At 58.7% G+C, this 55210-nt stretch carries 62 protein-coding genes (1 of these 62 cut by a window edge); 47 read left to right on the top strand and 15 right to left on the bottom strand.

Going from position 1 to position 55210, the window contains the following annotated elements; genetic code table 11:
• The 35 genes from rpoC to bfr form a co-directional block, all read left to right on the top strand.
• On the top strand, positions 1-1514 hold the end of the coding sequence (rpoC, locus tag AU074_RS21800; protein ID WP_076016467.1) for a DNA-directed RNA polymerase subunit beta'. The gene continues 2686 nt to the left of window position 1, outside the view; only the last 1514 of its 4200 coding nucleotides appear in the window; the start codon falls outside the window, past its left edge; the stop codon is at positions 1512-1514.
• A 216-nt stretch (positions 1515-1730) separates the two neighbouring features.
• Positions 1731-2102, top strand: coding sequence for a 30S ribosomal protein S12 (gene rpsL, locus AU074_RS21795; protein WP_002555494.1), 372 nt, complete (start codon positions 1731-1733; stop codon positions 2100-2102).
• A 118-nt stretch (positions 2103-2220) separates the two neighbouring features.
• Positions 2221-2691 carry a 30S ribosomal protein S7 gene (gene rpsG, locus AU074_RS21790; RefSeq protein ID WP_002555493.1) on the top strand — a complete coding sequence of 157 codons (471 nt, stop codon included), beginning with the start codon at positions 2221-2223 and terminating at the stop codon, positions 2689-2691.
• A 30-nt stretch (positions 2692-2721) separates the two neighbouring features.
• Complete coding sequence (gene fusA / locus AU074_RS21785; RefSeq protein WP_076016466.1) at positions 2722-4827, top strand: elongation factor G; 2106 nt, start codon at positions 2722-2724, stop codon at positions 4825-4827.
• Positions 4828-4857: 30 nt separating this feature from the next.
• A complete protein-coding gene (gene tuf, locus AU074_RS21780; protein ID WP_048724879.1) occupies positions 4858-6051 on the top strand; it encodes an elongation factor Tu in 1194 nt (397 codons plus the stop codon).
• A 141-nt stretch (positions 6052-6192) separates the two neighbouring features.
• Complete coding sequence (gene rpsJ, locus AU074_RS21775) at positions 6193-6504, top strand: 30S ribosomal protein S10 (protein WP_003210084.1); 312 nt, start codon at positions 6193-6195, stop codon at positions 6502-6504.
• Positions 6505-6585: 81 nt separating this feature from the next.
• A complete protein-coding gene (gene rplC / locus AU074_RS21770; RefSeq protein WP_003194649.1) occupies positions 6586-7221 on the top strand; it encodes a 50S ribosomal protein L3 in 636 nt (211 codons plus the stop codon).
• 12 nt (positions 7222-7233) lie between these two features.
• Positions 7234-7836: a 50S ribosomal protein L4 gene (rplD, locus tag AU074_RS21765; RefSeq protein ID WP_003210082.1), complete on the top strand. Its 603-nt coding sequence runs from the start codon at positions 7234-7236 to the stop codon at positions 7834-7836.
• The gene (gene rplW, locus AU074_RS21760) at positions 7833-8132 is read left to right on the top strand and encodes a 50S ribosomal protein L23 (RefSeq protein ID WP_002555488.1); all 300 of its coding nucleotides are present in this window, start codon (positions 7833-7835) and stop codon (positions 8130-8132) included. Before rplD ends, rplW begins: the two co-directional genes overlap by 4 nt.
• A gap of 14 nt (positions 8133-8146) precedes the next feature.
• A complete protein-coding gene (rplB, locus tag AU074_RS21755; protein ID WP_032884535.1) occupies positions 8147-8971 on the top strand; it encodes a 50S ribosomal protein L2 in 825 nt (274 codons plus the stop codon).
• Positions 8972-8987: 16 nt separating this feature from the next.
• Positions 8988-9263 (top strand): 30S ribosomal protein S19, encoded by a 276-nt coding sequence (gene rpsS, locus AU074_RS21750; RefSeq protein WP_003232420.1) that lies wholly within the window; start codon positions 8988-8990, stop codon positions 9261-9263.
• A 13-nt stretch (positions 9264-9276) separates the two neighbouring features.
• Positions 9277-9609, top strand: a complete 333-nt coding sequence (gene rplV / locus AU074_RS21745; RefSeq protein ID WP_076016475.1) for a 50S ribosomal protein L22 — start codon at positions 9277-9279, stop codon at positions 9607-9609.
• Between the two features lie 13 nt (positions 9610-9622).
• Complete coding sequence (gene rpsC / locus AU074_RS21740) at positions 9623-10309, top strand: 30S ribosomal protein S3 (RefSeq protein WP_003176422.1); 687 nt, start codon at positions 9623-9625, stop codon at positions 10307-10309.
• 12 nt (positions 10310-10321) lie between these two features.
• Positions 10322-10735, top strand: a complete 414-nt coding sequence (rplP, locus tag AU074_RS21735; protein WP_045057467.1) for a 50S ribosomal protein L16 — start codon at positions 10322-10324, stop codon at positions 10733-10735.
• Positions 10735-10926, top strand: a complete 192-nt coding sequence (rpmC, locus tag AU074_RS21730; RefSeq protein WP_008030901.1) for a 50S ribosomal protein L29 — start codon at positions 10735-10737, stop codon at positions 10924-10926. The genes rplP and rpmC overlap by 1 nt, the downstream gene beginning before the upstream one ends.
• A gap of 2 nt (positions 10927-10928) precedes the next feature.
• Entirely contained in the window at positions 10929-11195 is a 267-nt protein-coding gene (rpsQ, locus tag AU074_RS21725; RefSeq protein ID WP_003176419.1) for a 30S ribosomal protein S17, read from the top strand.
• 23 nt (positions 11196-11218) lie between these two features.
• The gene (rplN, locus tag AU074_RS21720; protein WP_002555479.1) at positions 11219-11587 is read left to right on the top strand and encodes a 50S ribosomal protein L14; all 369 of its coding nucleotides are present in this window, start codon (positions 11219-11221) and stop codon (positions 11585-11587) included.
• A gap of 11 nt (positions 11588-11598) precedes the next feature.
• Entirely contained in the window at positions 11599-11913 is a 315-nt protein-coding gene (rplX, locus tag AU074_RS21715) for a 50S ribosomal protein L24 (RefSeq protein WP_003176416.1), read from the top strand.
• A 20-nt stretch (positions 11914-11933) separates the two neighbouring features.
• Positions 11934-12473, top strand: coding sequence for a 50S ribosomal protein L5 (gene rplE, locus AU074_RS21710; protein WP_003176415.1), 540 nt, complete (start codon positions 11934-11936; stop codon positions 12471-12473).
• Between the two features lie 13 nt (positions 12474-12486).
• Positions 12487-12792, top strand: a complete 306-nt coding sequence (gene rpsN, locus AU074_RS21705; RefSeq protein ID WP_003176414.1) for a 30S ribosomal protein S14 — start codon at positions 12487-12489, stop codon at positions 12790-12792.
• A 208-nt stretch (positions 12793-13000) separates the two neighbouring features.
• Entirely contained in the window at positions 13001-13393 is a 393-nt protein-coding gene (rpsH, locus tag AU074_RS21700; RefSeq protein WP_003186040.1) for a 30S ribosomal protein S8, read from the top strand.
• A gap of 12 nt (positions 13394-13405) precedes the next feature.
• A complete protein-coding gene (gene rplF, locus AU074_RS21695) occupies positions 13406-13939 on the top strand; it encodes a 50S ribosomal protein L6 (RefSeq protein WP_003176412.1) in 534 nt (177 codons plus the stop codon).
• A 10-nt stretch (positions 13940-13949) separates the two neighbouring features.
• Entirely contained in the window at positions 13950-14300 is a 351-nt protein-coding gene (gene rplR / locus AU074_RS21690; protein ID WP_003186037.1) for a 50S ribosomal protein L18, read from the top strand.
• Positions 14301-14303: 3 nt separating this feature from the next.
• On the top strand, positions 14304-14804 hold the full coding sequence (gene rpsE, locus AU074_RS21685) for a 30S ribosomal protein S5 (protein WP_003186035.1): 501 nt from the start codon (positions 14304-14306) through the stop codon (positions 14802-14804).
• A gap of 2 nt (positions 14805-14806) precedes the next feature.
• Positions 14807-14983 carry a 50S ribosomal protein L30 gene (rpmD, locus tag AU074_RS21680; protein WP_003186033.1) on the top strand — a complete coding sequence of 59 codons (177 nt, stop codon included), beginning with the start codon at positions 14807-14809 and terminating at the stop codon, positions 14981-14983.
• A 4-nt stretch (positions 14984-14987) separates the two neighbouring features.
• A complete protein-coding gene (gene rplO / locus AU074_RS21675) occupies positions 14988-15425 on the top strand; it encodes a 50S ribosomal protein L15 (RefSeq protein ID WP_003210066.1) in 438 nt (145 codons plus the stop codon).
• On the top strand, positions 15426-16754 hold the full coding sequence (gene secY, locus AU074_RS21670; protein ID WP_003210064.1) for a preprotein translocase subunit SecY: 1329 nt from the start codon (positions 15426-15428) through the stop codon (positions 16752-16754).
• A 27-nt stretch (positions 16755-16781) separates the two neighbouring features.
• On the top strand, positions 16782-16898 hold the full coding sequence (gene rpmJ / locus AU074_RS21665) for a 50S ribosomal protein L36 (RefSeq protein ID WP_002555468.1): 117 nt from the start codon (positions 16782-16784) through the stop codon (positions 16896-16898).
• Positions 16899-17027: 129 nt separating this feature from the next.
• On the top strand, positions 17028-17384 hold the full coding sequence (gene rpsM / locus AU074_RS21660; protein WP_003210063.1) for a 30S ribosomal protein S13: 357 nt from the start codon (positions 17028-17030) through the stop codon (positions 17382-17384).
• Positions 17385-17414: 30 nt separating this feature from the next.
• A complete protein-coding gene (gene rpsK, locus AU074_RS21655) occupies positions 17415-17804 on the top strand; it encodes a 30S ribosomal protein S11 (RefSeq protein ID WP_002555466.1) in 390 nt (129 codons plus the stop codon).
• Between the two features lie 18 nt (positions 17805-17822).
• Positions 17823-18443, top strand: coding sequence for a 30S ribosomal protein S4 (gene rpsD, locus AU074_RS21650; protein WP_003210056.1), 621 nt, complete (start codon positions 17823-17825; stop codon positions 18441-18443).
• Positions 18444-18465: 22 nt separating this feature from the next.
• Complete coding sequence (gene rpoA / locus AU074_RS21645; protein ID WP_003176403.1) at positions 18466-19467, top strand: DNA-directed RNA polymerase subunit alpha; 1002 nt, start codon at positions 18466-18468, stop codon at positions 19465-19467.
• A 41-nt stretch (positions 19468-19508) separates the two neighbouring features.
• Positions 19509-19895, top strand: a complete 387-nt coding sequence (gene rplQ, locus AU074_RS21640) for a 50S ribosomal protein L17 (RefSeq protein ID WP_003210053.1) — start codon at positions 19509-19511, stop codon at positions 19893-19895.
• A gap of 250 nt (positions 19896-20145) precedes the next feature.
• On the top strand, positions 20146-21594 hold the full coding sequence (locus AU074_RS21635) for a catalase (RefSeq protein ID WP_076016465.1): 1449 nt from the start codon (positions 20146-20148) through the stop codon (positions 21592-21594).
• Between the two features lie 155 nt (positions 21595-21749).
• Complete coding sequence (gene bfr / locus AU074_RS21630; protein ID WP_003210048.1) at positions 21750-22214, top strand: bacterioferritin; 465 nt, start codon at positions 21750-21752, stop codon at positions 22212-22214.
• A gap of 68 nt (positions 22215-22282) precedes the next feature.
• Here bfr and uvrA read toward each other — a convergent pair whose 3' ends face one another.
• Complete coding sequence (gene uvrA, locus AU074_RS21625; RefSeq protein ID WP_010174605.1) at positions 22283-25117, bottom strand: excinuclease ABC subunit UvrA; 2835 nt, start codon at positions 25115-25117, stop codon at positions 22283-22285.
• A 178-nt stretch (positions 25118-25295) separates the two neighbouring features.
• On the opposite strand from uvrA, the gene AU074_RS21620 reads away from it, so the two are divergent.
• Positions 25296-26690, top strand: a complete 1395-nt coding sequence (locus AU074_RS21620) for an MFS transporter (protein WP_008436436.1) — start codon at positions 25296-25298, stop codon at positions 26688-26690.
• A gap of 9 nt (positions 26691-26699) precedes the next feature.
• Complete coding sequence (locus tag AU074_RS21615; protein ID WP_003210042.1) at positions 26700-27218, top strand: single-stranded DNA-binding protein; 519 nt, start codon at positions 26700-26702, stop codon at positions 27216-27218.
• A gap of 90 nt (positions 27219-27308) precedes the next feature.
• Here the strand turns inward: AU074_RS21615 and AU074_RS21610 are convergent, their stop codons facing one another.
• Positions 27309-28217 (bottom strand): LysR family transcriptional regulator, encoded by a 909-nt coding sequence (locus AU074_RS21610; RefSeq protein ID WP_173860399.1) that lies wholly within the window; start codon positions 28215-28217, stop codon positions 27309-27311.
• 103 nt (positions 28218-28320) lie between these two features.
• Here AU074_RS21610 and tam point away from each other — a divergent pair, with 103 nt between their 5' ends.
• On the top strand, positions 28321-29082 hold the full coding sequence (gene tam, locus AU074_RS21605; RefSeq protein WP_076016463.1) for a trans-aconitate 2-methyltransferase: 762 nt from the start codon (positions 28321-28323) through the stop codon (positions 29080-29082).
• 12 nt (positions 29083-29094) lie between these two features.
• Here tam and AU074_RS21600 read toward each other — a convergent pair whose 3' ends face one another.
• Positions 29095-29646, bottom strand: a complete 552-nt coding sequence (locus tag AU074_RS21600) for a cysteine hydrolase family protein (RefSeq protein ID WP_076016462.1) — start codon at positions 29644-29646, stop codon at positions 29095-29097.
• Positions 29647-29741: 95 nt separating this feature from the next.
• Between AU074_RS21600 and AU074_RS21595 the strand changes: the two genes are divergently transcribed.
• The 3 genes from AU074_RS21595 (at position 29742) to AU074_RS21585 (ending at position 32746) form a co-directional block, all read left to right on the top strand.
• Positions 29742-30722: a GlxA family transcriptional regulator gene (locus tag AU074_RS21595; RefSeq protein WP_076016461.1), complete on the top strand. Its 981-nt coding sequence runs from the start codon at positions 29742-29744 to the stop codon at positions 30720-30722.
• Positions 30723-30894: 172 nt separating this feature from the next.
• Complete coding sequence (locus tag AU074_RS21590; protein WP_076016460.1) at positions 30895-32004, top strand: DUF3182 family protein; 1110 nt, start codon at positions 30895-30897, stop codon at positions 32002-32004.
• Positions 31994-32746, top strand: a complete 753-nt coding sequence (locus AU074_RS21585; protein WP_003210032.1) for a S9 family peptidase — start codon at positions 31994-31996, stop codon at positions 32744-32746. Before AU074_RS21590 ends, AU074_RS21585 begins: the two co-directional genes overlap by 11 nt.
• Here the strand turns inward: AU074_RS21585 and AU074_RS21580 are convergent.
• The 5 genes from AU074_RS21580 to AU074_RS21560 all read right to left on the bottom strand — a co-directional run bounded on the left by AU074_RS21580 (position 32733) and on the right by AU074_RS21560 (position 38101).
• Positions 32733-33713, bottom strand: coding sequence for a lysylphosphatidylglycerol synthase domain-containing protein (locus AU074_RS21580; RefSeq protein ID WP_076016459.1), 981 nt, complete (start codon positions 33711-33713; stop codon positions 32733-32735). The genes AU074_RS21585 and AU074_RS21580 overlap by 14 nt on opposite strands.
• Positions 33691-34989: a cardiolipin synthase ClsB gene (gene clsB, locus AU074_RS21575; RefSeq protein ID WP_076016458.1), complete on the bottom strand. Its 1299-nt coding sequence runs from the start codon at positions 34987-34989 to the stop codon at positions 33691-33693. The genes AU074_RS21580 and clsB overlap by 23 nt, the downstream gene beginning before the upstream one ends.
• On the bottom strand, positions 34986-35762 hold the full coding sequence (locus tag AU074_RS21570) for an endonuclease/exonuclease/phosphatase family protein (protein WP_076016457.1): 777 nt from the start codon (positions 35760-35762) through the stop codon (positions 34986-34988). Before AU074_RS21570 ends, clsB begins: the two co-directional genes overlap by 4 nt.
• A complete protein-coding gene (locus AU074_RS21565) occupies positions 35759-36685 on the bottom strand; it encodes a DUF72 domain-containing protein (protein WP_076016456.1) in 927 nt (308 codons plus the stop codon). Before AU074_RS21565 ends, AU074_RS21570 begins: the two co-directional genes overlap by 4 nt.
• Positions 36686-36898: 213 nt before the next feature.
• On the bottom strand, positions 36899-38101 hold the full coding sequence (locus AU074_RS21560; protein ID WP_076016455.1) for an MFS transporter: 1203 nt from the start codon (positions 38099-38101) through the stop codon (positions 36899-36901).
• A 177-nt stretch (positions 38102-38278) separates the two neighbouring features.
• Between AU074_RS21560 and AU074_RS21555 the strand changes: the two genes are divergently transcribed.
• A complete protein-coding gene (locus tag AU074_RS21555; RefSeq protein ID WP_076016454.1) occupies positions 38279-40393 on the top strand; it encodes a mechanosensitive ion channel family protein in 2115 nt (704 codons plus the stop codon).
• A gap of 131 nt (positions 40394-40524) precedes the next feature.
• Here AU074_RS21555 and AU074_RS21550 read toward each other — a convergent pair whose 3' ends face one another.
• On the bottom strand, positions 40525-44805 hold the full coding sequence (locus AU074_RS21550) for a DEAD/DEAH box helicase (RefSeq protein ID WP_076016453.1): 4281 nt from the start codon (positions 44803-44805) through the stop codon (positions 40525-40527).
• A gap of 368 nt (positions 44806-45173) precedes the next feature.
• On the opposite strand from AU074_RS21550, the gene AU074_RS21545 reads away from it, so the two are divergent.
• The 4 genes from AU074_RS21545 (at position 45174) to AU074_RS21530 (ending at position 49352) form a co-directional block, all read left to right on the top strand.
• Entirely contained in the window at positions 45174-46064 is an 891-nt protein-coding gene (locus AU074_RS21545) for a sugar nucleotide-binding protein (RefSeq protein WP_008436463.1), read from the top strand.
• Between the two features lie 243 nt (positions 46065-46307).
• Entirely contained in the window at positions 46308-47432 is a 1125-nt protein-coding gene (locus AU074_RS21540; RefSeq protein ID WP_076016452.1) for an ATP-binding protein, read from the top strand.
• 90 nt (positions 47433-47522) lie between these two features.
• Positions 47523-48983, top strand: coding sequence for an ATPase domain-containing protein (locus AU074_RS21535; protein ID WP_076016451.1), 1461 nt, complete (start codon positions 47523-47525; stop codon positions 48981-48983).
• 6 nt (positions 48984-48989) lie between these two features.
• On the top strand, positions 48990-49352 hold the full coding sequence (locus tag AU074_RS21530) for a response regulator (RefSeq protein WP_063026844.1): 363 nt from the start codon (positions 48990-48992) through the stop codon (positions 49350-49352).
• Between the two features lie 98 nt (positions 49353-49450).
• Here AU074_RS21530 and AU074_RS21525 read toward each other — a convergent pair whose 3' ends face one another.
• The 5 genes from AU074_RS21525 to AU074_RS21505 all read right to left on the bottom strand — a co-directional run bounded on the left by AU074_RS21525 (position 49451) and on the right by AU074_RS21505 (position 53504).
• A complete protein-coding gene (locus AU074_RS21525) occupies positions 49451-50149 on the bottom strand; it encodes an OmpW family protein (RefSeq protein ID WP_076016450.1) in 699 nt (232 codons plus the stop codon).
• A gap of 96 nt (positions 50150-50245) precedes the next feature.
• Complete coding sequence (locus tag AU074_RS21520; RefSeq protein ID WP_076016449.1) at positions 50246-50767, bottom strand: DUF3299 domain-containing protein; 522 nt, start codon at positions 50765-50767, stop codon at positions 50246-50248.
• A gap of 11 nt (positions 50768-50778) precedes the next feature.
• Positions 50779-52044: an ABC transporter permease gene (locus AU074_RS21515; RefSeq protein ID WP_003210004.1), complete on the bottom strand. Its 1266-nt coding sequence runs from the start codon at positions 52042-52044 to the stop codon at positions 50779-50781.
• 1 nt (position 52045) lies between these two features.
• On the bottom strand, positions 52046-52756 hold the full coding sequence (locus tag AU074_RS21510; protein ID WP_076016448.1) for an ABC transporter ATP-binding protein: 711 nt from the start codon (positions 52754-52756) through the stop codon (positions 52046-52048).
• A 124-nt stretch (positions 52757-52880) separates the two neighbouring features.
• Positions 52881-53504, bottom strand: a complete 624-nt coding sequence (locus AU074_RS21505) for a DUF2796 domain-containing protein (protein ID WP_076016447.1) — start codon at positions 53502-53504, stop codon at positions 52881-52883.
• 135 nt (positions 53505-53639) lie between these two features.
• On the opposite strand from AU074_RS21505, the gene AU074_RS21500 reads away from it, so the two are divergent.
• The gene (locus AU074_RS21500; protein ID WP_017476294.1) at positions 53640-53987 is read left to right on the top strand and encodes a hypothetical protein; all 348 of its coding nucleotides are present in this window, start codon (positions 53640-53642) and stop codon (positions 53985-53987) included.
• A gap of 3 nt (positions 53988-53990) precedes the next feature.
• Here the strand turns inward: AU074_RS21500 and trxA are convergent, their stop codons facing one another.
• Positions 53991-54863 (bottom strand): thioredoxin, encoded by an 873-nt coding sequence (gene trxA, locus AU074_RS21495; RefSeq protein ID WP_076016446.1) that lies wholly within the window; start codon positions 54861-54863, stop codon positions 53991-53993.
• Between the last annotated feature and the right edge of the window lie 347 nt (positions 54864-55210).

Raw genomic sequence — 55210 nt, 5'->3', positions numbered from 1 at the left:
CCAAGTGCTACGGCCGTGACTTGGCTCGTGGTCACCAGGTGAACATCGGTGAAGCGGTCGGCGTTATCGCTGCCCAGTCCATCGGTGAGCCGGGTACCCAGCTGACCATGCGTACGTTCCACATCGGTGGTGCGGCAAGCCGGACCTCCGCAGCTGATAGCGTTCAGGTGAAGAATGGCGGTACCGTCCGTCTGCACAACCTGAAGCACGTTGAGCGAGTGGATGGCCACCTGGTTGCTGTGTCCCGTTCCGGTGAGCTGGCAATCGCTGATGACTACGGTCGTGAGCGCGAGCGTTACAAGCTGCCGTACGGTGCTGTGATTTCGGTTAAAGAAGGTGACAAGGTCGACGCTGGCGCAATCGTGGCCAAGTGGGATCCGCACACTCACCCAATCGTTACCGAAATGAAAGGTACCGTGACCTACGTGGGCATGGAAGAAGGCATCACGATCAAGCGTCAGACTGACGAATTGACCGGTATGACCAACATTGAAGTACTCGACGCCAAAGACCGTCCAGCTGCAGGCAAAGATATCCGTCCTGCTGTAAAGATGGTTGATGACAACGGCAAGGATCTGTTGCTGCCAGGCACTGACGTTATCGCTCAGTACTTCCTGCCAGCCAACGCCTTGGTCGGTGTTGCGGATGGTGCGAAGATCGCGATCGGTGATGTTATCGCTCGTATCCCGCAAGAAACTTCGAAGACCCGTGACATCACCGGTGGTCTGCCGCGTGTTGCCGACTTGTTCGAAGCTCGTCGTCCGAAAGAAGCGTCGATTCTGGCTGAAGTCAGCGGCACCATCGCGTTCGGTAAAGAGACCAAAGGCAAGCGCCGTCTGGTCATTACCCCGAACGACGGTAGCGATCCGTACGAAGAGCTGATTCCGAAGTGGCGTCACCTGAACGTCTTCGAAGGCGAACAGGTAAACCGCGGCGAAGTTATCTCCGACGGCCCGAGCGATCCACACGACATCCTGCGTCTGCTGGGTGTGAGTGCGCTGGCCAAGTACATCGTTAACGAGATCCAGGACGTTTATCGTCTGCAAGGCGTGAAGATCAACGATAAGCACATCGAGACCATCCTGCGTCAGATGCTGCGTAAAGTTGAAATCGCTGAATCCGGCGATTCGAGTTTCATCAAGGGCGACCAGATGGAACTGACTCACGTACTGGTAGAGAACGAGCGTCTGGCTGGCGACGAGAAATTCGTTTCCAAGTTCACTCGTGTGTTGCTGGGTATCACCAAGGCGTCGTTGTCCACTGAGTCGTTCATCTCGGCGGCCTCCTTCCAGGAGACCACTCGTGTACTGACCGAAGCAGCGGTAACCGGCAAGCGCGACTACCTGCGCGGCCTGAAAGAAAACGTGGTTGTGGGTCGACTGATCCCGGCCGGTACCGGCTTGGCCTACCACAGCGAGCGTAAGCGCCGCCGTGAACTCGACAAGCCGCTGCGCGTAAGCGCCAGTGAAGTGGAAGCTGCACTGACCGAAGCGCTGAACTCAAGCGGTAACTGAGTTCTGCAGTAAATAAGACCGGGCCCTGGCAGCCCCGTTCGTCGGATCGAGACAGAATTGTCCCGGTTCGATGGAGGGGGAGGTCGGGGCCTTGCCTTGACTGGGGGCAAGATCCTCTTTAGACTCTTGTACCCCTAAATTTGGCGGGAATTCGTTCCTGCCATTTTGCTTTTCTTGCAAGACAATAGCGTCGCAAGACAACAGTGGAGCTAGTAGATGGCAACTATCAACCAGCTGGTACGTCAGCCGCGTAAGCGTATCGTCGAGAAATCCGACGTGCCTGCGCTGCAGAACTGCCCGCAACGTCGTGGCGTATGCACTCGCGTGTATACCACTACGCCGAAAAAACCTAACTCGGCACTGCGTAAAGTATGCCGTGTGCGTCTGACCAACGGTTTCGAGGTTTCCTCGTACATCGGTGGTGAAGGCCACAACCTGCAAGAGCACAGCGTGGTACTGATCCGCGGCGGTCGTGTAAAAGACTTGCCAGGTGTTCGTTACCACACCGTACGCGGCTCCTTGGATACTTCCGGCGTTAAAGGTCGTAACCAGGGTCGTTCGAAGTACGGTACCAAGAAGCCTAAGTAGTAGCGGCTTTTTGTAAAACTGAATCATCTTATTTTCTGAGTCGATAAGAGTAAGGTCGGAGGCGTCCCGAAAGGGCACTAATTCCGAGCGAACCTGAAGACCGTTTGAGGGCTTATCCATGCCAAGAAGACGCGTAGCAGCCAAGCGCGAAGTGCTTGACGATCCAAAATACGGAAGCCAAATTCTGGCCAAGTTCATGAACCACGTGATGGAAAGCGGCAAGAAAGCCGTTGCCGAGCGTATCGTTTATGGCGCGCTGGAAAAGGTTAAAGAACGCAAGAACAGCGACCCCCTGGAAATCTTCGAGAAAGCTCTCGACGCCATCGCTCCGCTGGTCGAAGTGAAGTCGCGCCGTGTAGGCGGTGCTACTTACCAGGTTCCGGTTGAAGTTCGCCCGTCCCGTCGTAACGCTTTGGCAATGCGCTGGTTGGTAGACTTCGCCCGTAAGCGCGGCGAGAAGTCTATGGCCCTGCGTTTGGCTGGCGAACTGTTGGACGCTGCTGAAGGTAAAGGTGCTGCTGTTAAGAAGCGTGAAGACGTGCACCGTATGGCTGAAGCCAACAAAGCTTTCTCGCACTACCGCTTCTAATTCTAGCTTCACTAATTTTGCGAGGGCTTTATGGCTCGTACTACTCCGATTAGTCGCTACCGTAACATCGGTATCGTCGCTCACGTGGATGCTGGTAAAACCACCACCACCGAGCGCGTCCTTTTTTACACCGGCAAAAGTCACAAGATGGGCGAGGTGCATGACGGCGCCGCGACCACAGACTGGATGGTTCAGGAGCAGGAGCGTGGTATTACCATTACTTCTGCTGCTATTACCGCCTTCTGGAAAGGTTCCGAGAAGCAGTACAAAGATGAGCACCGCTTCAACGTAATCGATACCCCGGGCCACGTAGACTTCACCATTGAAGTTGAACGTTCCCTGCGCGTACTCGACGGCGCTGTCGTTGTGTTCTGCGGCACCTCGGGTGTTGAGCCTCAGTCGGAAACCGTATGGCGTCAAGCCAACAAATACGGCGTTCCACGTCTTGTTTACGTAAACAAGATGGACCGTGCTGGTGCGAACTTCCTGCGCGTGATCGGTCAGATCAAGCAGCGTCTGGGTCACACCCCGGTACCAATCCAGTTGGCTATCGGTTCCGAAGACAACTTCCAGGGCCAGATCGATCTGGTGACCATGGAAGCTGTTTACTGGAACGACGCTGACAAAGGTATGGTTCCTGTTCGCAAGCCTATCCCTGCTGAACTGCAGGAATTGGCTGACGAGTGGCGCAACAACATGGTTGAAGCTGCGGCCGAAGCCAACGAAGAACTGATGAACAAGTACCTCGAAGGTGAAGAACTCACCAACGCGGAAATCAAGGCCGCTCTGCGTCAGCGTACTATCGCTGGTGAGATCGTCTTGGCTGTTTGCGGTTCCTCGTTCAAGAACAAGGGCGTTCCCCTGGTTCTCGATGCTGTGATCGACTACCTGCCGGCCCCAGTGGATATTCCTGCCATCAAGGGTACTGACCCGGATGACGAGACTATCGAGCTGGAGCGTCATGCAGACGACGCAGAACCGTTCTCCGCTCTGGCATTTAAAATTGCCACTGACCCATTCGTGGGTACCTTGACCTTCGTCCGCGTTTACTCGGGCGTGTTGAACTCCGGCGACGGCGTGATCAACTCGGTTAAAGGCAAGAAAGAGCGCGTGGGTCGTATGGTGCAAATGCACGCAAACGCCCGCGAAGAGATCAAGGAAGTACGCGCTGGTGACATCGCGGCCTTGATCGGCATGAAGGACGTCACCACTGGTGAAACCTTGTGCAACGCTGACAAGCCAATCATCCTGGTTCGCATGGACTTCCCGGAGCCGGTTATTTCGGTTGCCGTTGAGCCTAAGACTAAGGATGACCAGGAAAAAATGGGTATCGCTCTGGGCAAGCTCGCTCAGGAGGATCCATCTTTCCGCGTCAAGACTGATGAAGAGACTGGTCAAACGATCATCTCCGGCATGGGCGAGCTTCACCTGGACATCCTGGTTGACCGGATGCGCCGTGAGTTCAACGTCGAAGCCAACATCGGTAAGCCTCAGGTTTCCTATCGTGAGCGCATCACGAAGAACTGTGAAATCGAAGGCAAATTCGTTCGTCAATCCGGCGGTCGTGGCCAGTTCGGCCATTGCTGGATCCGTTTTGCTCCTGCTGATGAAGGTCAGGAAGGTCTGCAATTCGTGAACGAAGTAGTGGGCGGTGTTGTTCCTAAGGAATACATCCCGGCTATCCAGAAGGGTATCGAAGAGCAGATGAAGAACGGTGTTGTTGCCGGCTATCCGCTCATCGGCCTGAAGGCGACCGTTTTTGACGGTTCTTACCACGACGTCGACTCCAACGAGATGGCGTTTAAGGTGGCTGCTTCCATGGCTACCAAGCAACTGGCCCAGAAGGGCGGTGGTGAGTTGCTTGAGCCAATCATGGCAGTAGAAGTCGTTACGCCTGAAGACTACATGGGTGACGTGATGGGCGACCTTAACCGTCGTCGCGGCATGATCTTGGGTATGGAAGATACGGTTTCCGGCAAAGTGATTCGTGCCGAGGTTCCGTTGGGCGAGATGTTCGGTTATGCGACCGACGTTCGTTCCATGTCTCAGGGTCGCGCAAGCTACTCTATGGAATTCAAAAAATACAACACAGCTCCGGCGCACATCGCTGAAACTGTATCCAAAAAACAAGGCTGATTCAGTCCTTTAGGCAAGGAGTTAATTGTCGTGGCTAAAGAAAAATTTGATCGTTCCCTACCGCACGTCAACGTTGGCACCATCGGTCACGTTGACCACGGTAAAACTACGCTGACTGCTGCTCTGACTCGTGTTTGCTCCGAAATTTTCGGTTCGGCTATCGTTGACTTCGACAAGATCGACAGCGCGCCAGAAGAAAAAGCTCGTGGTATCACCATCAACACTGCTCACGTTGAATACAACTCGCTGATCCGTCACTACGCTCACGTTGACTGCCCAGGTCACGCTGACTATGTGAAGAACATGATCACCGGTGCTGCCCAAATGGACGGCGCGATCCTGGTTTGTTCGGCCGCTGATGGCCCGATGCCGCAAACCCGTGAGCACATCCTGCTGTCCCGTCAGGTTGGCGTTCCGTACATCGTGGTTTACCTGAACAAGGCTGACCTGGTAGACGACGCTGAGCTGCTGGAACTGGTTGAGATGGAAGTGCGCGATCTGCTGAGCACTTACGACTTCCCAGGCGACGACACTCCGATCATCATCGGTTCTGCTCGTATGGCTCTGGAAGGCAAAGACGACAACGAAATGGGCACCACTTCCGTACGGAAACTGGTTGAGACTCTGGACAGCTACATCCCAGACCCAGTACGTGTTATCGACAAGCCGTTCCTGATGCCAATCGAAGACGTATTCTCGATCTCGGGTCGCGGTACTGTTGTGACTGGTCGTATCGAGCGCGGTATCGTTAAGGTTCAAGATCCACTGGAAATCGTTGGTCTGCGTGACACTACCGTCACCACCTGCACCGGTGTTGAAATGTTCCGTAAACTGCTCGACGAAGGTCGTGCAGGCGAGAACTGCGGCGTTCTGCTGCGTGGTACCAAGCGTGACGACGTTGAGCGTGGCCAGGTTCTGGTTAAGCCAGGCTCGGTTAAGCCGCACACTACCTTCGAAGCTGAAGTGTACGTGTTGAGCAAAGAAGAAGGCGGTCGTCACACTCCGTTCTTCAAAGGCTACCGTCCACAGTTCTACTTCCGGACCACTGACGTGACCGGTAACTGCGAACTGCCGGAAGGCGTTGAAATGGTAATGCCAGGCGACAACATCAAAATGGTTGTCACCCTGATCAAAACCATCGCAATGGAAGATGGTCTGCGTTTCGCTATCCGTGAAGGCGGTCGTACCGTCGGCGCTGGCGTCGTAGCCAAAATCATCGCTTAATAAGTGATGACTTGAAAAAGCCCCCGCTCAGCGGGGGCTTTTTTATTGAGTTGACACCCATATGGGGCGTCTATAGAATTGCGCCTCCTTTTAACGGGCGTGTTGCGCTCGCTGGGAATAGCAGCCGGAGTCTGAAATCCAATGGCAAATCAGCAAATTCGTATCAGGTTGAAGGCTTTTGACCACAAACTGATCGACCAATCCACCCAGGAAATCGTGGAAACCGCGAAACGTACTGGTGCTCAAGTGCGTGGTCCAATTCCACTGCCTACCCGTAAAGAACGGTTCACCGTTCTGGTCTCCCCGCACGTCAACAAAGACGCGCGTGACCAGTACGAGATCCGTACTCATAAGCGCGTGCTGGACATCGTCCTGCCAACGGATAAAACCGTTGATGCACTTATGAAGCTTGATCTGGCGGCCGGTGTGGAAGTACAGATCAGCCTCGGCTAAGACTTGGGTCTTAGTCGTGTAACGCTCTGAAATGGGCGGCCATAGCGGGTGAAAGCCCCGTACACTCATGAGGTTTACAACATGACTATTGGTGTAGTCGGTCGTAAATGCGGTATGACCCGTATTTTCACCGAAGAAGGTGTCTCCATTCCGGTTACGGTCATTGAGATCGAACCGAATCGCGTCACCCAGTTTAAAACTGAAGAAACCGATGGCTATCGTGCAGTGCAAGTCACTGTCGGCGAGCGTCGTGCTTCGCGTGTGACTGCTGCTCAAGCAGGTCACTTCGCTAAAGCAAACGTTGCAGCTGGTCGTACTGTTATGGAGTTCCGTCTTGAAGACGGCGACTACCAGGCTGGCGATCTGATCAACGCTGAAATCTTCGCCGCTGGTCAACTGGTTGATGTAACCGGTCAGTCCAAGGGTAAAGGCTTCCAGGGTACGATCAAGCGTTGGAATTTCCGTGGCCAAGACAACACTCACGGTAACTCCGTTTCCCACCGCGTCCCGGGCTCTATTGGCCAGTGCCAGACTCCTGGTCGTGTATTCAAGGGCAAAAAAATGTCCGGTCATATGGGCGCTGAGCGCGTGACCGTGCAGTCCCTCGAAGTAGTGCGCGTCGACGCTGAACGCAATCTGTTGTTGGTCAAGGGTGCTGTTCCTGGCGCTACTGGCGGCAACCTGGTTGTACGTCCAGCGGCCAAGGCTCGCGGTTAAGGGGAAGCTGACATGCAATTAAATGTAAATGACGCTCAAGCGATCGAAGTTTCCGAACTGACATTTGGCGGCGAATTCAACGAGACGCTGGTTCACCAAGCAGTCGTGGCCTACATGGCCGGCGGCCGTCAAGGTAGCAAGCAGCAAAAGACCCGTTCCGACGTTCGTGGTGGCGGTAAGCGCCCTTGGCGTCAGAAAGGTACTGGCCGCGCTCGTGCCGGTACTATCCGTAGCCCAATCTGGCGTGGCGGCGGTACCACTTTCGCAGCACGTCCACAGGATCACACCCAGAAGCTCAACAAGAAGATGTATCGCGCAGCACTGCGCTCCATTCTTGCTGAACTCGTGCGTACTGATCGTCTGGTCGTGGTTCAGGACTTCGCTGTTGAAGCGCCGAAAACCAAAGATCTGCTGAACAAGCTGAACGGCATGGGCCTGACTGACGTCCTGATCGTGTCTGAAGCTGTTGATCAGAACCTGTACCTGGCTGCTCGCAACCTGCCACACGTTGATGTACGTGACGTGCAAGGTTCCGATCCAGTTAGTCTGATCGCATACGACAAGGTGTTGATCACCGTGTCGGCCGTGAAGAAATTCGAGGAGCTGCTGGGATGAACCAGGAACGCGTATTTAAAGTTCTGCTTGGCCCGCACGTTTCCGAAAAGGCTACGGTTCTGGCTGACAAGAAAGGCCAGTTCGTTTTCAAGGTTGCAACTGACGCAACCAAGCTGGAAATCAAGAAGGCCGTCGAAAGCCTGTTCAGCGTGAAAGTAGAGCGTGTTACTACCCTGAATGTTCTGGGTAAGAGCAAGCGCACTGCTCGCGGTCTGGGCAAGCGTAATGACTGGAAGAAGGCAGTTATCTCCCTTCAGCCAGGCCAAGATCTCGATTTCAGCAGCAGTGCTGAGTAAGGAAGGGGTGCATCATGGCAATCGTTAAATGCAAACCGACTTCCCCTGGCCGCCGTTTTGTGGTCAAGGTGGTCAACCAGGAGCTGCATAAAGGCGCTCCTCACGCACCGCTGCTCGAGAAGAAATCGAAGACTGGTGGTCGTAACAACAATGGTCGCATTACCACTCGTCACATCGGTGGTGGCCATAAGCAGCATTATCGTCTGGTCGACTTCCGTCGCAACGACAAAGATGGCATCACTGCCACTGTCGAGCGTATCGAATACGATCCAAACCGTACTGCTCACATCGCTCTGCTGCTGTACGCAGATGGCGAGCGTCGCTACATCATCGCCCCTAAAGGCGTGAGTGCTGGTGACCAGCTGATCGCAGGTGCTTTGGCGCCGATCAAGCCGGGCAACGCTCTGCAACTGCGCAACATTCCAGTTGGTAGCACCGTACACGGCATCGAATTGAAGCCGGGTAAAGGCGCGCAAATCGCTCGTTCCGCTGGTGCTTCGGCTCAGCTGATCGCTCGTGAAGGTGTCTACGTGACCCTGCGTCTGCGCTCTGGTGAAATGCGTAAAGTACTGGCTGAGTGCCGTGCGACCCTGGGCGAAGTCTCGAACTCCGAGCACAGCCTGCGTTCGTTGGGTAAAGCTGGTGCCAAACGCTGGCGTGGCGTTCGCCCAACCGTTCGTGGTGTTGCCATGAACCCGGTTGACCACCCACACGGTGGTGGTGAAGGTCGTACCTCTGGTGGTCGTCATCCGGTATCGCCATGGGGCTTCCCGACTAAGGGCGCGAAGACTCGTGGTAATAAGCGTACCGACAAAATGATCGTCCGTCGTCGCAAGTAAATAGAGGGATACGACAGTGCCACGTTCTCTGAAAAAAGGTCCTTTTATTGATCTTCACCTACTGAAGAAGATCGAAGTGGCGGCGGAAAAGAACGATCGCAAACCGGTGAAAACCTGGTCGCGTCGTTCGATGATCCTGCCACAAATGGTCGGTTTGACCATTGCAGTGCATAACGGTCGCCTACATGTTCCAGTTCTCGTGAACGAAGACATGGTCGGCCACAAACTAGGCGAGTTTGCCGGTACCCGCACATATCGTGGGCACGTGGCAGACAAGAAAGCCAAGCGTTAAGGGGTAAGGAATGATGGAAGTAGCCGCTAAGTTGTCGGGCGCTCGAATCTCCGCCCAGAAAGCCCGCTTGGTCGCCGACCAGATCCGCGGGAAGAAGGTGGGCGAAGCGCTCAGCCTGTTGGCTTTCAGCAGTAAGAAAGCCGCCGAGATCATCAAGAAAGTGCTGGAGTCGGCCGTAGCCAACGCCGAGCACAACGAAGGCGCAGACGTTGATGACCTTAAGGTCAGCACCGTTTTCGTCAACGAAGGGCGTTCGCTGAAGCGCATCATGCCTCGTGCCAAAGGCCGAGCTGATCGCATCGTCAAGCGGTCTTGCCATATCACTGTCAAGGTTGCTGACAAGTAACGGAGTCGAAGAGATGGGTCAGAAAGTACATCCCATTGGCATTCGCCTGGGAATCGTCAAGGAGCACACCTCCGTCTGGTACGCAGACGGTCGGACTTATGCGGACTATTTGTTCGCTGATCTGAAGGTGCGTGAGTATCTCCAAGACAAACTAAAAAGCGCGTCCGTGAGCCGTATCGATATCCATCGTCCTGCTCAAACTGCACGTATCACCATCCACACTGCTCGTCCAGGTATCGTTATCGGGAAGAAAGGTGAAGATGTTGAGAAACTGCGTCAGGACCTGACCAAGCAAATGGGTGTGCCTGTGCACATCAATATCGAAGAGATCCGCAAGCCGGAGCTCGACGGTATGCTGGTTGCGCAGAGCGTAGCTCAGCAGCTGGAGCGTCGCGTAATGTTCCGTCGCGCTATGAAGCGCGCTGTACAGAACGCCATGCGCATTGGTGCCAAAGGCATCAAAATCCAAGTGAGCGGTCGTCTCGGCGGTGCTGAAATCGCACGTACTGAATGGTATCGCGAAGGTCGTGTGCCACTGCACACCCTGCGTGCCGACATCGACTATGCCAACTACGAAGCTCACACCACTTACGGTGTGATCGGTGTAAAGGTTTGGATCTTCAAAGGCGAAGTAATTGGTGGTCGCCAAGAAGAACTGAAACCACAAGCACCAGCGCCTCGTAAAAAAGCTGCTAAGTAAGGGGTACGCCAAATGTTGCAACCAAAGCGTACGAAGTTCCGCAAGCAGATGACAGGCCACAACCGTGGTCTGGCTCAGCGCGGTAGCAAAGTCAGCTTCGGCGAATATGCGCTGAAGTCTGTAGCTCGTGGTCGTCTCACCGCTCGTCAGATCGAGTCAGCGCGTCGTGCACTGACCCGTCACGTTAAACGTGGCGGCAAGATCTGGATCCGTGTATTCCCGGACAAGCCTATTTCCAAAAAGCCCCTCGAAGTTCGTATGGGTAAAGGTAAGGGTAGTGTGGAGTACTGGGTTGCCCAGATTCAGCCAGGTAAAGTCCTGTATGAAATCGAGGGTGTAACTGAAGAGCTGGCGCGTGAGGCTTTTGCCCTGGCTGCTGCAAAGCTGCCGCTCGCCACCGCCTTTGTTAAACGGACGGTGATGTGATGAAAGCGAATGAACTTCGTGAAAAAGACGCGCCGCAGCTTAACGAGCAACTGCTCGGCCTGCTGCGCGACCAGTTCAATCTGCGTATGCAGAAAGCAACTGGCCAGTTGGGGCAGTCTCACCTGCTCCGGCAAGTTAAGCGTGACATCGCTCGCGTGAAGACTGTGCTCAAACAGCAGGCAGGTAAGTAATCATGGCTGAAGCCGAAAAAACCGTCCGTACGCTGACTGGCCGTGTTGTCAGCGACAAAATGGACAAGACCATCACCGTTCTGATCGAGCGTCGCGTAAAGCACCCGATCTACGGTAAATACGTTAAGCGTTCGACTAAGCTGCACGCGCACGACGAAACCAATCAGTGCCACATCGGCGACAAAGTCACTATTCGTGAAACTCGTCCGCTGGCCAAGACTAAGTCTTGGGCACTGGTTGATGTTCTCGAACGCGCTGTGGAAGTCTAAGGACTAGGGGTCGGAGAAATTATATGATTCAGACTCAATCCATGCTCGATGTGGCCGATAACAGCGGCGCACGCCGCGTTATGTGCATCAAGGTGCTGGGTGGCTCCCATCGTCGTTACGCTGGTATCGGTGACATCATCAAAGTTACCGTGAAGGAAGCAATTCCTCGCGGTAAAGTGAAAAAAGGCCAAGTGATGACTGCTGTTGTAGTCCGCACTCGTCACGGCGTACGTCGTGCTGATGGCTCTATTATCCGCTTTGATGGCAACGCTGCTGTTCTTCTGAACAACAAGCAAGAGCCGATCGGCACCCGTATCTTTGGGCCAGTGACCCGTGAACTTCGTACTGAGAAGTTCATGAAGATCGTCTCGCTCGCCCCAGAAGTGCTGTAAGGAGATCCGACATGCAAAAGATTCGTCGTGACGACGAGATCATCGTGATCGCCGGCAAAGACAAAGGTAAGCGCGGTAAGGTGCTTAAGGTTCTCGCCAATAACCGTCTGGTTATCGGTGGTCTGAACCTGGTCAAGCGTCATACCAAGCCTAACCCGATGTCGGGCGTACAAGGCGGTATCGTCGAAAAAGAAGCTCCACTGGACGCTTCTAACGTCGCCATTTTCAACGGCGAAACCAACAAGGCTGATCGCGTTGGTTTCAAAGTAGAAGACGGCAAGAAAATTCGTGTCTTCAAGTCGACCCAAAAAGCGGTTGATGCTTGAACACTGCTAGGTAGAAGACCATGGCACGACTAAAAGAGATTTACTGGAAGGAAATCGCACCGAAGCTTAAGGAAGAACTTAAGCTTTCGAACGTGATGGAAGTTCCACGCGTTACAAAAATCACCCTGAACATGGGTCTGGGCGAAGCGGTCGGTGACAAAAAAGTCATCGAGCATGCTGTTGCCGACCTGGAAAAGATCACCGGTCAAAAAGTCGTTGTGACTTACGCTCGGAAATCCATCGCTGGCTTTAAAGTCCGTGAAGGTTGGCCGATCGGCGTCAAAGTGACTCTGCGCCGTGAGCGTATGTACGAATTCCTGGATCGTCTGCTGTCGATCTCCCTGCCTCGGGTCCGCGACTTCCGCGGCCTGAATGCCAAGTCCTTCGATGGTCGTGGTAACTACAGCATGGGCGTTAAAGAGCAGATCATCTTCCCGGAAATCGACTACGACAAGATCGATGCTCTCCGCGGTCTGGACATCACCCTGACCACCACTGCCAAGAACGATGATGAAGGCCGCGCTCTACTGCGTGCGTTCAAATTCCCGTTCCGCAACTGATTGGAGTAGGACCATGGCCAAGATGAGCATGAAAAACCGCGAGCTGAAACGTCAGCTCACGGTTGCCAAGTACGCCAAGAAGCGTGCAGCACTGAAAGCAATCATCGTTGATCTGAACGCAAGTCCAGAAGCACGTTGGGAAGCTACAGTTGCTCTGCAGAAGCAGCCACGTGACGCAAGCGCTTCGCGCATGCGTAACCGCTGCCGCCTGACCGGTCGTCCACACGGCGTTTACCGCAAGTTCGGCCTCGGCCGTAACAAACTGCGTGAAGCGGCAATGCGTGGTGACGTACCAGGTCTGGTTAAAGCCAGCTGGTAAGTACTTTCGAAGTCTCGGCGGTCAGGATCGCAAGATACTGACCGCCGGTGGCCTAGAATCTGGAACAAGCCCCTTTTGGGGCTTGTTTCATTTCCGGAGTGTGTCTAAAATACGCGGCTCGCCTGAGCCCGTGTGTTTTGTGCTCGGAGATTCTCGGCGACACGTAATGGCCGCAAGGCTAATTTTTTTGTATTAGGAGCGTCTAGCCATGAGTATGCAGGACCCGTTAGCGGACATGCTAACTCGTATCCGTAATGCCCAGATGGCTGAAAAGTCCGTCGTAAGCATGCCATCTTCCACGTTGAAGGTTGCTGTTGCCAAAGTCCTGAAAGACGAAGGCTACATTGCGGGTTATCAGATCAGCAGCGAAATCAAACCACTGCTGTCCATCGAGCTGAAGTACTTCGAAGGCCGTCCGGTCATCGAAGAAGTGAAGCGCGTTAGCCGTCCAGGCCTGCGTCAGTACAAGTCCGTCGATGATCTGCCAAAAGTTCGTGGCGGTCTCGGTGTGTCTATCGTCTCCACCAACAAAGGTGTGATGACGGATCGTGCTGCGCGCGCTGCCGGTGTCGGCGGCGAAGTTCTTTGCACTGTGTTCTAAGGGGGGATAAGCATGTCACGCGTCGCTAAGAACCCCGTTAAGCTGCCAGCCGGTGTCGAAGTAAAATTCGCAGGCCAACAGCTTTCGGTGAAGGGTGCCAAGGGCACTCTGGAACTGAACATCCATTCGTCCGTTGAGATCGTTGAAGAAGCTGGTGAGCTGCGTTTCGCTGCTCGCAATGGCGATCAACAAACTCGCGCAATGGCCGGTACCACTCGTGCGTTGGTAAACAACATGGTCCAAGGCGTAAGCCAAGGCTTCGAGCGTAAGCTCCAGCTGGTCGGTGTTGGTTACAAAGCGCAAGCAAAAGGCACGGTTTTGAACCTGGCCCTTGGCTTCTCGCACCCAGTGGATTACGAACTGCCGGAAGGCATCACCGCTGAGACCCCAAGCCAAACCGATATCCTGATCAAGGGTATTGATAAGCAGCTGGTAGGTCAGGTGGCCGCTGAGATCCGCGACTTCCGTCCACCAGAGCCGTACAAAGGCAAAGGTGTGCGCTACGCGGACGAAGTCGTCCGTCGTAAAGAAGCCAAGAAGAAGTAGGGCATAGCAAATGACCGACAAAAAAGTTACTCGACTGCGTCGCGCTCGCAAAGCACGCCTGAAAATGCACGAACTCGAAGTCGTGCGTCTCTGCGTGTTCCGCTCGTCGCAGCACATCTACGCCCAGGTCATCTCGGCCGACGGCAACAAAGTCCTGGCAAGCGCCTCGACTTTGGATAAAGAACTGCGTGATGGTGCCACTGGCAACATCGACGCGGCCACTAAGGTTGGCCAGCTGGTCGCTACGCGTGCTAAGGCCGCTGGCGTCTCGCAAGTGGCTTTCGACCGCTCTGGCTTCAAGTACCACGGCCGCGTGAAAGCGCTGGCTGATGCTGCTCGTGAAGCTGGGCTGGAGTTCTAAGTTATGTCAAATAACGACCAAAAGCGCGACGAAGGCTACATTGAGAAGCTGGTTCAAGTTAACCGCGTAGCCAAAACCGTTAAAGGCGGCCGTATCTTCACTTTCACCGCGTTGACCGTGGTTGGTGATGGTAAAGGGCGCGTTGGCTTCGGCCGTGGCAAGTCACGTGAAGTGCCTGCTGCGATCCAGAAGGCAATGGAAGCTGCTCGTCGCAACATGATCCAAGTTGATCTGAACGGCACCACGCTGCAGTACGCAATGAAGTCCGCTCACGGCGCTTCGAAGGTGTACATGCAGCCTGCTTCTGAAGGTACCGGTATCATCGCTGGCGGCGCTATGCGTGCTGTCCTCGAAGTTGCTGGCGTTCAGAACGTTCTGGCCAAGTGCTACGGCTCGACTAACCCGGTAAACGTGGTTCACGCCACTTTCAAAGGTTTGAAGGCTATGCAGTCTCCTGAATCCATTGCCGCCAAGCGTGGCAAAAGCGTCAAGGAGATCTTCTGATCATGGCTACCGTTAAAGTAACGCTGATCAAAAGCATGACCGGCCGCATCCCTAACCACAAATTGTGCGTTAAGGGTTTGGGTCTGCGTCGCATCGGTCACACTGTAGAAGTACTTGATACTCCCGAGAATCGCGGGATGATCAACAAGGCTTACTACATGCTGCGTGTCGAGGGTTAATTCGATGAAACTCAATGATCTGAGTCCAGCGCCGGGTTCCCGTCGCGAAAAGCATCGTCCGGGCCGTGGTATCGGTAGTGGTTTGGGCAAGACCGGTGGCCGTGGCCACAAAGGTCAGTCCTCCCGCTCCGGTGGCACCATCGCTCCAGGCTTTGAAGGCGGTCAACAGCCGCTGCATCGTCGCCTGCCGAAGTTCGGTTTCGTTTCCCTGAAAGCCATGGATCGCGCAGAAGTGCGTTTGTCCGAGTTGGCCAAAGTGGAAGGCGATATCGTTACCGTGCAGACCCTGAAAGATGCCAACGTGATCAACGTCAACGTACAGCGTGTGAAAATCATGCTGTCCGGTGAAGTGACTCGCGCTGTCACTATCGGCAAGGGAATCGGCGCCACCAAAGGTGCGCGTTCGGCTATCGAAGCAGCTGGCGGCAAGTTCGAGGAATAAATGGCTAAGCAAGGTGCTCTCTCAGCGCTCGGCAAAGGCGGTATGTCTGAACTTTGGGCTCGTCTGCGTTTTCTGTTCCTGGCGATTATCGTCTACCGAATAGGCGCACACATCCCGGTTCCAGGTATCAACCCGGACCGACTCGCAGACCTGTTTCGACAGAATGAGGGGACCATTCTTAGCTTGTTCAACATGTTTTCCGGCGGCGCGCTGGAACGGATGAGCATCTTTGCACTGGGGATCATGCCGTACATCTCGGCATCGATCATCATGCAGCTGATGACCGCCGTTAGCCCGCAGCTGGAGCAGTTGAAGAAGGAAGGTGAAGCTGGCCGTCGCAAGATAAGCCAGTACACCCGCTACGGCACTGTCATCCTCGCCCTGGTCCAAGCTATCGGCATGTCCGTTGGCTTGGCCGGGCAGGGTGTTGCGTTCACTGGTGACTTTGGCTTCCATTTCGTCGCGGTATCCACTTTTGTGGCTGGTGCGATGTTCATGATGTGGCTGGGTGAGCAGATTACTGAGCGTGGTGTTGGTAACGGTATCTCGATGTTGATTTTCGCAGGTATCGTTGCCGGTCTTCCGAGAGCGATTGGGCAGTCTTTCGAGTCTGCACGTCAGGGTGATATCAATATCTTCGCCCTGGTTGCCATCGGTTTGTTGGCAGTAGCGATTATCGGTTTTGTGGTGTTCATTGAGCGTGGCCAGCGTCGTATTGCTGTTCACTACGCCAAGCGTCAGCAGGGCCGCAAGGTCTTTGCCGCGCAGACCAGCCACTTGCCGCTGAAAGTGAACATGGCCGGGGTTATTCCCGCCATTTTCGCGAGCAGCATTTTGCTGTTTCCGGCTTCGTTGGGTGCCTGGTTCGGTCAGTCTGAAGGTATGGGCTGGTTGCAGGACATCTCGCAGTCGATCGCTCCTGGTCAGCCGTTGAATATTCTGCTGTTTAGTGCAGGGATTATTTTCTTCTGCTTCTTCTATACGGCGTTGATGTTCAATCCGAAAGACGTAGCGGAAAACCTGAAGAAGTCCGGTGCCTTTATTCCGGGTATTCGTCCAGGTGAGCAGTCTGCGCGCTACATTGATGGCGTTCTGACTCGCTTGACCATGTTCGGTGCTCTATATATGACGGCCGTGTGCTTGTTGCCCCAGTTCCTGGTGGTTGCAGCAAACGTTCCGTTCTACCTTGGCGGGACCTCGTTGCTGATCGTCGTCGTGGTTGTGATGGACTTCATGTCCCAAGTACAATCGCACCTCGTTTCGCACCAGTACGAATCCCTGATGAAGAAAGCCAACCTGAAGGGTTACGGCAGCGGCATGTTGCGCTGAGTACCCATAAGGTTCGAGGAGTTGGTGATGAAAGTTCGTGCATCGGTGAAAAAGCTGTGCCGTAACTGCAAGATTATTCGCCGCGAAGGTGTTGTTCGAGTAATTTGCAGCGCGGAACCGCGTCACAAACAGCGCCAAGGCTGAGTGTGATCCGCTTGAAGCCCGGCAGCTAGTGCGCTGCCGGGTTGATTATTTGTTATTACAGCGATATTATCTCGCGCCCTATTTCTTGGCTTCCGGGGCGTAGGTAGCTGTCAATTGGAGTCCCACTGAATGGCCCGTATTGCAGGCGTTAACATTCCAGATAACAAGCACACTGTTATCTCGCTGACCTACATCTATGGTGTTGGTCGCACTACTGCGCAGAAAATTTGCGCAGACACTGGGGTAAACCCAGCCGCAAAGATCAAAGATCTGAGCGACGAGCAGATTGAGCTGTTGCGTGGCGAAGTGGCGAAGTTCACCACTGAAGGTGACCTGCGTCGCGAAATCAACATGAAAATCAAGCGTTTGATGGACCTCGGTTGCTACCGTGGTCTGCGTCATCGTCGTGGTCTTCCAGTACGCGGTCAGCGTACCAAGACTAACGCGCGTACCCGTAAAGGTCCGCGTAAGCCGATCCGCAAGTAATCGCCCACGCGAATCGACAGGAAATTAATCATGGCAAAACCTGCTGCTCGTCCTCGTAAAAAAGTTAAAAAGACAGTGGTTGATGGCATCGCCCACATCCATGCATCTTTTAACAACACAATCGTGACCATCACCGACCGTCAAGGTAACGCGCTTTCTTGGGCTACCTCCGGTGGTTCGGGTTTCCGCGGTTCCCGCAAGTCCACCCCGTTTGCTGCTCAAGTAGCTGCTGAACGTGCTGGTCAAGCTGCGCTGGAATATGGCCTGAAAAACCTCGACGTCAACGTCAAAGGTCCAGGTCCAGGTCGTGAGTCTGCTGTCCGTGCATTGAACGGCTGTGGCTATAAGATCGCCAGCATCACCGACGTGACGCCAATCCCGCACAACGGGTGCCGTCCGCCGAAGAAGCGCCGCGTGTAATCCAGGAGATTGTAAAGAATGGCTCGTTACATTGGTCCAAAATGCAAACTCGCTCGTCGTGAAGGCACCGATCTCTTTCTGAAGAGCGGCGTGCGCGCGATCGAATCGAAGTGCAACATTGAAGCAGCACCTGGTATCCACGGCCAACGCCGCGGTCGCCAGTCCGATTACGGCACCCAACTGCGTGAAAAGCAGAAGGTCCGTCGTATCTACGGCGTTCTCGAGCGTCAGTTCAGCGGCTACTACAAAGAAGCTGCTGGCAAGAAAGGTGCAACCGGTGAAAACCTGCTGCAACTGCTCGAATGCCGTCTGGACAACGTTGTATACCGTATGGGCTTTGGTTCGACTCGTGCCGAATCCCGTCAGCTGGTATCGCACAAATCCGTCAGCGTAAACGGCCAAACCGTTAACGTCCCGTCGTACCAGGTTCGTGCTGGTGACGTGGTCGCGATTCGCGAGAAAGCAAAAAATCAACTTCGCATTGTCCAAGCTCTCGATCTGTGTGCCCAACGTGGCCGCGTAGAATGGGTAGAAGTAGACACTGAGAAGAAGTCGGGCGTTTTCAAGAACGTTCCTGCTCGCAGTGATCTGTCCGCCGACATCAACGAAAGCCTGATTGTCGAGCTCTACTCCAAGTAAGGGCTAGAAAATAGGTGCATCCATGCAGATTTCGGTAAATGAGTTCCTGACACCCCGTCACATTGATGTGCAGGTTGTCAGTCCAACCCGCGCCAAGATCACTCTCGAGCCTCTCGAGCGTGGTTTTGGCCACACCCTGGGCAACGCGCTGCGCCGCATCCTGTTGTCCTCAATGCCCGGCTGTGCAGTAGTCGAGGCCGAGATTGACGGTGTGCTCCACGAGTACAGCGCCATCGAAGGTGTACAGGAAGACGTAATTGAAATCCTGTTGAACCTTAAAGGTCTGGCTATCAAGCTGCACGGCCGTGACGAAGTTACGCTGACCTTGTCGAAGAAGGGTTCGGGGGTGGTTACCGCTGCCGATATTCAGCTGGATCATGATGTCGAGATCGTTAATCCCGATCACGTAATCGCTAACCTGGCGTCTAACGGCGCCCTGAACATGAAGCTCACCGTAGCTCGTGGTCGTGGTTATGAACCGGCCGACTCGCGTCAGAGCGATGAAGACGAAAGCCGCAGCATTGGTCGCTTGCAGCTCGACTCTTCGTTCAGCCCGGTTCGCCGTATCGCATACGTGGTGGAAAACGCCCGTGTCGAGCAGCGTACTAACCTGGACAAGCTGGTTATTGATCTGGAAACCAACGGTACTCTGGATCCTGAAGAGGCTATCCGCCGCGCTGCAACCATTCTGCAACAGCAGTTGGCTGCGTTCGTCGACCTCAAAGGTGACAGCGAACCAGTGGTAATCGAGCAGGAAGACGAGATCGATCCGATCCTGCTTCGCCCGGTTGACGATCTGGAACTGACTGTACGTTCGGCTAACTGCCTTAAGGCGGAAAACATTTACTACATCGGCGATCTGATTCAGCGCACCGAAGTAGAACTGTTGAAGACTCCGAACCTGGGCAAGAAATCCTTGACTGAAATCAAGGACGTTCTGGCCTCCCGCGGTCTGTCCCTCGGCATGCGCCTCGACAACTGGCCGCCTGCAAGTCTTAAGAAGGACGACAAGGCGACTGCCTGATCGTCGTAATCACCGAACGTGAGTTTGGTAAGGAATGAACCATGCGTCATCGTAAAAGTGGTCGTCACCTGAGCCGTACCAGCTCGCACCGTAAGGCTATGTTCCAGAACATGGCGGTGTCGCTGTTCGAGCACGAGCTGATCAAAACTACACTGCCGAAAGCTAAAGAACTGCGTCGCGTTGCTGAGCCGCTGATTACTTTGGCCAAGACAGACAGCCTGGCTAACCGCCGTTTGGCTTTCGACCGTACTCGTTCGAAAGCTATCGTTGGTAAGCTCTTCAACGACCTGGGCAAGCGTTACGCTACCCGTGAGGGTGGCTACCTGCGCATCCTCAAGTGCGGTTTCCGCGCTGGTGACAACGCGCCTATGGCGTACGTTGAGCTGATCGATCGTCCAGTTGGCGGTGAAGCTGTATCCGCTGAGTAAGACGTCAGTCTGTAACGAAGAACCGGGCCTAGTGCCCGGTTTTTTGTGCGCGTTAGAAAACTCGAATTACCCCCGAGCGAATGCGCATTCTGCTCATGAATCCGGTTTTAGCTATCCGTTCGGATGGTTCGTTAGTTAATTTCTATCGATGCTCATGATTTAATGAATTTGATGGTGTCATCTTCCTGGTCAATACTCCCCCCAAGCCGATTAGCCGGCAGTTCCAAGACTGACCTGAGGAAGATTGAGCATGAGCCAGAATAAAACCCTTACTACGGCCAGCGGCGCCCCCGTTGCCGATAACCAGAATTCCGGTTCGGCCGGCCCACGCGGCCCATTGCTGCTCGACGATTTTCATCTGATCGAGAAGCTCGCGCACTTCAACCGTGAAAATATCCCTGAGCGTCGCGTACACGCTAAAGGCTCGGGTGCTTACGGTACCTTCACCGTCACCCAAGACATCACTCAGTACACCAGCGCCAAGCTGTTCGAGTCTGTGGGTAAGCAAACGCCGACCTTCCTGCGCTTTTCCACGGTAGGTGGCGAGCGCGGTTCGGCTGATACTGAGCGCGACCCACGTGGTTTCGCCTTGAAGTTCTACACCGAAGAAGGCAACTGGGACATCGTTGGCAACAACACCCCGGTGTTCTTCATCCGTGATCCGCTGAAATTCCCGGACTTCATTCACACCCAAAAGCGCCTACCGCAAAGCAACCTGAAAAGTGCGCAGATGATGTGGGACTTCTGGTCGCACTCCCCTGAGGCGCTGCACCAGGTCACCATCCTGTTTTCGGACCGTGGGATCCCTGATGGCTACCGTCACATGCATGGCTTCGGCAGCCACACCTACAGCCTGATCAACGCCAATGGCGAGCGTCACTGGGTGAAGTGGCACTACAAGACCAAGCAAGGTATCAAGAACCTGGCACCGGCTGAGGCTGCACGCCTGGCGGGTACCGACCCTGATTACGCCCAGCGTGATCTGTTCGGCGCTATCGAGCGCGGTGATTTCCCGAAATGGCGCGTTTGCATCCAGATCATGACGGAAGCCCAGGCGAACGCTCACTACGAGAACCCGTTCGACGTGACCAAGACCTGGTCGCAGAAAGAGTTTCCGCTGATTGAAGTGGGCGAGTTGGAGTTGAACCGTAACCCGCTGAACTACTTCGCTGAAGTTGAGCAAGCGGCTTTCGGTCCAAGCAACATGGTCCCGGGTGTTGGCTTGTCCCCAGACCGCATGCTGCAAGGCCGTGTGTTCGCTTACGCTGATGCCCACCGCTACCGTGTAGGTACCAACCACCAGCACCTGCCGGTGAACGCGCCACGTAGCCCGGTCAATAGCTACCAGCGCGACGGTTCGATGGCATTCGGCGCCAATGGCGGTGCGGCTCCTAACTACGAGCCAAACAGCTATGCCGATGCACCGAAGCAGGCCCCTCAATATGCGGAGCCGTCTTTGGCCCTGAGCGGCGCGGCTGATCGTTACGATCACCGCGAAGACACCGATTACTACAGCCACGCCGGTGCGCTGTTCCGCCTGATGAATGATGAGCAGAAAGCCCTGCTGATCAACAATATCGCCGGCGCCATGGCGGGTGTTTCCAGCGATGTGGTGCAGCGCCAGTTGCAATACTTCTTCAAGGCCGATCCGGCTTATGGAGAAGGGATCGCATCTGCACTGGGTGTATCGCTTAACTAACTCTAAACGATAAGCAGAACCGCCCTCATTTGGGCGGTTTTTGCGTTATTTCAGCTACTTTTCACCGGAAATCTTCACTTTTCTGCCGTTGGTCCCGTGACCTCCGGGTCATCATGGTTCAAACTACAGACTTTCAAGCAGGGAGATGTAGGGCGATGCAAGGTCACCCCGACGTAATCGATTACCTCAACACGTTGCTGACGGGCGAACTGGCAGCTCGTGACCAATATTTCATTCACTCGCGGATGTACGAAGACTGGGGCTTTACCGAGCTCTACGAGCGTATCAACCATGAAATGGAAGAAGAGGCACAGCACGCCGACGCACTGATGCGCCGTATCCTGATGCTCGAAGGCACGCCGCGTATGCGTCCCGACGACCTGGACACCGGCACCACGGTGCCAGAGATGCTCGCCAGCGACCTGCGCCTTGAGTACAAGGTCCGTGCCGCGCTCTGTAAGGGCATCGAGCTCTGCGAGCAGCACAACGACTACGTCACGCGGGAAATCCTGCGGGTGCAGTTGAACGACACCGAAGAAGATCACACCTACTGGCTGGAAAAGCAGTTGGGCCTGATCAAGTTGATTGGCCTGGAGAACTATCTGCAATCGCAGTTCTGATTTCTCCGGCTACAAAAAAGCCCCTGTCACTGTGTAAGTGACAGGGGCTTTTTCGTGGGCCTGAACAATCAGTCCTTGTCGCGGGCCAGCAGCGGCTTGAGATAGAAGCCGGTGTGAGACTGCTTCATCTCCGACACTTGCTCCGGTGTGCCGACCGCAATGATCTGCCCACCTTTGGAGCCGCCTTCCGGCCCCAGGTCCACCAGCCAGTCGGCGGTCTTGATCACATCCAGGTTGTGCTCGATCACCACCACCGTGTTGCCGTGGTCACGCAGGCGATGCAGCACATCCAGCAGTTGCTGAATATCCGCGAAGTGCAAACCAGTGGTCGGCTCATCGAGGATATACAGGGTCTTGCCGGTATCACGCTTGGACAGCTCGCGAGACAGCTTGACCCGCTGCGCTTCACCACCCGAAAGCGTGGTCGCCGACTGCCCAAGCTTGATGTACGACAGGCCGACATCCATCAGCGTCTGCAGCTTGCGCGCCAGGGCCGGTACCGCGTCAAAGAACACCCGGGCTTCCTCGATCGTCATCTCGAGGGTTTCGTGGATGCTCTTGCCCTTGTACTTGATCTCAAGGGTTTCGCGGTTGTAGCGCTTGCTCTTGCACACGTCGCACGGCACGTAGATGTCCGGCAGGAAGTGCATCTCAACCTTGATCAAGCCATCGCCCTGGCACGCCTCACAGCGCCCGCCCTTGACGTTGAACGAGAACCGGCCAGGCCCGTAACCGCGGGAGCGGGATTCCGGCACACCGGCGAACAGCTCGCGAATCGGTGTGAACAACCCGGTGTAGGTCGCCGGGTTGGAACGCGGTGTGCGGCCAATCGGGCTTTGGTCGATATCGACCACCTTATCCAGGTGCTCCAGACCCTTGATGCTGTCATGAGCGGCGGCTTCAAGAGTCGTCGCGCCGTTCAGTGCAGTGGCGCTCAGTGGAAACAGCGTGTTGTTGATCAGTGTCGACTTGCCTGAACCGGATACACCGGTCACGCAGGTCAGCAGTCCCAGCGGGATTTCCAGATCGACATTGCGCAAGTTGTTGCCACGCGCGCCTTTGAGGTGCAGTGCCATCTTCTTGTTGCGCGGCGTACGCTTGGCCGGCACGGCGATCTTCACACGGCCCGACAAGTATTTGCCGGTCAGCGAGTCAGGATGCGCCATCACTTCTGCCGGCGTGCCCTCGGCGACAATATGCCCACCGTGCACACCCGCGCCCGGGCCGATGTCGACCACATAGTCGGCCAGGCGAATCGCATCTTCGTCGTGCTCAACCACGATTACCGTGTTGCCGATGTCCCGCAGGTGCTTCAGCGTACCCAGCAGGCGATCGTTGTCCCGTTGATGCAAACCAATCGATGGCTCATCGAGGATGTACAACACACCCACCAGACCGGCGCCAATCTGGCTGGCCAAGCGAATCCGCTGGGCTTCACCACCGGAGAGCGTATCCGCACTGCGGTCCAGCGACAGATAGTCCAGACCAACGTTAACCAGGAACTGCAGCCGCTCACGAATCTCCTTGAGGATCTTGTCGGCAATCTCCCCGCGGCGGCCCGTCAGCTTCAGCGTGCCGAAGTATTCGCAGGCATCGCCAATCGGCAGGTTGGTCACCGCCGGCAGTGTCTTCTCGCCGACCCACACGTGCCGCGCTTCACGGCGCAGGCGCGTGCCACGGCAATCCGGGCACGGCTGGGTGCTGAGGAACTTGGCCAGTTCTTCGCGCACGCTGGCGGATTCGGTCTCGCGGTAGCGCCGCTCCAGGTTCGGCACGATGCCTTCGAACGGGTGCGAGCGTTTGACGATATCGCCACGGTCGTTCAAGTACTTGAAGTCGACGTTCTGCGAACCGCTGCCATGCAGGATGAATTTCTGATGTTCGGCCGTCAGCTCGTTGAAGGGCACTTCGAGGCTGAACTTATAGTGCGAGGCCAGCGAACCCAGCATCTGGAAGTAATAGACGTTACGCCTGTCCCAGCCGCGTATCGCACCTTCCGCCAGAGTGAGGTCACCGTTGACCAGGCGCTTGATGTCGAAGAATTGCTTAACTCCCAGGCCATCACAGGTCGGGCAGGCGCCGGCGGGGTTGTTGAAGGAAAACAGCTTCGGTTCCAGCTCGCTGATGGCATGACCGCAGATCGGGCAGGCGAAGCGCGCGGAGAAGATGATTTCTTCCCCCGGCTCGTCGTCCATCGGCGCTACCAGAGCAATACCGTCCGCCAGCTTCAGCGCGGTCTCGAAAGATTCCGCCAGACGCTGCTGCAAATCAGCACGCACCTTGAAACGGTCGACCACCACATCAATCGAATGCTTCTTCTGCTTATCCAGCTTCGGCGCTTCGTCCAGCTCATAGAGCTTGCCGTTGATCCGGGCGCGGACAAAACCTTGCGCACGCAGCTCTTCGAAGACGGAAAGATGTTCACCCTTGCGCTCGCGAATCACCGGTGCCAGCAGCATCAACTTGGCGCCTTCCGGCTGGGCCAGCACCAAGTCGACCATCTGGCTGACGGTCTGGGCTTCCAGGGGAATGTCGTGGTCCGGGCAACGGGGAATACCCACGCGGGCATACAGCAGACGCAGGTAGTCGTAGATTTCGGTGATGGTGCCCACGGTGGAACGCGGGTTATGGGACGTGGATTTCTGTTCGATGGAAATCGCGGGCGACAGGCCTTCAATGGTGTCAACGTCGGGCTTTTCCATCATCGACAGGAACTGGCGGGCATAGGCCGACAGGGATTCCACGTAGCGGCGCTGGCCTTCGGCGTACAGCGTGTCAAACGCCAGGGACGACTTGCCGGACCCGGACAAGCCGGTGATGACGATCAGTTTGTCCCGTGGCAGGGTCAGGTCGATGTTCTTCAGGTTGTGGGTTCGAGCCCCACGAATCAGGATCTTGTCCAAGATGGCCTCGCACGGCGGGCGTAAATAATGCAGGAGTATACGGCTAAAGACTGGATGAATATACACTGTCAAAGTGCCGGGTGCAGCCTTACATGAAAGCTGCGCGGCAAAGCGCCGCATATACCCTCTCAATCGATGGGACTGGTAGAATCGCCGCCGGTTCACACGAGGTTTATCCATGCACGATCCCCACAGCGAACGCATGAGTGGCAGCGAGACCCGCGCAGCAAGCGGTCTGGCCCTGGTGTTCGCATTCCGTATGCTTGGCATGTTTATGGTGTTGCCGGTGCTGGCGACCTATGGAATGGATCTCGCAGGAGCGACCCCGGCCCTGATCGGCCTGGCGATTGGCGCCTATGGCCTGACCCAGGCGCTGTTTCAGATTCCGTTTGGCGTCATTTCCGACCGCATCGGCCGCCGGCCGGTGATCTACCTGGGCTTGATCGTATTCGCCCTGGGCAGTGTGCTCGCGGCCAATGCCGACTCGATCTGGGGCGTGATCGCCGGACGTGTCCTGCAGGGCGCGGGCGCGATTTCCGCCGCCGTCATGGCGCTGCTCTCCGATCTGACCCGCGAACAACACCGCACCAAGGCCATGGCCATGATCGGCATGACCATTGGTCTTTCGTTCGCCGTGGCGATGGTGGTCGGCCCGCTGCTGACCCGCGCGTTCGGCTTGCACGGCCTGTTTCTGGCGACGGGTGGCATGGCGTTGTTCGGCATTGTGATCGTTGCCTTTATGGTGCCGCATTCCACCGGGCCGCTGCAGCATCGTGAGTCGGGCGTCGCGAAACAAGCGCTGTTGCCCACCCTCAAGCACCCGGACCTGCTGCGCCTGGATTTGGGTATCTTCGTATTACACGCGATGCTGATGTGCAGCTTCGTCGCCTTGCCCCTGGCCCTGGTGCAAAAAGCCGGGTTGCCCAAGGAGCAGCACTGGTGGGTCTACCTCACCGCGCTGCTGATTTCGTTCTTCGCCATGATCCCGTTCATCATCTACGGCGAGAAGAAACGCAAAATGAAACGAGTTCTGCTTGGCGCCGTCGCGACTTTGATGCTCACTGAGCTATTCTTCTGGCAGTTCGGCGACAGCCTGCGGGCGCTGGTGATCGGCACGGTGGTGTTCTTCACCGCGTTCAACCTGCTGGAGGCTTCATTGCCTTCGCTGATCAGTAAGGTTTCACCGGCCGGCGGCAAAGGCACAGCGATGGGCGTGTATTCCACCAGCCAGTTCCTCGGTTCTGCACTGGGCGGGATCATGGGCGGCTGGATGTTCCAGCATGGCGGTTTGTCGGTTGTGTTCCTTGGATGCGCCGGGCTGGCTGCACTTTGGCTGGCCTTTGCTGTTACCATGCGCGAACCCCCATACGTCACAAGCCTGCGTCTGCCGTTATCGCCCGAAGCGATTCGTGAAGCTGGTCTGGTAGAGCGCCTGAAGGCCGTCGTTGGGGTAACAGATGCAGTCGTGGTTGCTGAAGAGGCGGCCATTTACATCAAATTGGACACCGAATTATTGGATCGCGCGACGCTCGAGCAACTGGTCAACCCAGTGCCGACAGCGCGCCCAGCCTAGGAGAACGTTATGGCCCGTGGGGTTAACAAAGTCATATTGGTCGGTACATGCGGCCAGGATCCCGAAGTTCGCTACTTGCCGAACGGTAACGCCGTGACCAACCTGAGTCTGGCGACCAGCGAGCAGTGGACCGACAAGCAAACCGGCCAGAAGGTCGAGAAAACCGAATGGCACCGTGTGTCGATGTTCGGCAAGGTTGCAGAGATCGCCGGTGAATACCTGCGCAAAGGTTCGCAGGTCTACATCGAAGGCAAACTGCAAACCCGCGAGTGGGAAAAAGACGGTATCAAGCGTTACACCACTGAAATCGTGGTCGACATGCAAGGCACCATGCAGCTGCTGGGCGGCCGTCCACAGGGCGACCAACAGGGCCAGGGCGGCATGTCCAACTCGGCACCGCGTCCACAGCAGCAGTCGCGTCCGCAGCCAACCCAGCAGCCACAGCGTGAGTCGCGTCCAGCGCCACAGCAGGCCGCTCCTCAGCCGGCAGCCGACTTCGACAGCTTTGATGACGATATTCCGTTCTAAGGTCGCTTGAGACCCGAACTGTCGCGTAACACCTGAAAACCCCCGATGGCCTTTGCCTCGGGGGTTTTTCATTTCGTGGCTGGCAACCGGCTACTCATCGGTAGATGCGGCGCTCACCACCAACTCCCGGAACCGCTCCAGCACCGACGACGTATCGCCCACCCGCGTAGCCAGGTGCAATGGCGCTACCAGGCTCCGACATTCCGAAAGCTCCCGATAAACAATCCCGTCACCCCGCAACCGCTGCATGGACGCGGGCACAATCGATACCCCAAGCCCCGCAGCCACCAGGCTCAACGTTGCCGTCATGCGTGGCGCCTCTTGCACAACCTGCGGGCTGAAACCCGCCTCGCGACACGCCACCAGAATCGCGTCATACAGCCCAAGCCCCACCCGGCGCCGATACAACACAAACGCCTCGGTGGCCAATGCCGCCAACGGCAGCGGCATCGACGGATCGATAGCCAGCGGATGATCAGTGGGCAGCGCCAGCAACATCGGCTCCACCAGAATTGGTTCATCCTGCAACGCCTGCGTCCCGCTTAGCGGCGAGCGGATAAATGCCGCGTCGAGCTTTTCATGGAGCAGCGCGTCCAGCAGTTCACCAGTGCCAGCTTCTTCCAACACAACAGAAACACCGACAAAGGTTTCCCGAAACAGGCGCAACACGCTGGGCACAAATGGATGCAAGGCGGCAGAACTGGTGAAACCAATGGCCAAGCGTCCACGTTCACCACGGGCAGCGCGGCGCACGATGTCGGCCACACCATCGACACTGGCCAAGATATGTCGCGCCTCTTCCAGCAAGGCCAAACCCGCAGTGGTCGGCCGCACGCCCCGTGGCAGGCGCTCCATCAGCACCACACCCAACTCGGCCTCAAGGCTTTGTAACAGGCGCGTCAACGGCGGTTGCTGCATGCCCAGTCGTTCTGCTGCACGGGTGATATAGCCTTCTTCGGCAATCGCGACGAAGGCCTTGAGCTGCCTGAGCTCCAGCATAGGAATACTTTTCAGGTATGGGAGATGCTCAATCCTGGCATTTGTTCTCATGGATCACAAGATTTAGGCTGTCGTCACTCCTCACAGAAGAAGGAACGCCGCAATGACCTGGTCAGCCAAGCAATACTCGATGTTCGAACAACAGCGCACCCGTCCCGTCCGGGATCTGGTGGCGGCCATCCCTGATGGCGACGTGCGCAGCGCCGTCGACCTGGGATGCGGCCCGGGCAATTCCACTGAGGTGTTGGCCGATCGTTTTTCACAGGCATTGGTCACCGGCATGGACAGCTCCGATGACATGCTGGCCGACGCCCGTAAGCGCCTGCCTGGGTTGAACTTCGAATTGGCTGATATCGGCGCCTGGAACCCGGCGCAGACATTCGACGTCATCCTTGCCAATGCATCGCTGCAATGGCTGCCCGACCATGCCACGCTGTATCCGCACCTGGTAAACCAGTTGACGCCAGGCGGCACCCTGGCGGTGCAGACGCCCGACAACCTCGATGAACCGGCCCACAAGCTGGCGCGGGAAGTGGCGGCGGACGGCCCATGGGCTGAAAAGATCGGCGCGGTGAAACACAACGAGCGCCATACCGCGAGCTACTACTTTGAGCTGTTGAGCAAACACTGCTCCACGGTAGATGTATGGCGCACCACTTACCACCATCCGCTGGCCGGTTCTGCTGCGGTGGTGGAGTGGTTCAAGGGGTCGGCGTTGCGCCCATTTCTGGCGCCCCTGACTGAATCAGAAAAGAGCGCCTTCCTCGATGAATACCTGGCGCGGATCACCAAGGCTTATCCAGCGTTGGCCGATGGCACGGTGTTGCTGCCATTCCCGCGCTTGTTCATCATTGCTACCCGGTAAGAGCGGGGGCGATCAATCGGCGGACAAGAACTGTTCCGCCGACACCACGCTCGCATAAGCAAACCCTAACGACGACATAAACGCCGCATGCACCTGGGCTGCCGGAACAGTGGTGCCATTGAATTCCAGGTCCCGCGTCGCGCAGGCATCGTGGATAACGGTCACACTGTAGCCCAGGTCCGACGCGGCGCGCACCACGCCGTCGATGCACATATGGCTCATGCTGCCCACCACCACCAGTTCGGTGATGCTGCGTTGTTCCAGCAGCGCCCGCAGGTTGGTTTCGCGGAACGCATTGACGAAATGCTTGAGCACCACCGGCTCGTCGGCCTGGTTCAATACTTTGGGGTGCAGATGCGCACCTTCCGAACCCGGGGTGAAGAAGGGTGCATCGTCGGAGGTGAATTCGTGACGTACATGAATCACCGCATCGCCGGCCTGGCGAAACGCCTGGAGCACTTGTTGTGCCTTGTCCGCCGCTGCGTCCACTCCGTCAAGCGGCCACTTGCCCTGGGGGAAGTAGTCGTTCTGGATATCGATTAGGATGAGTGCTTGCTTGGCCATGTTGGTTTCCTTGTGAGGGTTGATGCGTCCAGTATCCTGGCTGGCGCGGCGCCTGGGGATTGGCCGCACCGACAATAACAGAGGGAAAACTGACAATGGCGATCGTCGAGCTCGGCGTGCTGATCTACAGCGGTGCGCAAATGGCCGCCGTGCATGGCTTGACCGACCTCTTCGCGGTCGCCAACCGGATTGCGGCCGAGCATCAGTCCGAGCAACTGCCGTCTCTGCGCATCAGTCATTGGCAGGCCGAAAAAGGCCATGCGCCGACCCGTGTATTCGACAGCCAGCCCGGCTCCGGTCAGGCACTGACAGCCTTGCTGATTCCGCCCTCCATTGCCGGCTTTTCCGAGGGCCAGGCGTCCGCCGAATTGCTGGATTGGCTGCGCCAGCAACACCGCACCGGGACCATTCTGGGCGGGGTGTGCGTGGGATCGATCCTGATGGCGGAAAGCGGCCTGTTGGACGGGCGCAGCGCCACCACGCACTGGACGTCGGCCAAATCCTTCGCCGCCCGTTATCCGGCGATTCGCCTGGAAGCCGACAAACCCATCGTCGACGACGGCGACCTGATCACCACCGCCGGCCTCATGGCCTGGTCCGAACTGGGCCTGCGCCTGGTGGACCGTTTGCTCGGCCCGAGCATCGCTGCCAGCACTGCGCGTTTCCTGGTGATCGAACACAGCGACAGCGCCAGTGAATGCCGGAGTAACTTTGCGCCGATCCTCGCTCATGGCGACAGCGCGATTCTCAAGGTGCAGCATTGGCTGCAGGCCAGCGGTGCGGTGGATGTTTCATTGGCTGCCATGGCGCAACAGGCGGGACTGGAGGAGCGCACCTTCCTGCGGCGGTTCCGTGCTGCCACGGGCTTGAAACCCACCGAATACTGCCAGCATCTGCGAGTTGGCAAGGCGCGGCAGATGCTGGAGTTCACCAGCGGCACCATTGATCACATCGCCTGGACCGTGGGTTACCAGGACCCCGGTGCCTTCCGCGCCACCTTCAAGAAAATCACCGGACTGGCGCCAAGCGACTACCGCAACCGTTTTGGCGTGACACCCACCAAGACCCAAGCCTGAAATCGTGCAGAACGCCGCGACACCTTGAGCACTTCGTGCAGAATAAAGCAGGCCAAGTGCTATCGCTTTTCCCGCAACCGTTTGATTCCCCGGGCGTTTAAACAAACGCCGCCTTGGCTTGATCCCTGCTACCGTTTCCCTACACACATGGCAGCACAGCCAAGGGGGACGCATGACCCCGACAAATCGCAAAAAAATCGTGGTGGCGCATTCAATCCGTCCGCAAGCGCCCTTGCACGAGGTGGAAACCAACCGCGCCCTGGCCCGTTGGCTGGCGCACGTCCTCGGGCTCAAATATGGCGGCAGCTATAACCCTGAGCTGCACAGTGGGCGCGACCTCTATCTATTACCCACCCAGACGCTGGTCGGCGCGGCGCAGGCGGGGCAATTGGGCGTCAAAGGACCTGAGGATCTGTGGGGCGGCTATGTCGATCACGATTTCATCTGCACCAAGGCCATCAGCCACGGCTTGTTGAACAAAAACGCGGTTGCCCCTGAAGGTTGGTCGCCACTGTTCTCCGAGCGCATTCGTAATGTGGTGCTGGATGGCTTGAGTGTTCACTCCCTGGAAGATGCACGACCGGCAGCGACCCATTTGCTCTACACCGGCCCGATCCGCCTCAAGCCCGTTCATGCCTGCGCCGGTCGCGGCCAGGAAGTGATCCGCAGTCTGGATGAATTCGACGCCATTCTCGCGCGCCCCGACGCGGCGCAATTGTTCAGCGAAGGCGTGGTGCTGGAGCAGGACCTGAGTGACGTGGTCACCCACAGTGTGGGCCAAAGCTTTATCGGCGATCACGTCATCAGCTACTGCGGTGATCAATACCTGACCCGGGACGGGCAGGGCGAAGAGGTTTATGGTGGTTCTAACCTGTTGGTGGTCCAGGGCTACTACGAAGACCTGCTCAAGCTCGACCTGCCAGATGACGTGCGCCTGGCTATCGAACAGGCACAAGTCTTCGATAACGCGGCGGATGAGGCGTATCCCGGGTTCTATGCCTCGCGGCGCAATTACGACATCGCCCAGGGCCTGGACAACGACGGCCAGCGCCGCAGTGGCGTGCTCGAGCAATCCTGGCGCATGGGCGGGGCGAGCAGCGCGGAAGTCGCGGCGCTGCAAAGCTTCGTCAACAACCCCGGGCTGCGGGCAATTTACGTCTCGTCGGTAGAAACCTACGTCGACCAGCCGCTGCCCGCTGACGCGATCGAGGTGTACCGGGGCCCGGCAGAAAACAGCGACTTTCTTCTCAAGTACGTAACGGTCAAATCTTATGACGGCTAGAAGCGAAACCATTGCCATTGATATCGACGACGAACAGATGAGCGGGACCTTCCTCAGTCCCAAATCGAAAGTCCCGGGGGTGTTGTTTGTCCACGGCTGGGGCGGCAGCCAGGAGCGTGACTTGGAGCGCGCCAAAGGCATCGCCGGACTCGGTTGTGTATGCCTCACATTCGACCTTCGCGGCCACGCCGGCAACGGCATTCCGTTATCCCGCGTTACCCGGGAAGACAACCTGCGGGACCTGCTCGCAGCCTATGACCGCCTGCTGTCACACCCGGCCATCGACACCTCGGCGGTGGCGGTGGTCGGCACCAGCTACGGCGGTTATTTGGCTGCCATCCTTACCTCGCTGCGCCCCGTGCGCTGGCTGGCGCTGCGGGTGCCGGCGTTGTACCGCGACCAGGAATGGCTCAAGCCCAAGCGCGACCTCGATAAAGCCGACCTGATGGATTATCGCGGGACCTTTGTGCACGCCGAAACCAATCGCGCGCTGCATGCCTGCGCGGCGTTCACCGGTGATGTGCTGATCGTTGAATCCGAAACGGATGACCATGTGCCCCACGCCACCATCATGAGCTACCGCGCCGCCTGCCAGCAGACGCACTCGCTGACCCACCGGATTATCGACGGTGCGGATCACTCCCTGAGCGACCCGGTGTCCCAGCAGGCCTACACCTCGATCCTGGTGGACTGGATCACCGAGATGGTGGTGGGCGAACGCTTGAGCATCATCCAGTCGTAGGCGTCTTCTTCACCCGCAGCGCCTTGGCCTTGGCTTCCACCGCGAGGTACATCACCAGGGCCACCAGCAGCGGCAGGATGAAGTAGATCGCGCGGTAGGCGATCAACCCCGCGAGCAGGCTGCCGCGTGACGCTTCGTGCTGCAGCAAGGCAATGAACACTGCCTCCAGCACCCCAAGCCCCGCCGGGATGTGTGTGACCACTCCGGCAATGCTGCTGATCAGCAGCACCCCAAGCACTACCGGGTAATCCAGTTGCTTGGGCAGCAGCGTGAAGATCACCGCCGCCATCAGCGACCAGTTCAGCGCACCGAGTGCCAGTTGCAATACCGCCATGCGCAGCGACGGCAGGCTGATTTCAATCCCGCGCACCGACCACGCGCGCTTTTTCGATAAGCGACAGGCCAGCAGATAACCCAGGCTCGCCAGTACCAGCAACACACCGACGCCTTGCAGCGCGCCGCTGCTGAGCTTCCACCCCGGCGGCAATGTCACCAGCCCGCTGCTGAATACCGCGCCGGCAATCGCCATGTAGCCAAACCAATTGGTGGCCAGGCTCAAGCCGAGAATTTTTGCGATATTCCCGCTGCTCACCCCGAGCCGGGAATACAGGCGGTAGCGCATGGCGATGCCACCGACCCAGGCGCTCAGGTTGAGGTTGAAGGCGTAGCTGATGATGCCGACCGGCAGGATCTGCTTCCAGCGCAAAGGCTGGCGGATGTAGGTGCGGCCGATCAGATCGAAGCAGGAATACACCAGGAAACTGCACGCCGTCAGCGCACCTGCGATCAGCAGCGTGCGCAGCTTGAAATTCCCCAAGGTGTCGAACACCTCGCTCCAGTCGATACGCCGGGCGAGCAGGGTGAATAACACGATCAACACCAGGAAAAACACCACCGTCAGCGGTTTTTTCCAGCGTTTAAAAAAGCCGGGTTGAGCGCTTTCTTCAGCGGTGCGAACTTGCGTCATGATCCGGGCGCTCCTCATGGACGAAGGGTTTCAACCTCGGCTTGTGGGCCGGCAGCCAACCGGTCCACGATGGAAAATGCCGCAGCACATGGAACACTACGAAGCCCACGGTCACTCGCCAGAACCAGCCACGCGGCGCGCGGTTTTCCGGCATGGTCTTGCAGTGGTTCTGACTCAAATATTCCAGGCGCTCGAACAGTTGCTGATTGAAGCCACGATCACGAATCAGCACATTGGCCTCAAGGTTCAGCGACAGGCTCAGCGGGTCGAGATTGCTCGAACCCACCGTGCTCCATTGCTCATCCACCAACGCCACCTTGCCGTGCAGCGGGCGCTGGCAGTACTCGTGGATCACCACGCCTTCCTTGAGCAAATAGTCATAGAGCATGCGCGCGGCCAGCTTGGCCAGCAGCACATCCGGCTGGCCCTGCATGATCAATTGCACCTGCACGCCGCGCCGCGCGGCATTACGGATTTCCCGCAGCAGGCGGTAGCCGGGGAAGAAGTAAGCGTTGGCAATCACCACCCGCCGTTCGGCCTGGCGTAGGGCGTGCAGGTAGGCTTCTTCGATGTCGGAACGGTGTTGCAGGTTGTCCCGGTAAATCAGCCGCACCAACCCATCGCCGTCACCCGCGGCCCATGGCGATGGCCGTTGCTCACGCCGCCAGCCACGGCGTTTGCGCACGCGCCGGCCACTTTGGGCGAGGGCGAAATGATGCAGGTCGGCGACTGCCGGGCCATTGACCTGCACCGCATAATCCTGCTTGGCCTCGGGCCCGAAATCCCCCAGGTGATCGGCAGAAAAATTGATCCCGCCGATAAACGCGACGCTGGCATCTACCACCACAATCTTGCGGTGCAGGCGGCGAAACCAATTGGTGCGAAAGCCCAGTGTCTTGCTCGCCGGGTCGAACATCTGCACGGTCACGCCGGCCTGGCTCAGTTCACTGAGGAACCCCGGGCTCAGCTCACCGCAACCGAAGCCATCAAGGCTCGCGACGACCTTTACGCCACGCTGCGCCGCCTCGATCAAAATGCCTTTCAGCTCGTGGCCGACCTTGTCTTCAAACAGAATAAAGGTCTCCAGCAGGATCTCCCGCTGAGCCTGGCGCATCGCCTCGAACACCTTGGGAAAGTAGGCCTCGCCGTTCTCCAGCAATTCAATCTGGTTGCCGCTCTGCCAGCCATAATCCAGGTCCCGGGCGACGGCATCGTCCGGCGGTTGGTCGGTCGCGATATGTTCTACCGCGACCTTTTCCAGCGGTGCGCTGTTCATAACTCGATCTCCACCGACAGCGGCGCATGGTCCGACAAATGCGACCACGGACGGCTGGTCAGGACTTGTGGCTGATGCACCTTGAGGTTGCGCACATAGATACGGTCCAGCGGCAGCAGCGGCAGGCGAGCGGGGAACGTGCGGGCCGGTTTGCCATGGGTTTCGATAAACACTTCCCGCAGCCCGCAGTGGGCAAGGTCGGCCCGCTGGCGCCAATCATTGAAGTCACCGGCGACAATCACCGGTGCGTCGGCGGGAATCTCGGCGATCCGCTGCGTGATCAGGCGCAGCTGCTGCTGGCGATGCACTTCCCGCAACCCAAGGTGCACGCAGATGGCATGCACCTCCTGCAGGTTACCCGGCAAGCGCAGCACGCAATGCAGCAGCCCGCGGCTTTCGTGGCCGCTCTGGGAAATGTCGAGGTTGTCGTAGCGGATGATCTGGAATTTCGACAGCAACGCGTTGCCGTGGTCGCCATGGGGATACACCGCATTGCGACCGTAGGCATATTGCGGCCAGATGCTGTCGGCGAGGAACTCGTACTGCGGCATGCTCGGCCAGTTGCTGTAGCGCTGGGGGTGGCGCTCGTGGGTGCCGTGGATTTCCTGGAGGAACACCACGTCGGCGGCCACACTGCGAATCGCCTCCCGCAGCTCGGGCAAGATGAAGCGCCGGTTGAGCGCGGTGAAGCCCTTGTGGGTATTGACCGTCAGCACCCTGAAGCGGGTGATGGTTTCGGTGGGCGTGGTCGGCATCAGCTCCGGATGGGTCATGGCAACACCCCCGCGTCCGGCAACGTGCCGGGTTCGGTGGCCAATGCCTGGTCCAGGCCAAAACGCTGGAGCAATTGGCGCGCGTCGAAGGGCGCGCGCACCTTGATGTCGTTATCGAAATAGCAAAACACCTCGCGTTGCTTGCGGGCGCGGGGTTTGTGTTTCGGGTCGATCAACTGTGCATCGGTGGGCTGTTTGCCGTGGCTCCAGCGTTCGATACGATCTCCCCAGCGCTTGAGCGCTTCGGGTGTATAGCCGCTGGCATACAACTCTTTGTCCCCATGCAGGCGCAGGTAGACGAAGTTCGCCGTGACGTCCTCAAGATAGGGCCACTTGCCGGCCGTGTCCGCCACCACCAGAGCCACGCCATACTTGTCGAGCATTTCGACAAACTCCGGCACGGCAAAACTCTTATGGCGAATCTCCACCGCATGGCGCAGCGGCTTTTTACCGTGGGCCTGCATGCTCGCCTTGCCGTTCAAACGCGGCTCATGCTCGCGGGCGAGGGCGGCGGCCTGCTGGGTAGTGGTGGGTAATTCGGCGAGAAAGGCTTCAAACAAAGGCGGGTCGAATTTGAAACTGGGTGGGAACTGCCAGAGGATCGGCCCGAGTTTTTCCTTGAGTTCCAGTACACCGGAGGCGAAGAAATTCGCCATCGGCTTGTGTACCTCCCGCAACCGCAGGATATGCGTGATGTAGCGCGGCGCCTTGACGCTGAACATGAAGCCTTCAGGCGTGTCGCCATACCACTCGGCATAGCGCTTGGGTGTTTGCAGCGCGTAGAACGAGCCGTTGATCTCGATGCTGTTGACCGCCCGTGAGGCAAACTGCAGCTCGCGCTTCTGGGTCAGGCCCTCGGGGTAGAAATCCCCCCGCCAGGGCGTGTAGCGCCAGCCGGAAATGCCGATATGAATCGCGGCCATGATGACTCCCGTGGGTTAACTGTGTGGTGACCTCCGTTTTAGGGTGACTATGATGATCGGGAGAAAGTTTCGACGGTCCTACAGACGGCACTTATCAAAATGTGGGAGCGGGCTTGCTCGCGAAGACGGTGGGTCAGTCGATATCTCTGTTGACTGACACACCGCTTTCGCGAGCAAGCCCGCTCCCACATTGGGTTCTTTATCGCTGCGGGATCAGTGCCCGGCAACCACTCGGTTTGAGCTCTCGGCATACACCGGGCCCAACCGGTCAAGGCGACCACTCCAGGCGGTCAGTGCCAAAGCCACCAATACCACCGAACCACCAATCCACGCGGTGTGGATCAAGCCCATGTGGGCAACGATCAAACCACCGGCCCACGCACCACCGGCAATCCCCAGGTTGAACGCCGCTATGTTCAGCCCGGAAGCCACGTCCACCGCGTTTGGCGTGTGATGTTCCGCCTGGCGCACCACATACACCTGCAAGCCCGGCACGTTGCCGAAAGCCACCGCGCCCCACACCAGCACAGTGGCCAGGGCCAGCCATGGGTTGCTTGCGGTCATGGTCAATACAAACAACACAGCAGCGAGCAGGGCAAAGATGATTTTCAGGGCGCTGATCGGGCCGCGTTTGTCCGCCAGTTTGCCGCCCCAGATGTTACCGACGGCCACCGAGATACCGTACACCAGCAGCACCAGGCTGACGGTACCGGCGCTGAAGCCGGAGATGTCCTGAAGGATCGGCGCCAGGTAGGTGAACGCGATGAACGAGCCGCCGTAACCCACCGCCGTCATGGCGTACACCAGCAGCAGCCGTGGTTGTTTCAACACTTGCAGTTGCTGCAACAGCGACGCGGGTTTGCTGTGGGCGATGTTTTTCGGCACGTAGAGCAGGCTGCCGATAAACGCGATCAGACCCAGGGCCGAGACGGCGAGGAAGGTTTCACGCCAGCCGAAGTGCTGGCCGATAAATGTCCCCAGCGGTACACCGGTCACCAACGCGACGGTCAGGCCGGTAAACATGATGGCAATCGCACTGGCGGCTTTTTCCTTGGGCACCAGACTGGTGGCGATGGTCGAGCCAATCGAGAAGAACACCCCGTGGGCCAGGCCGGTGACGATCCGCGCCAGTACCAGGGATTCATAGCTCGGCGCTTGCCAGGCCAGCAAGTTGCCGAGGGTGAACAGCACCATCAGCGACAACAGCAGCAATTTGCGCGGCACTTTGCCGGTCAGGGCGGTGAGCACCGGCGCGCCGATGGCCACGCCCAGGGCGTAGAGGCTGACCAGCAGGCCGGCGGACGGCAGGCTGACGCCAAGGTCGGCGCCGATGGTGGGTAACAGGCCAACGATGACGAACTCCGTCGTCCCGATGGCAAAAGCGCTGAGGGTCAGCGCGAGCAAGGCAATGGGCATGGCTGCAACTCCGGTGGGTTTCAATCAGGAGCGCAGTCTCGGGTTTTGGCTTGTGCGGAAAAAGACAGGTATTGGCATTTGATATTTGCCTGGAACGCACGGATCGACGTGCTGGGGGAACGATCCGGCCCCAAACCCGTCAGTTCCTTACAGACCCTTCTGAAGGAGCCCGGTGTTTTGTTGAATTTCAAGACTGTGCTACTGCTCGGCACGCTGCTGTTTTGCGGCAGTGGCGCGCTGCAAGCGGCCACCGCCCCCGCGGCTCCAGCGCCTGCCGCCCCGGCCACGCCAGAACTGTTGGTGGAAGGTGGCCTGCTCGGCGCCATCAGCTCCAGCATCGATAATGTGCAGGACAAACTCGACCTCAACCAGAACCTGGTCGACGCCTGGCGCCTGCGGGCCGATCGGGCGGCGGATGAAGTGGACAAGCTGGTCAACCAGCCGTCCGAGCGCTCCTCATGGAGCGTGGCCGGGGATTTCCTGTTGTTGTCCGGGGTGTGGATCGGCGCCTTCGCCGTGCTGACCCTGCTCGGGCGGGTTATCGTCAAGCGCCTGAGCCTGCAGCGACATATCGCACCGCGCCAGCGCCTCCAGGCGTTGTTGGGATACCTGGTTCCCTATACGGTCCCGGCGTTGATCTGCCTGCCGTTAACGCTATACGTCAGCCACTTCCTGCCCACTTCCGTGGGCCGTGCGCTGGCGCTGTGTTTTGCCTACGCCACCAGCAGCGGTATTTTTTCCACCTCGATCTTGCTGTGCGTGATCGTCATGTTCAACGTCGGCCACAAGCGCCCGGCGGTGCAGATTATTCGTGACTACTGCCCCAAGCCGCTGTTCCTGATCGGCTTCCTTGCGGCCCTTAGCGATGCGCTGACCAGCCCGCAGATCGCCCGCCAATTGGGGGGCAATATCACCGCCAGCGTGGCGATTTTCACCGGGCTGTTTGCCTCGGTGATTTTCGGCATGCTGGTGATTCGCCTGCGTCGTCCGGTGGCGCATTTGATCCGCAACCGGCCCCTGGCCCAGCGCTTGAAACACCCGGCGGTGCAGCAAACCCTGCGAGTGTTTTCCGGACTGTGGTATTGGCCGATTCTGTTGATGGTGCTGGTGTCGGCGATCAACCTGATCGGCGCTGGCGACGACAGCCAGAAAGCCCTGCGCTGTGCGCTGTTCACCACGATCCTGCTGATCGGCACGGTGTTCCTCAGCACGGTGTTGCAGCACCTGTTCCAGTCCCGCAGCACGGTGGCGGTCCAGCGCAGCAGTGCCTACAAGGAGCGTTTCCTCAGCCTGCTGCACGCGCTGTTGCGCATCGTGATGGCGATCGCCTTTATCGAAATCCTCGGTCGTATCTGGGGCGTTTCGCTGTTTGAGTTTGCCCAGCGCAATTCCGTGGGCCGGGCCATCAGTGATTCCCTGAGCAGCATCGGGTTGATCCTGCTGGTGACCTGGCTGTTCTGGGTGGTGCTCGACACCGCAATCCAAGAAGCGCTGAAACCACCGGTCAACAAACGCTCCAGCCGCCAGCCCAGCACGCGCGTGAAAACCATCCTGCCGCTGCTGCGCAACGCGGTGAAAATCATCCTAGTGGTGATCTGCGCGATCACCACCATGGCGAACCTGGGGATCAATGTCGCACCGCTGCTGGCGGGTGCCGGGGTGGTGGGTTTGGCCATTGGTTTTGGCTCCCAGCAACTGGTGCAGGATGTGATCACCGGGCTGTTCATCATCATCGAAGACACGCTGTCGATCGGCGACTGGGTGGTGCTCGACTCCGGCCACGCCGGTACCGTCGAGGGCCTGACCATCCGCACCCTGCGCCTGCGGGACGGCAAAGGGTTTGTGCATTCGGTGCCGTTCGGGCAGATCAAGGCCGTCACCAACCAGTCGCGGCAATTCGCCTACGCGTTCTTCTCGGTGCAGTTCACCTACGACACCGACGTCGACAAGGCCGTGGAGTTGATCCGCGAGGCGGGGCAGTCGATCCGCGACGACGTGTTCCTCAAATACAACCTGCAAGGGCCGCTGGAGATATTTGGCGTCGACAAGATGGACCTCAACGGTGTGGTGCTGACGGCGCAGTTTCGCACGGTGTCGGGTGGGCAATATGCGGTGAGTCGCGCGTTTAACCAGCGGTTGAAAAAGCTTGTGGATAACTGCGCGTTCGTTCACTTCGCGCAAACTTATCCACAGCAGGTGATGGTGCCGCAGCGGGTCGGGCAGCAGGTGGATGAGCAGGGAGAGGAAGTGCCTTCGTCGGTGGTGCTGACGGAGCAGCCAAGAACCCAATAGGTTTGGGGTGGGGCTACAGGCCTCTTCGCGAGCAAGCCCGCTCCCACATTCGACCGCATTCCAAGGGTGGAACCGGATCGAATGTGGGAGCGGGCTTGCTCGCGAAGGCGTCATGACGGGCGCTACACCAGTCAGCGCCTGATTAGCTTCTCCCGCACCAACCCTGCCGCCTGCGCATCCAACTCCAGCAACACCTGCTGTTTGCCAGCAATCTCCACCGCCGCCGGCAATCCATCCCGATACACCAGCCGATTACCGCTCAACGCCGGCACCTTGCTACCCGGCAGCATCGTGCCCACCAGGTTCAGCGGGTCCGCGCCGCATACCGCAATCAAGCTGCCATCGTGAGGCCGCCGCCGAACTTCCCGCAGCAAGGGAATCGCTTCCGGCAACGCAAACTGTTCCCCCGCCAAACCACTCACAAACCGCCCACCACGAATCTCGCCCCGGGCTTCCAGCCGATGGAAGGTGCGCAGCAATTCCCGCCAACTGGGCAGCCAGTCCGCCTCGCGCTCCAGCAGGCGCCAGAACACCACGCCGTATCGCCGCAGTAAGGTCATCGCCACATGCTCCAGCGTCTCGGCCGAGTGAGCCCCCGGACGTGTGCCGTCCGCCACCGGCGCGCGCCGCACCAGGGCCCAACGCCCTGCATCGTCCATCCCGCCTACAAAGGCTCCACGTCCGCGCCGACTGCTGCGGGCCTGGCGTTTGCTCGCGGGCGTGGTCAGGGCGCGCAGGCCGGCGAAGCTGTCAGCGTTCGCCAGCCCCGCGCCCACCAATTCCTGCAAGGCGGTTTCCAGTTCGCTGCGCAGCAGATGCGCTTCGTGGATCAATTCATCGAAAAACAGCGCGCCGTTTTCCCGCAGCGCCTGATGGACTTTCTGTGCCTTGGGCGACAGCTCGGCGCTGTCGGGCGCGTCGGTCAATCCACTCCACAAAGGCACCTGGCTGCGGGGCAACAGCACCACGGGCGTGCTACGCAAGGCCGTCGCGCCAGCCTTGTTGCTCAGGCGTGTCCACACTACCTTGCCGCTGCGGCACAAATCGTCCAGCCAGTGGGGCGCGTAATCCTTGATCCGCGCACTGAGCAAATCGCTGTCCCAGGCCGATGTGGCTGCGGCATACCCTTCGAACTGCGCGACGATCTGTGGCAACACCGCGCTGCCCTGGCCCCGGGTGCCGTCCGACAGGTGCTGCCAGTCGAACAGAAACCGCATGAAATCCTGCAACGCCACCGGCTCGATTTCCCGGCGCAGGCGCTTGACCGTGTAGCGGTGAATACGCGCCAGCAGGTGGCGTTCGCACCATTGTTCGTCGCTGGCGCCGGGGCTGAAACGGCCGCGCAGTACGTAGCCTTCGCTTTCCAGCCGTGCGAGGGCCTGCGACACGTCGGCTACCGGCAAGGCCAGGGGCGCGGCGATCTCGATCAGCGTCAATGGGCCAAAACCGCTCAGGCGCGCCCGCAGCACTTCCACCAAAGCTTCATCGAAGGTCCAGGGCTCATCGAAGCCGGGCAGTAGTGGCAGGTCATTTGGATAGATCGCCTTTAAGCAACTCAAGCGCTCCAAGGCGACCCAAACGGCTTGGTCGGTACCCGTCTGCAAGCGGTTGGCGCGCCCGCCGTCGGCCAGGGTTCGCAGCCATTCGGCCCACTGCGGCGTGACCTCGGATTCGGCGATGCACGCCAGACTCATCAACGCTTCATGCATTTCATCCAGGCCATTAGGCGCAGGCCAGGCCTCCTCGCACACACCGGCAATGGCCTCGGCGTCCAGCGCGCCGAGGTCGTCGGTGCTTTGCGGGTCGCTCCAGCGGCGGTTGAGCACGGCCTGGGTGCGGCGCTCTTCAAGGGGCGCGTCATCGAGAAAGGTGTAGGGGCGCGCGCTGAGAATCTCCGCCGCCAAGGGTGACGGCGCCGGCAGGTCGCGGCTGATCAGGCGGATCTCACCGCGCTCCATGCGCCGCAGCAGGGCCAGCCAGCCTTCGCTGTCCATGGCTTCGTGCAGGCAATCATCGAGGGTTTGCTCCACCAGCGGATGCTCAGGCACTTCCCGCTCGCCGGCGAGGTTTTCCAGGCAGGCGATCTGGTCCGGGAACACGCTGGCGATCAGGTCTTCACTCTTCATGCGCTGGATCTGCGGCGCCACCTTGCGCCCGCCGGTATAACGCGGCAATGCCAAGGCCACCCCGGCATTCCAGCGCCAGCGCACGCCGAACAGCGGCGCATCCAGCACCGCCTGAATCAGGATGTGCTCGGCGGTATTGCTGTTCAGGTAGCGCCACACCTCATCCAGCTCAAAGCTGTGACTGGTGGACAGCGACAACACGATCGCATCCTCGCTGGCGGCGGCTTGCAGTTCGAAGTTGAAGGTGCGGCAAAACCGCTTGCGCAACGCCAGGCCCCAGGCGCGGTTGATGCGACTGCCGAAAGGCGTATGGATGATCAACTGGGTGCCGCCGGACTCGTCGAAAAACCGCTCCATGATCAACGTGTCCTGAGACGGCAGCGCGCTCAACGCCAGCCGCGCCCGCGCCAGGTAATCCACCAGTTGTTCGGCGCTGGCCAGGTTCAAACCGAGGGTGCCGGTGAGCCAGTCGAGCGCCGGTTGCAGGTTGCCCGGCATGGCGGCCAGCAATTCGTCCAGTTGCCCATGCAAGCGCGCGACAGCAAACGACAACTCGGCACTGCGCCCCGGTGCTTCGCCGAGCCAGAACGGAATGGTCGGCGGCTGGCCGTGGGCATCCTCGACCCGCACCTTGCCGGCTTCCACCCGCAGGATGCGATAGGACGTGTTGCCCAACTGGAAGATATCCCCGGCGATGCTTTCCACCGCGAAGTCTTCGTTGACGCTGCCGATGTTCAGGCTTTGCGGCTCCAGCAGCACGCTGTAGTCGGCGTTGTCGGGAATGGTGCCGCCGCTGGTCACGGCGGTGAGTTTGGCGCCACGCCGGCCGCGCAGGGTGCGGGTAATGGCGTCGCGGTGCAGGTACGCGCTGCGGATGCCTTGGCGGCCGTTATAGCCCTCGGCGAGCATCTGCAGCAGTGCTTGATAGTGACGTTCATCCAGCTCGGCGTAGGGCGAGGCGCGGTGGATCAGCGTGAGCAGGGCCTGTTCCTGCCATTCCTGGCAGCTGACTTCGGCGATGATCTGCTGGGCCAGCACATCCAGCGGCGCGACCGGGATCAGCAAGGTGTCCAACTCGCCCCGGCGCACGCAGTCGAGGAGGGCGGCGCATTCGATCAGGTCGTCACGGGTGGTGGCGAACAACCGGCCCTTGGGCGTGCCGCCAACCTGATGCCCGGAGCGTCCGACCCGTTGCAGAAAACCGTTGATCGAGCCGGGCGAGCCGATCTGGCACACCAAATCAACATCGCCAATATCAATCCCCAGCTCCAGAGAGGCGGTGGCGATCAACACTTGCAGCTCGCCGGCCTTGAGCCGTTGTTCGGCGTCCAGGCGCAGTTCCTTGGCGAGGCTGCCGTGGTGGGCGGCGACGGCGGTTTTGCCGAGGCGCTCGCTCAAGTGCCGCGCCAGGCGTTCAGCCAAGCGCCGGGTGTTGACGAAAATCAGCGTGGTGCGGTGTTGTTTGGCCAGTTCGGCGAGGCGGTCGTAGACCAGATCCCACACGTCGTTGGGCATGACCGCCGACAGCGGCACCGGCGGTACTTCGATATCCAGGTCCCGTGGGCGCGCGTGGCCGATGTCGACGATCTCGCAGGGCCGGCCGGTGCCCACCAGAAAGCGCGATACGGCCTCGATGGGCTTTTGCGTGGCGGACAGGCCGATGCGGGTCAGCGGTTCACTGCACAAACCCTGCAAGCGCTCCAGTGTCAGGGCCAGGTGGCTACCGCGCTTGCTGGCGGCGATGGCGTGGATTTCGTCGACGATCACCGTGCGGATGCTGGCGAGCATCTGCCGGCCGGAATCCGAGCCCAGCAGCACGTAGAGCGATTCAGGCGTGGTGACCAGGATATGTGGCGGGTGCTTGCGCATCAGGGCGCGGTCTTTCTGCGGCGTATCGCCGGTACGCACGGCGGTGCGTATCGCCAGCGGCGGCAGGCCCAGGCGTTGCAAGTGGTCGGTGATGCCGGCCAGCGGGTTTTGCAGGTTGATCTGGATATCGTTGGACAATGCCTTGAGCGGCGAGACGTAGACCACCAGCGTCTGGTCTGGCAGTTGGCCGCCATTGGCCAGGCCTTGGTGCACAAGGTCGTCCAGCACGGCGAGAAACGCGGTCAGGGTCTTGCCCGAGCCGGTGGGCGCGGCAATCAGCGTCGAGCGGCGCTGACGGATCAGCGGCCACGCTTGGGCCTGGGCGGTGGTCACCGACGGGAATGTACTGCGGAACCAGGCGCTGACGGCGGGGTGGAAACCGTTCAAGACCGTGTCCGTTGATTCTGGAAGGTTCATACCCAATTTATGCGGCCAGCCCCGGCAACTTGCAACCCCGGCACGTATCCCTGTGGCGAGGGAGCTTGTTGTGTGAGGGAGCTTGCTGTGGCGAGGGAGCTTGCTCCCGCTGGGCTGCGTAGCGGCCCCAAAAAAGCGGGAGCGCTGCGCACTCCAGCGGGAGCAAGCTCCCTCGCCACTGCAAGCTCCCTCGCCACAAAAGGCTCTCTCTATCTAAAGCACCCAGGCGGCAATGGGCAGCGCACTTTGTAAGTGACGGTTGCGCTACAAACACGCAAAATGCAACGATTCTGGCAAATGCCAACGGCATGGCTCACAAGCCTGTCGATAATAACCATCGTTCCAAACAGACCGGGCCTGCTCAATCTATGCGAATGCGCCTTATGTTACTGGGCGGCGGGAATGCCCTCGGGCAGGCGCTGATTCGCCTCGGTGCGGAGGAAGACATCGGTTTCCTCGCCCCGCGTCCGCCCCAAGACGGCTGGGATGCCGCGAGCCTCACGCAACTGCTCGACGACACCCGTCCCGATGCCTTGATCAATCTCGCCTATTACTTCGACTGGTTTCAGGCGGAGACGGTCAGCGAAACGCGTCTGGCTGCCCAGGAATATGCGATCGAGCGCCTGGCGGAACTGTGCCAGCACCACAGCATCACTTTGCTGCAACCGTCCAGCTACCGGGTGTTCGATGGCTCCCGCGCCACCGCCTACAGTGAAAAAGACGAACCCGTGCCCTTGGGCCTGCGGGGCCAGGCGTTGTGGCGCATCGAGCAGAGCGTACGCGCCACCTGCCCACAGCACGTGCTGTTGCGTTTCGGCTGGCTGCTGGATGACAGCGTCGACGGCACACTCGGGCGCTTCCTGGCCCGGGCCGAAAAACCTGACGAACTGCTGATGGCCGACGACCGCCGGGGCAACCCGACGCCGGTAGACGATGCTGCGCGGGTGATCATTTCGGTGCTCAAGCAACTCGATTGCGCCGCGCCGTTGTGGGGCACTTATCACTACGCCGGCCACGAAGCGACCACCCCGTTGGCGCTGGGGCAGGCGATCCTGACCGAAGCGCGCAACTTCCACCCGCTGGCCGTGGAAGCCCCGACCGCCCAGGCCCACGCCGCCCGTCCGGATGCCGCCGATGAACCGCAACACGCGGTGCTGGCCTGCAAGAAAATCCTCCACACCTTTGGCATCAAACCACGGGCATGGCGGGCCGGGTTACCGGCATTGCTCGACCGGTTCTACCGACACGGTCAAACATAAAGAAAGGCGCCTGTAACCGGCGCCTTTTTTGTGGCGGAGTCCGGACGGATTCAGTTAATGCGTGTTGGCCAGTCGGGTGCGCCACGGCATACGAAAAATTTGAAACCTTTGGTGCGCGCGGTCATCCATCCCAATAGAGATTGATTGTGCTTACGGCTCGTTCAGCAAAAGCAAAAGTCTGGATTCAGAAGAAGACTTCGCCCATCCAGCCATGGGCAGCCTAAAAGAGGAGCCCTACCCATCATGGCAACAAATTCTCCGGTGAATGGTTCGCCGCCGCCTCACGATGATGTGTATGAGGAGGAGCACGAACTGCAGTTCGCTTTGAGTACCGCCGGGCTTGGTATATGGCGCCTGGATTTGACGACGGACGAGCTGAAGACCTCGGCCACTTGCCGCCTCAACTTCGGACTCGAACCACAGATACCGTTCAGTTATGAACACATGCAGCGCTCGGTGCACTCCGAGGACAGCAACCGAGTGGCTGAAGCGTGGGATCGCTCGATCGCGCAACGTTGCGATTACGACGTTCACTACCGCGTCATCACGCCACGCGGTGAAACTCGCTGGCTGCACGTGTGCGCGAGACCCCGTTATGCCGATGATGGTCTACCCGTCGCGATGGCGGGCACCGTTCGGGATGTTACCCAAGAGAAGTTACTTCAGTCGCAGAAGATGGAAGCGCTGGGGCGGATAACTGGCCGATTGGCTCATGACTTTAACAATCTGCTGACGGTGATCCGTTCTTCAGCGGATCTTTTGAAGCGTCCTTCAGTATCAGAAGAGCGGCGGCTGCGCCTGGTGGAAGCCATTTCCGAGGTTGTGGTCCGTGGTTCTCACTTCACCAGCCAATTGCTGTCCTTCGCTCGCAGGCAAGCCCTGCATCCCGCACCGCTGGATGTCAATTCAGGCACGTTGGCCATGGCCGATACGATTGCTTTACGGGTTGGGACAGGCATCAACGTACGCATCGAACCCACAGCAGTACCCTGCGTTGTTGACGTTGACGCAGGACAGTTTGAAGCCGCCATTCTCAATATGGTCATGAACGCCCGAGACGCCATGATGGATAAGGGAGAGATGGTCATCCGTGTTGAGTCGATGGACCTTATCCCCGCGTCCAATGGTTATCCCCTTATCAAGGGGCGCTTCGTTGCCGTGTCCATCACAGACAATGGCTCGGGTATCGCTCCGGTCAGCCTCGATAGAATCTTCGAGCCATTTTTCTCTACCAAAGGCAAAGGCCAGGGAAACGGGCTGGGGCTCAGTCAGGTATTTGGTTTTGCCAAACAGTCGGGGGGAGAGATCAGGGTAGAGAGTCGTCTGGGTCAGGGAAGTACGTTCACACTTTATTTGCCCCGCCCTTGAACTGGATGAGCGGATAGCCCGATTGCGCAAATGGAGTTAGCATCGTAAACCTTCGGCTTAAGGGCCTGTTGTTCACATCAGGGTTGCATTGTGGAAAAGCTAAATCGCCTTCAAAGCGGAATAGAAGGGCTGGATGCTCTGCTCAAGGGCGGGCTAGTCGCAGGTGCCTCCTACATTATCCAGGGGCGCCCAGGATCGGGTAAAACCATCCTCGCCAATCAACTGGGATTTAATCATGCGCGCAACGGGGGCCGTGTCCTGGTCGCCACGTTGCTGGCTGAGTCCCACGACCGTTTATTTCAATTCCTCTCGACCCTGAACTTCTTTGATGTTTCCCGGGTGGGAGCCGAAATTCAGTTCGTCAGTGCGTTTGACACCCTTGAGAACGAAGGTCTCGATGAGGTGGTCAAGCTGCTTCGGCGTGAGATCAGTCGTCAGAAGGCCACTGTGTTAGTGGTCGACGGCTTGCTCAATGCACGCTCCAAGGCTGACTCGCCCATCGACACAAAGAAATTCATTTCCGAGCTGCAAGGGCACGCCGCGTTCGCCGGTTGTACGGTGCTGTTTCTCACCAGTTCCCGGTTGGACGACGGCAGTCCGGAGCACACCATGGTTGATGGTGTAATCGAGATGGGTGAGGAGCTTCACGGCAGCCGTTCAGTGCGGCGTATTCAACTGCGCAAGACCCGGGGCAGTGGTGCACTGACCGGATTGCACGAGTGTGAAATTACCGACGATGGCCTGGTGGTTTATCCGCGTCTGGAAAGCCTCTACAGCCGTCCATCGTTACCTGACAGTTCCGATCTGACGCGTATCACCAGCGGCATCGGTTCGCTGGACGCCATCATCGGCGGTGGCCTGCACAGTTCTTCCGTTACCCTCGTCATGGGGCCTTCGGGCGTCGGGAAAACCACGCTGGGGCTCAGGTTTCTGGCTGAGTCGACAGTGGAAGCGCCGGGCCTGCATTTCGGTTTTTATGAAAGCCCGCAACGGTTACGCCTCAAAGGCCTATCGCTGGGTATTGATATTAAAGGGATGGAAGAAAGTGGTGCGCTGAGTATTGCCTGGCAACCCACTACTGAAGGCCTGCTCGATGGTCTCGGCGCACGGCTGCTGAAAGTGGTTGAAGAAAAGGGCATCAAGCGCCTGTTCATCGACAGCTTGAGCGGCATGACCCGACTGTCGACGAACCCGGCACGTATCACCGATTTTTACGGTGCCCTGATGAGCGAGCTCCGTGCCCGTGGCGTAACGGTGTTTGCCTCATGGGAGATGCGTGACGTTTTTGGTTCGGCGGTCAGTTCTCCGACCCCGGACCTGTCCAGTATTGTCGATAACCTGCTGCTGATGCGCTTCTTCGAGATTCAATCTGAACTAAGAAGAATGCTTTCGATCCTTAAGGTACGAGACAGCTTCTACGATCCTTCGCTTCTTGAGGTGGTAATCCATGAAAACGGCGTTGACCTGAAGAAGGCATCAAGAAATGCATTGGCTGTTCCTAATGATTCTTCGCTGCCGGGCTCAACGTCCAAAGTCTCTGATTCGGGTTGAACTGACATGACCACCATCCTGGTCGTCGACGACGAGTATTTGATCGCTGACATTCTCGGCTATGCGCTGGAGGATGAGGGGTACATGGTCGTAAAAGCGAGCAATGGCCAGAAAGGACTCGAGGTCCTGGAGCGCGAGCGGCCAGCGTTGATCATCACCGACTTCATGATGCCGGTCATGGATGGCCAGGAGTTTGCCGAAGCTGTCCGCGCGCTACCGGCGGTCAATCACTTGCCCATTATCCTGATCAGCGGAGCCCAGGCCCATATTGGTATGGAGCGGTCGGACTTGTTCAATGCGGTGTTGAAAAAGCCGTTCAACATTGACTTGGTCATCGCTGAAGTTCGCCAACTCCTGGCTGAAGCCTGATTCGCAGCACACGGTCGTGTGCCTGACATCTGATTGGCACTTGCCTCCATGGGAAGCCTCATAAAAAAGGCCCTGTACAACAGGGCCTTGGGTAGAACCTAGAACTTGTAGCCAATACCGACCATGTACACCATCGGATCAACATCCACATCGACCTTGGCGCGAGTGCCCTGGCCCAGCGCATTGTTATCCACAGTGGCCTTGGTGCTGATGTCGATGTAGCGCGCCTGGGCGTTGATCATCCACTTGTCGTTGATCATGTAGTCCGCACCGATCTGCGCGGCCCAGCCCCAGGAGTTTTCCGCCTTGAAGTTGCTGAAACCGGCTTCTTGGGCGCGACCGCCGACGTGTTCGTCGTAGATCCAGGTGTAGTTGATACCGGCGCCGATGTACGGTTGGAATACCGACTTGCTGTCCAGCGGGTAGTACACGACGCTCAGGGTCGGCGGCAGGTGTTTCAGCGAGCCGAGCTTGCCGTTGGCAGCGCCCAGGGCGGTGTTCTTGATCTTCACATCGTGTTCGAACGGCGTGGCCGCCAGCAGTTCGATACCCCAGTGGCTGGTGAGCATGTAGGCGAAGTTCAAGCCCAGTTGAGTGTCGCTGCTCATGGTCGCCTTGCCGCCCAGGTTGGTCCCGGCCAGCGGGCCCTGGTCAACCTTGACACTGCTGCTGTCCGCTTTCGGGTTGACGGTGATGGCACCGGCGCGAATCAGGATGTCGCCCGCTTCGTGAGCGTGGGCAACGGGGGCAGCGAGGGCGAGCGCGACAAGCGACGCGCCGAGCAGGGACTTGTTCATGGGAGCTCCAGAGGATGTATTAAAAGAGATACATCCAATGGTAAAGATCGTTCAGGCTGGGCTTTTGACTCAGCTCAATGAAACGGTGATAACGCGCTACTCCTGCAATTCGTACACGTAGATCTTGTCGGCATCCATCTGGTAGCCGGCGTCGGCCAGTTCGCTGCTCGACGGTTTGACCTGCATCTGGCCTTCGATCCAGTACGGCTGATACAACTCGTCGAGCTTCACACCGACTTCGCTTTTGACATGCACGATCTGGTTCGACGGCGGTGGCGGTACATGGATGCACGCGCCGAAATACGGCACCAGCAGGAACTCCGTAGTGCGACCTTCTTCGCTGACTTCCAGCGGCACGATATAACCTGGCAGGCGGATGTGCTTACCGTCCAGGCTTTGTACGACTGGCGCGTTGGGCAGGTCCTGCTTGGCGGCCGGCGCAGACTCCACCGACAACGCATCAGCCATGCCCGACAAGTTGTGCAGCGGTTTCATATTGGGGATTTCCGGTGGTGCGTCCGGCGGGATCATCTCCTGCCAGGCCAGGTCCCTGGGCTGGTCTTCGGCCCAAGCGGGCAGGGCCACCAGCAGTAACAGCGCGAACACGACGCGACGCATCAACAGCTTCCTCATAAACGTATCGACAGGCCGTCGGCCAACGATTGGCGGTAGGCGCGCCAGGCCGGCACGCTGCCCATCAGCAGGGCTGCGACGAGAATACCGCCGAGCAGGGTCCATTCATATTCGCTCGGCAGCGACAATGGCAGGTCCAGGCCGTAATTGGCCTGCAAATACCCGCGAGACGCGGCGATGCACACATACAGCAGCCCAACGCCGGCGATCACGCCGGACAACGCCAGGGCGAAAGCTTCGAATATCAGCAAGGTCGCGATATGCCAGGGCCGTGCGCCCACCGAACGCAGGATCGCCATTTCCCGGCGGCGCTCGTTGAGGCTGGTGAGGATCGCGGTGAGCATGCCGATCAAGCCGGTCAGCACCACGAACAGCGAGATCACGAACAGCGCTTTTTCAGCGGTGCCCATCATGCTCCACAACTCTTGCAGGGCCACGCCCGGCAGGATCGCCAGCATTGGCTCGCCACGGAATTCGTTGATCTCCCGTTGCAGGGCGAAGGTGGAGATCTTGTTGTTCAAGCCGAGCATGAACGCGGTGATGGCTTGGGGCGTCAGGTCCATGTTGCGGGCCTGGTCGGCGCTGATCCGGCCTTTGCCCTGGGCGGGCACGCCGTTGTGCCAGTCGATGTGAATCGCTTCCATACCACCGAGGCTGATATGCAGCGTGCGGTCCACCGGCGTGCCGGTACGCTTGAGGATGCCGACCACGGTGAACGGCTTGTCATCGTGCTTGACCAGGCTCACCACCGCCACGCCGTGGGCCAGCACCAGCTTGTCGCCCAGCTTGTAATGCAGGGCATCGGCCACTTCGGCGCCGAGCACCACTTCGAACGGGTCGGTGGCGAAGGCGCGACCGCTGGCGAGTTCGAGGTTCTGCCGGCGGCCGTATTGATAGTGTTCGAAATAGGATTCGTTGGTGCCCATCACGCGGTAGCCGCGGTGGGAGTCGCCGAGGGAAATCGGGATCGCCCATTTCACCTGCGGGTTGGCGGCGAAGTGTTCGTAACTGTCCCAGCGAATATTGTTGGTGGCGTTGCCGATGCGGAACACCGAATACAGCAGCAAATTCACCGAGCCGGAGCGCGCGCCGACGATCAGGTCGGTGCCGCTGATGGTGCTGGCAAAGCTGGCGCGGGCTTCGGTGCGTACCCGCTCCACCGCCAGCAACAGGCAGACCGAGAGGGCGATGGCGAAGGCGGTGAGGATTGCGGTAAAGCGGCGGTTAGCCAGGCTGGCCATGGCTAGTCGAAACAAATACATCTCAAACCTCTACGGGCGTGGCGGCGCGATTGAGTTCGGCCAGCGACAGGTTGCGGTCGAACAGCGGCGCCAGGCTCTGGTCATGGCTGACGAACAACAGGCTGGCGCCTGCTTCGCGGCATTCGGCGAACAACAACTGAATGAAGGCCTCCCGGGCGTCGTAGTCCAGGGCTGACGTCGGTTCGTCGGCGATCACCAGCTCCGGCTGGCCGATCAACGCGCGGGCGGCGGCCACCCGCTGTTGCTGGCCAATGGACAGCGAGTCGGCGCGGCGTTCCAGCAGGTTCTTGTCTTTCAGGCCCAAGTGGGCGAGCAAAGTCGCGGCGGCCTGGTCGACGCTGCCATGGCGCTGGGTTGCCCGCTGCGCCCGCAGCTTGGAGAAGTGGCAGGGCAGTTCGACGTTCTCGCGCACCGAGAGAAACGGCAGCAGGTTGAACTGCTGGAAAATGTAGCCGGTGTGGTCGACGCGGAAGCGGTCGCGGGCGCCGGCCGAGAGTTCAGTCAGCTCCTGGCCCAGCAGGCGAATGCTGCCGCGACTGGGCTTTTGCACACCGCCCAGCAGGCCCAGCAGGGTGGTCTTGCCACTGCCGCTGGGGCCCTTGAGGAACAGGGTCTCCCCTGGCTCCAGGCGAAACGTCGGGATGTCCAGCAGCTGTGGGTGACCCGGCCAGTTGAAGCCCAGGTCAGACAGTTCGATAAGTGCTTGGGTCATGGTGACAGGCTCTTCTGTGGGAGCGGGCTTGCTCGCGATGGACGTCAACGATGACGCGGGCATCAGGTTGAACGCGGCGCTCTCGAGTTTTTCGCGAGCAAGCTCGCTCCTACAGGGGTTCGTTTCAGAATTTGAGGGTGGCTGCTGTGGCCGTCGCTTCCACGCCCTGCTGGCCGCTAGGGCCAATGAGTTGTACCTGAATTTTCTGGGTGGCGGGGAACGTCTTGAACACCTGGGTCAGGTCGAGGTTGCTCAGCGCGGTCGGCGTGACGCAGGTGAACTGGTAGTGGGCGTGGATTTCGCTGTGGTCGTGGTGATGTTCGTGGGCGGCGGCGCCTTTGCCATCGGTGGCGTGGTCGTCATCGTCCTCATCATGGTCGGCTTCAGGCTTGTCGCCGAACAGCGGGCTGTTCAGTTCCTGGGTGCTGATCACGCAACCGGCGGCCTTGGGCAGGCTGAACAGCACCAGGGGTTGCTCCAGTTGCTTGCGGGCGGCGGCGACCTTGGCTTTGTCGGTCGGCGTGGTAGCCAGGTGTTCAAAACCCACCAGGTTCATCGCCGGGCTGTCCAGTTCCAGCTCCAGGGCCTGGCCGTCGAGCACTGCGTTGAGGCGGCCGACACCGTGTTCGTGGGCACCCAGGCTGCCGTGCTCGTGATCATGATCATGATCATGGTCCTGCTCGTCGGCAGCCTGGGCGATGGCCAGTGGCAACAGGGCAAACGGCAAAGCGAGCAGCAAACGGCGCATGGTGAAGCTCCCGAACAAAGATGAAAGTTTTGTTATGTGATCTTATAACAATTTTGCGAGGAGTTTGACCGCCTGCTTGGCGTAGCGCAAGACGCGTGGGAGCATGCTCGTCAGAAAAGTGCGGGAGTAAGTGCGATGTTGAGAATTCGTGGAACCGTCGGCGACCTGCCGGTGGACTTGACCCTGGAGCTGGACGACGGCGACTGGGCCCGGCTGGGCGCGCAGTTGCAGGCCAGCAAACCACCGAGTGCCGAGCCCGTGGTGGCGCCGGCCCCGGGTAACCTGGACGAGAGCCTGTGGCAGGCCGCCCAGGATTTGCTGCGCAAGGCTGGGCAACTCAATGGTCTGGAATTGCTTGATCAACTGGAGGGCTTGGCCGGCAGCGCCTCGGCGGGCAAGCGCCTGCTGGTGCGCCTGCGCCATAGCGCCAAGGTCAAGGTGGCCAGCGGCGGGGATACGCCGCTGTACAGCTGGATCGAGTAAGGCTTAATACAGCGCGGCGAACAGCTTGCGGCGGTAAACGGTGACCAGCGGATGATCGTTGCCGAGCAATTCGAACACCTGCAACAGCGTCTTGTGGGGCAGGCCCTCGCTGTAGCTGCGGTTGCGGGTGAACAGCTTGAGCAAGCCATCCAGCGCGGCCTCGTATTGCTGGCGCGCCAGTTGCTGCACGGCCAGTTGATACACCGCCTCGTCATCCTGAGGGTTTTGCGCCAGGCGGGCCTTGAGATCCGCGGCGTCCGGCAGGTCGGCGGCCTGGCGCAGGAAAGTAATCTGCGCCTTGGCGCCGGCCAGTGCCGCCTTGTGATCATCGCTCTTGACCGCGTCGAGCACGGTTTGCGCTTCGCCCAGCTCACCACGTTCGGCCAGGCAGCGGGCGTACAGGATCAGCGCGGCGGCGTTGGTGTTGTCTTCGCCGAGCAAGGTCACCAGCACGGCCTCGGCCTCGGTAATGCGGCCTTCGGCAAACAGTGCCTGGGCATGCTCCAGCGGATCGGCAGCAGCCGGCGGCGGCATTTGCACATGTGGCTCCAGCATCGCGCGCACGGCGGATTCGGGCTGCGCACCGGCAAACCCGTCCACCGGCTGGCCATCCTTGAACAGCACCACGGTGGGCAGGCTGCGAATGCCAAAGCGCGAGACCACGTCCGGCTCGGCATCGCAATCGACCTTGGCCAGCAGCAACTCACCCTGATAACTCTCGGCAATCTGCGCGAGCATCGGCATCAACGCCTTGCACGGCGCGCACCACTCGGCCCAGAAATCCACCAGCACGGGTTTTTCGAAGGAGTTCTGGATCACCGCCTGATCGAAGGTGGCGGTGGTGGCATCGAAGATGTACGGCGTGGGCTCACTCATGGGGTATCTCGAAGAAAGCAGGGGATGGGGCAACTATAAGGGTTGGTGGGGTTGGCTGAAAGCGGGGCGGTCTCAGGATCGCAATCTCAGGCAAGCCAGCTTGTATGGTTAGACTTGTAGGGGTGGTGGGACTAAAAGCCAGCATCTGACTCTAGCCAGTACAGACCGTGGGAGACTTCGCCCCACCCCTTCACCAAAGCGCCGATAAGGAATGCATCGGCCATGACCGACGATAGAAGCAAGCCAGCGCAACGGTGAAGCCCCGACAAGCCCATAAACCCTAACCCGGAGCGTTTTTCATGGCAATGACTGTCTTGCAATCAATCATCGGCGTGGATGTCGCTAAG

Origin of the sequence: Pseudomonas sp. ATCC PTA-122608 (assembly GCF_001952855.1) — a bacterium.
In the GTDB taxonomy this organism is placed as follows: Bacteria; Pseudomonadota; Gammaproteobacteria; order Pseudomonadales; family Pseudomonadaceae; genus Aquipseudomonas.
Note: the sequence above shows the minus strand (reverse complement) of the source record. Positions and strands in the feature narration are given on the sequence as shown.

What these genes read in the sequence shown, in the direction of transcription:
- rpsL (WP_002555494.1), top strand. Translation starts at nt 1,731, where the DNA reads ATGGCAACTATCAACCAGCTGGTACGTCAGCCGCGTAAGCGTATCGTC.
- rpsG (WP_002555493.1), top strand. Translation starts at nt 2,221, where the DNA reads ATGCCAAGAAGACGCGTAGCAGCCAAGCGCGAAGTGCTTGACGATCCA.
- fusA (WP_076016466.1), top strand. Translation starts at nt 2,722, where the DNA reads ATGGCTCGTACTACTCCGATTAGTCGCTACCGTAACATCGGTATCGTC.
- rpsJ (WP_003210084.1), top strand. Translation starts at nt 6,193, where the DNA reads ATGGCAAATCAGCAAATTCGTATCAGGTTGAAGGCTTTTGACCACAAA.
- rplC (WP_003194649.1), top strand. Translation starts at nt 6,586, where the DNA reads ATGACTATTGGTGTAGTCGGTCGTAAATGCGGTATGACCCGTATTTTC.
- rplD (WP_003210082.1), top strand. Translation starts at nt 7,234, where the DNA reads ATGCAATTAAATGTAAATGACGCTCAAGCGATCGAAGTTTCCGAACTG.
- rplW (WP_002555488.1), top strand. Translation starts at nt 7,833, where the DNA reads ATGAACCAGGAACGCGTATTTAAAGTTCTGCTTGGCCCGCACGTTTCC.
- rplB (WP_032884535.1), top strand. Translation starts at nt 8,147, where the DNA reads ATGGCAATCGTTAAATGCAAACCGACTTCCCCTGGCCGCCGTTTTGTG.
- rplV (WP_076016475.1), top strand. Translation starts at nt 9,277, where the DNA reads ATGGAAGTAGCCGCTAAGTTGTCGGGCGCTCGAATCTCCGCCCAGAAA.
- rpsC (WP_003176422.1), top strand. Translation starts at nt 9,623, where the DNA reads ATGGGTCAGAAAGTACATCCCATTGGCATTCGCCTGGGAATCGTCAAG.
- rplP (WP_045057467.1), top strand. Translation starts at nt 10,322, where the DNA reads ATGTTGCAACCAAAGCGTACGAAGTTCCGCAAGCAGATGACAGGCCAC.
- rpmC (WP_008030901.1), top strand. Translation starts at nt 10,735, where the DNA reads ATGAAAGCGAATGAACTTCGTGAAAAAGACGCGCCGCAGCTTAACGAG.
- rpsQ (WP_003176419.1), top strand. Translation starts at nt 10,929, where the DNA reads ATGGCTGAAGCCGAAAAAACCGTCCGTACGCTGACTGGCCGTGTTGTC.
- rplN (WP_002555479.1), top strand. Translation starts at nt 11,219, where the DNA reads ATGATTCAGACTCAATCCATGCTCGATGTGGCCGATAACAGCGGCGCA.
- rplX (WP_003176416.1), top strand. Translation starts at nt 11,599, where the DNA reads ATGCAAAAGATTCGTCGTGACGACGAGATCATCGTGATCGCCGGCAAA.
- rplE (WP_003176415.1), top strand. Translation starts at nt 11,934, where the DNA reads ATGGCACGACTAAAAGAGATTTACTGGAAGGAAATCGCACCGAAGCTT.
- rpsN (WP_003176414.1), top strand. Translation starts at nt 12,487, where the DNA reads ATGGCCAAGATGAGCATGAAAAACCGCGAGCTGAAACGTCAGCTCACG.
- rpsH (WP_003186040.1), top strand. Translation starts at nt 13,001, where the DNA reads ATGAGTATGCAGGACCCGTTAGCGGACATGCTAACTCGTATCCGTAAT.
- rplF (WP_003176412.1), top strand. Translation starts at nt 13,406, where the DNA reads ATGTCACGCGTCGCTAAGAACCCCGTTAAGCTGCCAGCCGGTGTCGAA.
- rplR (WP_003186037.1), top strand. Translation starts at nt 13,950, where the DNA reads ATGACCGACAAAAAAGTTACTCGACTGCGTCGCGCTCGCAAAGCACGC.
- rpsE (WP_003186035.1), top strand. Translation starts at nt 14,304, where the DNA reads ATGTCAAATAACGACCAAAAGCGCGACGAAGGCTACATTGAGAAGCTG.
- rpmD (WP_003186033.1), top strand. Translation starts at nt 14,807, where the DNA reads ATGGCTACCGTTAAAGTAACGCTGATCAAAAGCATGACCGGCCGCATC.
- rplO (WP_003210066.1), top strand. Translation starts at nt 14,988, where the DNA reads ATGAAACTCAATGATCTGAGTCCAGCGCCGGGTTCCCGTCGCGAAAAG.
- secY (WP_003210064.1), top strand. Translation starts at nt 15,426, where the DNA reads ATGGCTAAGCAAGGTGCTCTCTCAGCGCTCGGCAAAGGCGGTATGTCT.
- rpmJ (WP_002555468.1), top strand. Translation starts at nt 16,782, where the DNA reads ATGAAAGTTCGTGCATCGGTGAAAAAGCTGTGCCGTAACTGCAAGATT.
- rpsM (WP_003210063.1), top strand. Translation starts at nt 17,028, where the DNA reads ATGGCCCGTATTGCAGGCGTTAACATTCCAGATAACAAGCACACTGTT.
- rpsK (WP_002555466.1), top strand. Translation starts at nt 17,415, where the DNA reads ATGGCAAAACCTGCTGCTCGTCCTCGTAAAAAAGTTAAAAAGACAGTG.
- rpsD (WP_003210056.1), top strand. Translation starts at nt 17,823, where the DNA reads ATGGCTCGTTACATTGGTCCAAAATGCAAACTCGCTCGTCGTGAAGGC.
- rpoA (WP_003176403.1), top strand. Translation starts at nt 18,466, where the DNA reads ATGCAGATTTCGGTAAATGAGTTCCTGACACCCCGTCACATTGATGTG.
- rplQ (WP_003210053.1), top strand. Translation starts at nt 19,509, where the DNA reads ATGCGTCATCGTAAAAGTGGTCGTCACCTGAGCCGTACCAGCTCGCAC.
- AU074_RS21635 (WP_076016465.1), top strand. Translation starts at nt 20,146, where the DNA reads ATGAGCCAGAATAAAACCCTTACTACGGCCAGCGGCGCCCCCGTTGCC.
- bfr (WP_003210048.1), top strand. Translation starts at nt 21,750, where the DNA reads ATGCAAGGTCACCCCGACGTAATCGATTACCTCAACACGTTGCTGACG.
- AU074_RS21620 (WP_008436436.1), top strand. Translation starts at nt 25,296, where the DNA reads ATGCACGATCCCCACAGCGAACGCATGAGTGGCAGCGAGACCCGCGCA.
- AU074_RS21615 (WP_003210042.1), top strand. Translation starts at nt 26,700, where the DNA reads ATGGCCCGTGGGGTTAACAAAGTCATATTGGTCGGTACATGCGGCCAG.
- AU074_RS21610 (WP_173860399.1), bottom strand. Translation starts at nt 28,217, where the DNA reads ATGCTGGAGCTCAGGCAGCTCAAGGCCTTCGTCGCGATTGCCGAAGAA.
- tam (WP_076016463.1), top strand. Translation starts at nt 28,321, where the DNA reads ATGACCTGGTCAGCCAAGCAATACTCGATGTTCGAACAACAGCGCACC.
- AU074_RS21600 (WP_076016462.1), bottom strand. Translation starts at nt 29,646, where the DNA reads ATGGCCAAGCAAGCACTCATCCTAATCGATATCCAGAACGACTACTTC.
- AU074_RS21595 (WP_076016461.1), top strand. Translation starts at nt 29,742, where the DNA reads ATGGCGATCGTCGAGCTCGGCGTGCTGATCTACAGCGGTGCGCAAATG.
- AU074_RS21590 (WP_076016460.1), top strand. Translation starts at nt 30,895, where the DNA reads ATGACCCCGACAAATCGCAAAAAAATCGTGGTGGCGCATTCAATCCGT.
- AU074_RS21585 (WP_003210032.1), top strand. Translation starts at nt 31,994, where the DNA reads ATGACGGCTAGAAGCGAAACCATTGCCATTGATATCGACGACGAACAG.
- AU074_RS21580 (WP_076016459.1), bottom strand. Translation starts at nt 33,713, where the DNA reads ATGACGCAAGTTCGCACCGCTGAAGAAAGCGCTCAACCCGGCTTTTTT.
- clsB (WP_076016458.1), bottom strand. Translation starts at nt 34,989, where the DNA reads ATGAACAGCGCACCGCTGGAAAAGGTCGCGGTAGAACATATCGCGACC.
- AU074_RS21570 (WP_076016457.1), bottom strand. Translation starts at nt 35,762, where the DNA reads ATGACCCATCCGGAGCTGATGCCGACCACGCCCACCGAAACCATCACC.
- AU074_RS21565 (WP_076016456.1), bottom strand. Translation starts at nt 36,685, where the DNA reads ATGGCCGCGATTCATATCGGCATTTCCGGCTGGCGCTACACGCCCTGG.
- AU074_RS21560 (WP_076016455.1), bottom strand. Translation starts at nt 38,101, where the DNA reads ATGCCCATTGCCTTGCTCGCGCTGACCCTCAGCGCTTTTGCCATCGGG.
- AU074_RS21550 (WP_076016453.1), bottom strand. Translation starts at nt 44,805, where the DNA reads ATGAACCTTCCAGAATCAACGGACACGGTCTTGAACGGTTTCCACCCC.
- AU074_RS21545 (WP_008436463.1), top strand. Translation starts at nt 45,174, where the DNA reads ATGCGAATGCGCCTTATGTTACTGGGCGGCGGGAATGCCCTCGGGCAG.
- AU074_RS21540 (WP_076016452.1), top strand. Translation starts at nt 46,308, where the DNA reads ATGGCAACAAATTCTCCGGTGAATGGTTCGCCGCCGCCTCACGATGAT.
- AU074_RS21530 (WP_063026844.1), top strand. Translation starts at nt 48,990, where the DNA reads ATGACCACCATCCTGGTCGTCGACGACGAGTATTTGATCGCTGACATT.
- AU074_RS21525 (WP_076016450.1), bottom strand. Translation starts at nt 50,149, where the DNA reads ATGAACAAGTCCCTGCTCGGCGCGTCGCTTGTCGCGCTCGCCCTCGCT.
- AU074_RS21520 (WP_076016449.1), bottom strand. Translation starts at nt 50,767, where the DNA reads ATGCGTCGCGTCGTGTTCGCGCTGTTACTGCTGGTGGCCCTGCCCGCT.
- AU074_RS21515 (WP_003210004.1), bottom strand. Translation starts at nt 52,044, where the DNA reads ATGTATTTGTTTCGACTAGCCATGGCCAGCCTGGCTAACCGCCGCTTT.
- AU074_RS21510 (WP_076016448.1), bottom strand. Translation starts at nt 52,756, where the DNA reads ATGACCCAAGCACTTATCGAACTGTCTGACCTGGGCTTCAACTGGCCG.
- AU074_RS21505 (WP_076016447.1), bottom strand. Translation starts at nt 53,504, where the DNA reads ATGCGCCGTTTGCTGCTCGCTTTGCCGTTTGCCCTGTTGCCACTGGCC.
- AU074_RS21500 (WP_017476294.1), top strand. Translation starts at nt 53,640, where the DNA reads ATGTTGAGAATTCGTGGAACCGTCGGCGACCTGCCGGTGGACTTGACC.
- trxA (WP_076016446.1), bottom strand. Translation starts at nt 54,863, where the DNA reads ATGAGTGAGCCCACGCCGTACATCTTCGATGCCACCACCGCCACCTTC.